The sequence below is a fragment of the Tenacibaculum aquaeponti genome (assembly GCF_057221555.1).
Genome location: NZ_CM170147.1, coordinates 2,151,270 through 2,208,940, shown reverse-complemented (window position 1 = coordinate 2,208,940; position 57,671 = coordinate 2,151,270). Strand labels below are relative to the sequence as shown.

General features: G+C 29.9%; 57 protein-coding genes (2 of these 57 cut by a window edge). 35 read left to right on the top strand and 22 right to left on the bottom strand.

What is annotated here, in order from left to right; genetic code table 11:
* A protein-coding gene (locus AC2TEO_RS09935; RefSeq protein ID WP_442264669.1) for an endonuclease/exonuclease/phosphatase family protein crosses the window boundary here: on the top strand, positions 1 to 791 show its 3' portion. It extends 160 nt beyond the left edge of the window; the window shows 791 of its 951 coding nt (coding positions 161–951); its start codon lies beyond the left edge, outside the window; the stop codon is at positions 789 to 791.
* Between the two features lie 64 nt (positions 792 to 855).
* On the opposite strand, the gene glmS is transcribed toward AC2TEO_RS09935, so the two are convergent.
* From glmS to AC2TEO_RS09920, 3 genes are read right to left on the bottom strand one after another with little or no spacing between them, the layout of a single operon-like run.
* Positions 856 to 2,712 carry a glutamine--fructose-6-phosphate transaminase (isomerizing) gene (gene glmS / locus AC2TEO_RS09930; protein WP_442264668.1) on the bottom strand — a complete coding sequence of 619 codons (1,857 nt, stop codon included), beginning with the start codon at positions 2,710 to 2,712 and terminating at the stop codon, positions 856 to 858.
* Between the two features lie 18 nt (positions 2,713 to 2,730).
* Positions 2,731 to 4,347 carry a DUF4270 family protein gene (locus tag AC2TEO_RS09925; RefSeq protein WP_442264667.1) on the bottom strand — a complete coding sequence of 539 codons (1,617 nt, stop codon included), beginning with the start codon at positions 4,345 to 4,347 and terminating at the stop codon, positions 2,731 to 2,733.
* A gap of 17 nt (positions 4,348 to 4,364) precedes the next feature.
* Positions 4,365 to 5,186: a glycogen/starch synthase gene (locus tag AC2TEO_RS09920; protein WP_442267757.1), complete on the bottom strand. Its 822-nt coding sequence runs from the start codon at positions 5,184 to 5,186 to the stop codon at positions 4,365 to 4,367.
* Positions 5,187 to 5,281: 95 nt separating this feature from the next.
* Between AC2TEO_RS09920 and panC the strand changes: the two genes are divergently transcribed.
* From panC to AC2TEO_RS09880, 8 genes are all read left to right on the top strand, one after another.
* A complete protein-coding gene (panC, locus tag AC2TEO_RS09915; RefSeq protein WP_442264666.1) occupies positions 5,282 to 6,133 on the top strand; it encodes a pantoate--beta-alanine ligase in 852 nt (283 codons plus the stop codon).
* Between the two features lie 43 nt (positions 6,134 to 6,176).
* Positions 6,177 to 6,527: an aspartate 1-decarboxylase gene (panD, locus tag AC2TEO_RS09910; RefSeq protein WP_299626280.1), complete on the top strand. Its 351-nt coding sequence runs from the start codon at positions 6,177 to 6,179 to the stop codon at positions 6,525 to 6,527.
* 1 nt (position 6,528) lies between these two features.
* Complete coding sequence (locus tag AC2TEO_RS09905) at positions 6,529 to 7,479, top strand: lysylphosphatidylglycerol synthase transmembrane domain-containing protein (RefSeq protein WP_442264665.1); 951 nt, start codon at positions 6,529 to 6,531, stop codon at positions 7,477 to 7,479.
* Positions 7,480 to 7,572: 93 nt separating this feature from the next.
* Positions 7,573 to 8,934: a DNA repair protein RadA gene (gene radA / locus AC2TEO_RS09900; protein ID WP_095068911.1), complete on the top strand. Its 1,362-nt coding sequence runs from the start codon at positions 7,573 to 7,575 to the stop codon at positions 8,932 to 8,934.
* A gap of 69 nt (positions 8,935 to 9,003) precedes the next feature.
* Positions 9,004 to 9,549, top strand: a complete 546-nt coding sequence (locus AC2TEO_RS09895; RefSeq protein ID WP_442264664.1) for an RNA polymerase sigma factor — start codon at positions 9,004 to 9,006, stop codon at positions 9,547 to 9,549.
* On the top strand, positions 9,533 to 10,051 hold the full coding sequence (locus tag AC2TEO_RS09890; RefSeq protein ID WP_442264663.1) for a CHASE3 domain-containing protein: 519 nt from the start codon (positions 9,533 to 9,535) through the stop codon (positions 10,049 to 10,051). Before AC2TEO_RS09895 ends, AC2TEO_RS09890 begins: the two co-directional genes overlap by 17 nt.
* Entirely contained in the window at positions 10,032 to 11,168 is a 1,137-nt protein-coding gene (locus AC2TEO_RS09885; protein WP_442264662.1) for a hypothetical protein, read from the top strand. The genes AC2TEO_RS09890 and AC2TEO_RS09885 overlap by 20 nt, the downstream gene beginning before the upstream one ends.
* A 2-nt stretch (positions 11,169 to 11,170) precedes the next feature.
* Complete coding sequence (locus tag AC2TEO_RS09880; RefSeq protein ID WP_442264661.1) at positions 11,171 to 11,791, top strand: hypothetical protein; 621 nt, start codon at positions 11,171 to 11,173, stop codon at positions 11,789 to 11,791.
* A gap of 16 nt (positions 11,792 to 11,807) precedes the next feature.
* Here the strand turns inward: AC2TEO_RS09880 and AC2TEO_RS09875 are convergent, their stop codons facing one another.
* From AC2TEO_RS09875 to AC2TEO_RS09860, 4 genes are all read right to left on the bottom strand, one after another.
* The gene (locus AC2TEO_RS09875; protein ID WP_442264660.1) at positions 11,808 to 13,004 is read right to left on the bottom strand and encodes a DUF1501 domain-containing protein; all 1,197 of its coding nucleotides are present in this window, start codon (positions 13,002 to 13,004) and stop codon (positions 11,808 to 11,810) included.
* A 12-nt stretch (positions 13,005 to 13,016) separates the two neighbouring features.
* Positions 13,017 to 14,390, bottom strand: coding sequence for a DUF1800 domain-containing protein (locus AC2TEO_RS09870; RefSeq protein ID WP_442264659.1), 1,374 nt, complete (start codon positions 14,388 to 14,390; stop codon positions 13,017 to 13,019).
* 90 nt (positions 14,391 to 14,480) lie between these two features.
* Positions 14,481 to 15,227, bottom strand: a complete 747-nt coding sequence (locus AC2TEO_RS09865) for a uroporphyrinogen-III synthase (protein ID WP_442264658.1) — start codon at positions 15,225 to 15,227, stop codon at positions 14,481 to 14,483.
* A 10-nt stretch (positions 15,228 to 15,237) separates the two neighbouring features.
* A complete protein-coding gene (locus AC2TEO_RS09860; RefSeq protein ID WP_442264657.1) occupies positions 15,238 to 15,873 on the bottom strand; it encodes a DUF4271 domain-containing protein in 636 nt (211 codons plus the stop codon).
* 82 nt (positions 15,874 to 15,955) lie between these two features.
* Here AC2TEO_RS09860 and AC2TEO_RS09855 point away from each other — a divergent pair, with 82 nt between their 5' ends.
* Genes AC2TEO_RS09855 through AC2TEO_RS09845 form a run of 3 tightly spaced genes read left to right on the top strand, consistent with a single transcriptional unit; the run spans position 15,956 to position 18,470 of the window.
* Positions 15,956 to 16,675: a polyprenol monophosphomannose synthase gene (locus AC2TEO_RS09855; RefSeq protein WP_442264656.1), complete on the top strand. Its 720-nt coding sequence runs from the start codon at positions 15,956 to 15,958 to the stop codon at positions 16,673 to 16,675.
* Position 16,676: 1 nt separating this feature from the next.
* Positions 16,677 to 18,017, top strand: coding sequence for a dihydroorotase (locus tag AC2TEO_RS09850; protein WP_442264655.1), 1,341 nt, complete (start codon positions 16,677 to 16,679; stop codon positions 18,015 to 18,017).
* Positions 18,018 to 18,470 carry a DUF4296 domain-containing protein gene (locus AC2TEO_RS09845; protein ID WP_442264654.1) on the top strand — a complete coding sequence of 151 codons (453 nt, stop codon included), beginning with the start codon at positions 18,018 to 18,020 and terminating at the stop codon, positions 18,468 to 18,470.
* Between the two features lie 20 nt (positions 18,471 to 18,490).
* Here AC2TEO_RS09845 and AC2TEO_RS09840 read toward each other — a convergent pair whose 3' ends face one another.
* Both AC2TEO_RS09840 and AC2TEO_RS09835 read right to left on the bottom strand, forming a co-directional pair.
* Positions 18,491 to 19,495 carry an NAD-dependent epimerase/dehydratase family protein gene (locus tag AC2TEO_RS09840; protein ID WP_442264653.1) on the bottom strand — a complete coding sequence of 335 codons (1,005 nt, stop codon included), beginning with the start codon at positions 19,493 to 19,495 and terminating at the stop codon, positions 18,491 to 18,493.
* A gap of 68 nt (positions 19,496 to 19,563) precedes the next feature.
* Entirely contained in the window at positions 19,564 to 20,175 is a 612-nt protein-coding gene (locus AC2TEO_RS09835; RefSeq protein ID WP_442264652.1) for a hypothetical protein, read from the bottom strand.
* A gap of 189 nt (positions 20,176 to 20,364) precedes the next feature.
* On the opposite strand from AC2TEO_RS09835, the gene tyrS reads away from it, so the two are divergent.
* From tyrS to AC2TEO_RS09790, 9 genes are all read left to right on the top strand, one after another.
* Positions 20,365 to 21,669: a tyrosine--tRNA ligase gene (tyrS, locus tag AC2TEO_RS09830; RefSeq protein ID WP_442264651.1), complete on the top strand. Its 1,305-nt coding sequence runs from the start codon at positions 20,365 to 20,367 to the stop codon at positions 21,667 to 21,669.
* A 310-nt stretch (positions 21,670 to 21,979) separates the two neighbouring features.
* On the top strand, positions 21,980 to 22,498 hold the full coding sequence (locus tag AC2TEO_RS09825; protein WP_442264650.1) for a hypothetical protein: 519 nt from the start codon (positions 21,980 to 21,982) through the stop codon (positions 22,496 to 22,498).
* Between the two features lie 21 nt (positions 22,499 to 22,519).
* On the top strand, positions 22,520 to 23,752 hold the full coding sequence (locus AC2TEO_RS09820) for an aspartyl protease family protein (RefSeq protein ID WP_442264649.1): 1,233 nt from the start codon (positions 22,520 to 22,522) through the stop codon (positions 23,750 to 23,752).
* A gap of 70 nt (positions 23,753 to 23,822) precedes the next feature.
* Positions 23,823 to 24,191 (top strand): hypothetical protein, encoded by a 369-nt coding sequence (locus tag AC2TEO_RS09815; RefSeq protein WP_442264648.1) that lies wholly within the window; start codon positions 23,823 to 23,825, stop codon positions 24,189 to 24,191.
* A gap of 193 nt (positions 24,192 to 24,384) precedes the next feature.
* Entirely contained in the window at positions 24,385 to 25,416 is a 1,032-nt protein-coding gene (locus AC2TEO_RS09810; RefSeq protein ID WP_442264647.1) for a transporter, read from the top strand.
* 30 nt (positions 25,417 to 25,446) lie between these two features.
* Complete coding sequence (locus AC2TEO_RS09805; protein WP_442264646.1) at positions 25,447 to 27,804, top strand: TonB-dependent receptor; 2,358 nt, start codon at positions 25,447 to 25,449, stop codon at positions 27,802 to 27,804.
* A 2-nt stretch (positions 27,805 to 27,806) separates the two neighbouring features.
* Entirely contained in the window at positions 27,807 to 29,048 is a 1,242-nt protein-coding gene (locus tag AC2TEO_RS09800) for a PepSY-associated TM helix domain-containing protein (RefSeq protein WP_442264645.1), read from the top strand.
* 85 nt (positions 29,049 to 29,133) lie between these two features.
* A complete protein-coding gene (locus tag AC2TEO_RS09795) occupies positions 29,134 to 29,676 on the top strand; it encodes a DUF2911 domain-containing protein (protein WP_442264644.1) in 543 nt (180 codons plus the stop codon).
* A gap of 113 nt (positions 29,677 to 29,789) precedes the next feature.
* Positions 29,790 to 30,332 carry a porin family protein gene (locus AC2TEO_RS09790; protein WP_442264643.1) on the top strand — a complete coding sequence of 181 codons (543 nt, stop codon included), beginning with the start codon at positions 29,790 to 29,792 and terminating at the stop codon, positions 30,330 to 30,332.
* A gap of 91 nt (positions 30,333 to 30,423) precedes the next feature.
* On the opposite strand, the gene AC2TEO_RS09785 is transcribed toward AC2TEO_RS09790, so the two are convergent.
* From AC2TEO_RS09785 to AC2TEO_RS09775, 3 genes are read right to left on the bottom strand one after another with little or no spacing between them, the layout of a single operon-like run.
* Complete coding sequence (locus AC2TEO_RS09785; protein WP_442264642.1) at positions 30,424 to 31,341, bottom strand: DUF5777 family beta-barrel protein; 918 nt, start codon at positions 31,339 to 31,341, stop codon at positions 30,424 to 30,426.
* Positions 31,328 to 31,873 (bottom strand): YceI family protein, encoded by a 546-nt coding sequence (locus AC2TEO_RS09780; protein WP_442264641.1) that lies wholly within the window; start codon positions 31,871 to 31,873, stop codon positions 31,328 to 31,330. The genes AC2TEO_RS09785 and AC2TEO_RS09780 overlap by 14 nt, the downstream gene beginning before the upstream one ends.
* A complete protein-coding gene (locus tag AC2TEO_RS09775) occupies positions 31,866 to 32,291 on the bottom strand; it encodes an OB-fold protein (RefSeq protein ID WP_442264640.1) in 426 nt (141 codons plus the stop codon). Before AC2TEO_RS09775 ends, AC2TEO_RS09780 begins: the two co-directional genes overlap by 8 nt.
* Before the next feature lie 127 nt (positions 32,292 to 32,418).
* On the opposite strand from AC2TEO_RS09775, the gene AC2TEO_RS09770 reads away from it, so the two are divergent.
* From AC2TEO_RS09770 to AC2TEO_RS09735, 8 genes are all read left to right on the top strand, one after another.
* Positions 32,419 to 33,579, top strand: coding sequence for a LytR/AlgR family response regulator transcription factor (locus AC2TEO_RS09770; protein WP_442264639.1), 1,161 nt, complete (start codon positions 32,419 to 32,421; stop codon positions 33,577 to 33,579).
* A 119-nt stretch (positions 33,580 to 33,698) separates the two neighbouring features.
* Positions 33,699 to 34,118: a hypothetical protein gene (locus AC2TEO_RS09765; protein WP_442264638.1), complete on the top strand. Its 420-nt coding sequence runs from the start codon at positions 33,699 to 33,701 to the stop codon at positions 34,116 to 34,118.
* A 174-nt stretch (positions 34,119 to 34,292) separates the two neighbouring features.
* Positions 34,293 to 37,115, top strand: a complete 2,823-nt coding sequence (leuS, locus tag AC2TEO_RS09760) for a leucine--tRNA ligase (protein WP_442264637.1) — start codon at positions 34,293 to 34,295, stop codon at positions 37,113 to 37,115.
* Between the two features lie 171 nt (positions 37,116 to 37,286).
* The gene (locus tag AC2TEO_RS09755; protein ID WP_442264636.1) at positions 37,287 to 37,820 is read left to right on the top strand and encodes a YceI family protein; all 534 of its coding nucleotides are present in this window, start codon (positions 37,287 to 37,289) and stop codon (positions 37,818 to 37,820) included.
* 88 nt (positions 37,821 to 37,908) lie between these two features.
* A complete protein-coding gene (locus AC2TEO_RS09750; RefSeq protein ID WP_442264635.1) occupies positions 37,909 to 38,163 on the top strand; it encodes an SWEET family sugar transporter in 255 nt (84 codons plus the stop codon).
* 146 nt (positions 38,164 to 38,309) lie between these two features.
* The gene (locus tag AC2TEO_RS09745) at positions 38,310 to 39,509 is read left to right on the top strand and encodes a GNAT family N-acetyltransferase (protein ID WP_442264634.1); all 1,200 of its coding nucleotides are present in this window, start codon (positions 38,310 to 38,312) and stop codon (positions 39,507 to 39,509) included.
* A gap of 31 nt (positions 39,510 to 39,540) precedes the next feature.
* Positions 39,541 to 40,410: an acyl-CoA thioesterase gene (locus tag AC2TEO_RS09740; RefSeq protein ID WP_442264633.1), complete on the top strand. Its 870-nt coding sequence runs from the start codon at positions 39,541 to 39,543 to the stop codon at positions 40,408 to 40,410.
* Between the two features lie 4 nt (positions 40,411 to 40,414).
* Positions 40,415 to 40,762, top strand: a complete 348-nt coding sequence (locus AC2TEO_RS09735; RefSeq protein WP_442264632.1) for an SdpI family protein — start codon at positions 40,415 to 40,417, stop codon at positions 40,760 to 40,762.
* Positions 40,763 to 40,764: 2 nt separating this feature from the next.
* Here the strand turns inward: AC2TEO_RS09735 and AC2TEO_RS09730 are convergent, their stop codons facing one another.
* Positions 40,765 to 41,439, bottom strand: a complete 675-nt coding sequence (locus AC2TEO_RS09730; protein WP_442264631.1) for an SCO family protein — start codon at positions 41,437 to 41,439, stop codon at positions 40,765 to 40,767.
* A gap of 157 nt (positions 41,440 to 41,596) precedes the next feature.
* On the opposite strand from AC2TEO_RS09730, the gene rseP reads away from it, so the two are divergent.
* The gene (gene rseP / locus AC2TEO_RS09725) at positions 41,597 to 42,955 is read left to right on the top strand and encodes an RIP metalloprotease RseP (protein ID WP_442264630.1); all 1,359 of its coding nucleotides are present in this window, start codon (positions 41,597 to 41,599) and stop codon (positions 42,953 to 42,955) included.
* Between the two features lie 288 nt (positions 42,956 to 43,243).
* Here rseP and AC2TEO_RS09720 read toward each other — a convergent pair whose 3' ends face one another.
* From AC2TEO_RS09720 to AC2TEO_RS09710, 3 genes are all read right to left on the bottom strand, one after another.
* On the bottom strand, positions 43,244 to 44,113 hold the full coding sequence (locus AC2TEO_RS09720; RefSeq protein WP_442264629.1) for a cupin-like domain-containing protein: 870 nt from the start codon (positions 44,111 to 44,113) through the stop codon (positions 43,244 to 43,246).
* Positions 44,114 to 44,209: 96 nt separating this feature from the next.
* Positions 44,210 to 45,307, bottom strand: coding sequence for a biotin synthase BioB (gene bioB, locus AC2TEO_RS09715; RefSeq protein WP_442264628.1), 1,098 nt, complete (start codon positions 45,305 to 45,307; stop codon positions 44,210 to 44,212).
* A gap of 54 nt (positions 45,308 to 45,361) precedes the next feature.
* Complete coding sequence (locus tag AC2TEO_RS09710) at positions 45,362 to 46,513, bottom strand: beta-ketoacyl synthase N-terminal-like domain-containing protein (RefSeq protein ID WP_442264627.1); 1,152 nt, start codon at positions 46,511 to 46,513, stop codon at positions 45,362 to 45,364.
* A 146-nt stretch (positions 46,514 to 46,659) separates the two neighbouring features.
* Here AC2TEO_RS09710 and AC2TEO_RS09705 point away from each other — a divergent pair, with 146 nt between their 5' ends.
* Entirely contained in the window at positions 46,660 to 47,106 is a 447-nt protein-coding gene (locus AC2TEO_RS09705; RefSeq protein ID WP_442264626.1) for a cytochrome c oxidase assembly factor Coa1 family protein, read from the top strand.
* A gap of 14 nt (positions 47,107 to 47,120) precedes the next feature.
* Here the strand turns inward: AC2TEO_RS09705 and AC2TEO_RS09700 are convergent, their stop codons facing one another.
* The 6 genes from AC2TEO_RS09700 to bioF all read right to left on the bottom strand — a co-directional run bounded on the left by AC2TEO_RS09700 (position 47,121) and on the right by bioF (position 53,608).
* Positions 47,121 to 49,529, bottom strand: a complete 2,409-nt coding sequence (locus AC2TEO_RS09700; protein ID WP_442264625.1) for a coiled-coil domain-containing protein — start codon at positions 49,527 to 49,529, stop codon at positions 47,121 to 47,123.
* A 90-nt stretch (positions 49,530 to 49,619) separates the two neighbouring features.
* The gene (bioA, locus tag AC2TEO_RS09695; RefSeq protein ID WP_442264624.1) at positions 49,620 to 50,888 is read right to left on the bottom strand and encodes an adenosylmethionine--8-amino-7-oxononanoate transaminase; all 1,269 of its coding nucleotides are present in this window, start codon (positions 50,886 to 50,888) and stop codon (positions 49,620 to 49,622) included.
* 161 nt (positions 50,889 to 51,049) lie between these two features.
* Positions 51,050 to 51,331: a GIY-YIG nuclease family protein gene (locus tag AC2TEO_RS09690; protein WP_484730856.1), complete on the bottom strand. Its 282-nt coding sequence runs from the start codon at positions 51,329 to 51,331 to the stop codon at positions 51,050 to 51,052.
* Positions 51,332 to 51,485: 154 nt separating this feature from the next.
* Positions 51,486 to 52,094, bottom strand: coding sequence for a dethiobiotin synthase (gene bioD / locus AC2TEO_RS09685; RefSeq protein WP_442264622.1), 609 nt, complete (start codon positions 52,092 to 52,094; stop codon positions 51,486 to 51,488).
* A complete protein-coding gene (locus AC2TEO_RS09680) occupies positions 52,091 to 52,471 on the bottom strand; it encodes a putative signal transducing protein (protein WP_095068966.1) in 381 nt (126 codons plus the stop codon). Before AC2TEO_RS09680 ends, bioD begins: the two co-directional genes overlap by 4 nt.
* A 9-nt stretch (positions 52,472 to 52,480) precedes the next feature.
* Entirely contained in the window at positions 52,481 to 53,608 is a 1,128-nt protein-coding gene (gene bioF / locus AC2TEO_RS09675; protein WP_442264621.1) for an 8-amino-7-oxononanoate synthase, read from the bottom strand.
* A 160-nt stretch (positions 53,609 to 53,768) separates the two neighbouring features.
* On the opposite strand from bioF, the gene AC2TEO_RS09670 reads away from it, so the two are divergent.
* The 4 genes in view from AC2TEO_RS09670 to AC2TEO_RS09655 are tightly spaced (at most 18 nt apart) and all read left to right on the top strand, a layout consistent with a single transcriptional unit that may run on beyond the window.
* Positions 53,769 to 54,824, top strand: a complete 1,056-nt coding sequence (locus tag AC2TEO_RS09670) for a hypothetical protein (RefSeq protein WP_442264620.1) — start codon at positions 53,769 to 53,771, stop codon at positions 54,822 to 54,824.
* Between the two features lie 2 nt (positions 54,825 to 54,826).
* Positions 54,827 to 55,369 (top strand): hypothetical protein, encoded by a 543-nt coding sequence (locus tag AC2TEO_RS09665; RefSeq protein ID WP_442264619.1) that lies wholly within the window; start codon positions 54,827 to 54,829, stop codon positions 55,367 to 55,369.
* A gap of 18 nt (positions 55,370 to 55,387) precedes the next feature.
* Entirely contained in the window at positions 55,388 to 57,169 is a 1,782-nt protein-coding gene (locus tag AC2TEO_RS09660) for an OmpA family protein (RefSeq protein ID WP_442264618.1), read from the top strand.
* Between the two features lie 8 nt (positions 57,170 to 57,177).
* Positions 57,178 to 57,671: the 5' portion of a hypothetical protein gene (locus AC2TEO_RS09655; protein WP_442264617.1), read on the top strand. The gene runs 16 nt beyond the window's last position; 494 of the gene's 510 nt are visible here — the first part of the coding sequence; it begins with the start codon at positions 57,178 to 57,180; its stop codon lies off the right edge, out of view.

Here is a 57,671-nt window from a genome sequence, read left to right as displayed (position 1 = left end):
GCTATGTAATTTCCCAAATTGGAAAAGACTCTTCTAATGAAGCTCCAGCGATAGTTGGTTTAGTTGAGGTGGAAAACACTAAAGTATTAAATGATTTAATCCATCAAAAAAAATTGTTAGAATATGGCTACAGATATGTTCATTATGAATCAAAAGATGAACGTGGAATAGATACAGCTTTGCTTTACAGAGATCAATTTTTTGATCCTGTAAATAGCAGGAAAATTCAATTTGATTTTATTGATGAGAATGGAGAGAGAGATCATACAAGAGATGTATTATTAGTTTCTGGTTTCTTGAATGGTGAGTTAATTCATATAATCGTAAATCATTGGCCATCGAGAAGAGAAGGAGAAGAAATTACTAGACATAAAAGAATAAAAGCAGCAAAAGTTGTTCAAAACCTTATAAGTGAAATTAGAGAAGAAGATCAACAAGCCAAAATTATTATTATGGGTGATTTTAATGATAATCCATCTTCAGAAAGTATTAAAGATTATTTAGTTTCTGAAGATTTTTATAATCCAATGTTTAATCTTCACATTAAAGGATTAGGTTCTCTGACGTATAAAAAAGAATGGTTTTTATTCGATCAAATTATCGTTTCTAATAACTTGTTAGAAGATGAAGTAGAGCACAAGTTTATAGCAGCTAAAATATTTAATAAAAGATGGTTAAAAACTCATAAAGGTAAACATAAAGGAAGTCCTTTTAGAACTTATATAGGACCTTGGTATAAAGGAGGGTTTTCAGATCATTTTCCAATTTATGTAAGTTTTTTAAAAAAGTAACCTAAAAAATAGGAATAAAAAAACCAGCTGATAAAGCTGGTTTTTGTTTTATTTCTTTATTCTATTACTCCACTGTAACAGATTTTGCTAAGTTTCTAGGTTGATCGACATTTTTTCCTAACATTACCGCAATATGATATGATAATAATTGAAAAGGAATTGTCGTTAATAATGGAGTGAAAGCTTCCTCAGTTTCTGGAATTTCAATTACATGATCGGCTATTTCTTTAACTGTTTCATCTCCTTCGGTAACAATAGCTATAATTTTTCCGCTTCTCGATTTAATTTCCTGAATATTGCTAACTACTTTTTCGTAGTGACCTTTTCTTGTTGCAATTACAAAAACAGGCATGTTTTCATCTATTAAAGCAATAGGTCCATGTTTCATTTCAGCTGCCGGATAACCTTCTGCGTGGATGTAAGAAATTTCTTTAAGTTTTAACGCACCTTCTAAAGCAACGGGAAAATTAAATCCTCTTCCTAAGTATAAACAGTTAGTAGCATCTTTATAATGGTATGCTATTTCTTGAACCTCTTTATCTATTTTTAATAGTTTTTCAACTTGATTTGGAATCTGCTGCATTGTTTGTAAATATGTGTTTACAGCAGTTTTTGATAAAGTTCCTTTCGCTTGAGCTAACTTTAATGAAATTAAAGAAAGAAGTGTAATCTGAGTTGTAAATGCTTTTGTAGATGCAACTCCTATTTCAGGCCCAGCATGAGTATAAGCTCCAGCATGAGTCTCTCTAGCTATTGAAGAACCAACAACATTACAAATTCCAAATACGAAAGCTCCTTTAGATTTGGCAAGTTTAATTGCTGCTAATGTATCAGCTGTTTCTCCAGACTGAGAAATAGCAATAACAACATCTTTTGGAGTGATAATCGGATTCCTATATCTGAATTCAGAAGCATATTCTACTTCAACTGGAATTCTTGCCATATCTTCAAGAAGATATTCACCTACTAAACCTGCATGCCAAGAAGTACCACATGCTATTATAATAATTCTATCCGCATTTAAGAATTTAGAAATATTATCATCTACGCCAGCCATTTTTATGATGCCTTCATTCGCCAACATTCTACCTCTAAATGTATCTGTTATAGCTTTAGGCTGTTCGTAAATTTCTTTTAACATGAAGTGATCGTAGCCTCCTTTTTCAATTTGATCTAAATTCAATTTCAATTCTTGAATCTTTGGATCAACTGGTTTGTCATTGTCGATTTTACGAACACGTATTCCTCTACCTTTTTTTATAATTGCAAGTTCTCCGTCTTCTAGATAAACAGCATCTTTAGTAAATTCAATAAAAGGAGAGGCGTCAGAAGCAACAAAAAATTCTTCATTATTTTCTCCAACACCAATAGCTATTGGACTACCTAAACGAGCTACAACTAATTCGTTTGGTTTGGTTTTGTCGAAAACAGCAATGGCATATGCTCCAATAACATTAGTTAATGCTAATTGAACAGCTTTACCTAGTTTACAACCTTCTTTTCTTTTTACTTCCTCGATTAAGTTAACTAAAACTTCAGTATCTGTATCACTCTGAAATTCATAACCTCTTGATGTTAATTCTTTTTTTATGGTATCATAATTTTCGATAATACCGTTGTGTACAATTACTAGGTTTCCAGATTGAGAAAAATGAGGGTGTGAATTTATATCGTTAGGAACACCATGAGTTGCCCATCTTGTGTGTCCAATACCGATTTTACCTTTTTTTCTAGATTCATCATTGTTAGTAATGACTTCTAGGTCAGAAACCTTGCCTTTGGTTTTAGATAGGTTCATTTCCGAACCATTGTACATCATTATTCCTGCACTATCATAACCTCTATACTCAAGTCTCTTAAGTCCGTTAATTACTATAGGATAAGCATCTCGTTCCCCTATGTAACCAGTAATTCCACACATAATTTTTTAATTTTTTAATTAATTGTTGTCTTTTTCTTCAGTAAAAGAAATCGTTAATCTGGCTCTTTTCTCACCGTTACTAGTCGAGTTATTTAAAATTGTAACTCCTCTAGGGTTCCAGTTGTAAGTTTCTATATTAAGACTTCTAAGAATACCTGTGTTAGGATCAACAGCTAAATCAGTAGGTGTATTGAAAACTCGTAATACTAAAGGTGAGTTTTCTTGAAGCTCTCCAGAAATTAAATCAGAAACATAATCAGTTATTCCAAACGAATAATGACTAGGTTTAGAATCTTCCTTTTGTAAAGTACCTCCAAATAATACAGGTCCTTCAGTTATTGCATCTTTAATTTGCTCATCACCTTCTGAGGTTTCTCTATATAACAACATGCGTAAAGGAACTGAAGTAGTATCTCGAGTTGCGTCTATGTTAAAAGTTAATGTTGCGTCATTAACTAAAATGTTTCGATCTTTTAAATTTTGAAGTTCATTACCATTTAGAATATTTATTCTAGCCATGCTTCCTGCTGTACCTTGTATATTAAAACTATTAGCTGGAGGCGTGTTTTGAACTGGAGACATTGTGTATTTACTGTTTCTTACACGATCTAAAGGGAAAGAATAGTTCCTAGTTAAAGTATCTTTTAAACTAAGGGTTGTTTCTCCTTCTTTAATCTCATAACGAGTTATAGTGTAATAAAACTCAACTGAACCAGAGTTTGTGTTTCCTGTTAATTGGAAAGGAACCATTGCTCCTTCTGTAGCATTAGTTTCAACTTTAATGCCTTTGAAATAATTGTTGAAAGCAACAGAGTTTTCAAATTCAGGGCCACTAAAACGATCCCAAAACATTGTTTTCATTTTGTTTATATCTAAAGGAACTACTAAAAATGGGTTAGGAGCACTGCTAGGGTTACCGTTATTTAACTTTATTGTGTCATTAAAAGTTCCAGTAATATTACCCATAACATCACTAACATTCCTTGTTAAAACATACATTGTGTCGTTAGGATTAGGCGTAAATTCAAAGCCTAAGTCTTCATTTAAAACTTCAGTTCCTATATAGTTGTAATCTGATTGAAAACTATTTGTCTCTGTAGGATTACTTGGATTTAATGTGTTTAAAAATGTCTCATTTACGATTACAGATAAAGGCATTTTTTTTGTTGGATCACCTAAGACAGAATCTAATCTGAATTTAGGAAGATTATCAGAGTTTGTTCTGATGTTTGTTGCAGTGTATGGAAGCTTTAAAACAACTTTATCCAATTGAAAGAAAGAGTCTACTTTCCTTAAAGGGAATTCATCATCTACATCAACAGCACTTTGAACATCTACTGTTTTAGGGTTAGGTGTAGAAACACTTAATTGACTTACGAAAGATGAATTAATAGATTTATAATCACTATTGTTATAAACACCAAGCCAATACTCTCCTAAAGATCCTATTGAGATATTATCAGCTCTTACAGAATTAATATCTACTGGTGTAATTTCTACTTCAAGAGTAATTTTATCTGTGCTGAATTCGTTATTACTAATAACACTTCCTCCGATTTCTCTAAAATCTTTTTCACAAGACATTACTAATAAAAAGCTTATTAAAGCTAGAGATATATATGAAATCTTTTTCATTATTTAAATTTGATAAATTAAGAATCTTGAAGCTCTAATACATTTTCTTTGTAAAAATCTAAATAAGCCTCGGTTAAATACTCTTCAGGTTGATGATCAAGAACAGTAACGCCACTTTCAGATATGAATTGCTCTAAATCTTCAGAAAAATCAGAGCTACCTTTAATAATAGCGTCTGAATTTAAAATAGCATTTCTTAAAATGTTTTCTTGATTAGGAATTTGAAGATGAGATACTGTATCGTTATCAATTTTATCAAACTTTACTTTATCAATAAGTTTATTGTTTAATTCTCCAGGGAATTCATTACTGTATAAAGAAGTAACAATTTTACTTTCATTAAATAAAGGTTCTTCTCTATAAAATTCTTTTAAATAAAGAGGTAATAAAGAGGCCATCCATCCATGAACATGGATAATATCTGGAGCCCAATTTAATTTTTTTACAGTTTCAACAACACCTTTAGCAAAGAAAATCATTCTTTCGTCATTATCATCGAACAATTTATCATCTTCATCAGTATAAATAGCTTTACGTTTGAAATATTCATCATTGTCAATGAAGTATACTTGCATTCTTTCTTTAGGAATAGAAGCTACTTTTATGATTAATGGCATGTCCATATCATCGATAATAAGATTCATACCTGATAAACGAATTACTTCGTGTAGTTGGTGTCTTCTTTCATTGATTACCCCAAAACGAGGCATGAAAATTCGCGTTTGAACCCCCTTAGAATGTGCATATTTAGCAACATTAAACGCCGTAGATGATAATTCTGTTTCTGGCAAATACGGAATTACTTCCGAAGAAACGTATAAAATTCTCTTATCCTTCATTAAATCGAACTCTTTATAAAGCGGCAAAACTACGAAATTTTATGCTAAAATCCTGTTAAATTGCTAATTTTGCTCTTGTTCTAATAATTTTACACATGAAAATATTCAAGTCTAAATCAGATTTAAAAAGCTATATTTCACAAAAAAAACAAGAAGGAAATTCAATCGGATTTGTGCCTACAATGGGAGCGCTCCACAAAGGACATTTATCTTTGGTAAAGAGAGCGATACAGAAAAATGATATTACAATTGTGAGTATTTTTGTAAACCCTACACAATTTGACAAAAAAGAAGATTTAGATAATTACCCGAAAACGTTTGAGAAAGATGCTGAACTATTAGAAAGTGTAAATTGTGATGCTGTATTTGTGCCTGCTGTTAGTGAAATTTATGGGGATAATGTGAATTCTGAGCCTTTTGATTTTGATGGATTAGAACATCAAATGGAAGGGAAATTTAGAGATGGACATTTTGATGGTGTAGGAACTATCGTTAAAGCTTTGTTTGAAATCATAGAACCAAATGTTGCGTACTTTGGAAAGAAAGATTTTCAACAACTTCAAATCATTAAAAAAATGGTGGAGAAGTTAAATCTTCCGATCAAAATAAAAGGAATGCCAATTTTTAGAGAAAAAGATGGTTTAGCAATGAGTTCTAGAAATACAAGGTTAACTCCTGAACACAGAGAGGCTGCACCTTTTATTCATAAAACGTTAAAAAAAGCTAGAAAAAAAATTGGCACAAAAAATGTAACGGAAATAACGAAATGGGTAGAGAATCAATTTAAAAAACATCCACTTCTAGAATTAGAGTATTTTATTATAGCTGAAGAAAAAACTTTACAAACTGCTGAAAATTTTGATGCTACAAAAAGATACCGTGCATTTATTGCCGTATTTGCTGGAGAAATTAGATTGATAGACAATGTCCGATTCAAAAACAATTAAAATAATTAAAGAATAAATTCCTTAAAAACAGTATTTTTGTCGCATGTTAGTACAAGTTGTAAAATCTAAAATTCACCGAGTTAAAGTAACAGGTGCAGATTTAAATTATATCGGGAGCATCACTATAGATGAAGATTTAATGGATGCCGCTGGAATTATAGAAGGAGAAAGAGTTCAAATCGTAAACAATAATAACGGAGAGCGTTTAGAAACTTACGCTATTCCAGGACCAAGAAAAAGTGGTGAAATCACATTAAATGGAGCAGCTGCTAGAAGAGTTCAAAAAGGAGATATTCTAATTCTAATAGTTTATGGATTCTTAGAGTTAGAAGAAGCAAAAAAGTTTAAACCTCAATTAGTATTTCCCAATGAGGAAACAAATTTATTAGAGTAGTTTGAGTACTTCACAAAAGAAAATTTTAAAAATAATTTTACCTCTCATTTTGGGAGGTATTTTAGTATGGTATTCTTTGTCGGGAATGGATAAAGAAAAAATGATAGGTTATATAAAATCAGCTAATTATGGTTGGATTGTATTAGGGTTGTTTTTTGGAGTTTTAAGTCATTTGTCTAGAGCCTATCGTTGGAAGTTTTTGTTACAGCCAATGGGGTATAAACCAGATTTCGGAAACAGTACCATGGCAGTTATTATTGCTTATTTGGTAAATTTAGCCGTACCAAGAGCTGGTGAAGTTTCTCGTGCTTTAGTCATGACAAATTACGAAGATATACCTTTTGAAAAAGGATTTGGAACTATCGTTGCAGAACGAATGGCAGATTTATTAATGATGCTCATAGTTATTGCAATCACTTTATTTGTTCAATTTGATTTCATTTACAATTTATTAACGAAGAACTTTAATCCAATTAAAATTATTATTCTTTTAGCCGGACTAATTGTTGGTTTTTTAATTTTTACTAGATATGTAAAGAAAGCAAACTCAGGAATTGGATTAAAAATCAAAAACTTTGTCAACGGATTAATAGAAGGCGCTACTAGTATTTTCAAGATGAAAAATAAATGGGCATTTATTTTTCATACTGTATTTATCTGGGTAATGTATGTTGCAATGTTTTGGATAACCATTCCTTCAATAGAGGGCTTACAAGTTCCTTTTGGAGCAGTTTTAATCGGTTTTATTGCAGGTGGATTTAGCATTGCAGCTACCAATGGAGGAATAGGATTATATCCTATAGCTGTAGCTGGTGCATTTATGTTATTTGGTGTTGAAAAAGATCCTAGTGAAGCTTTCGGTTGGATAATGTGGACTGCACAGACTTTAATGATTGTAGTATTTGGCGGACTAGCTTTTTTATTATTACCTATTTATAACAAAGCAAAATAGTTTTTTATAAGAAGTTTATTACTAATTACATGAGTCCTTGTTAAGGAATAATAAATGTATTAGTTTTGATATTGTTCAAGTATAATCGATTTCATGCCAAAAACAAAAACAACTTTTTTCTGTCAGAATTGTGGAGCGCAACACGCGCAATGGGTAGGACAATGTCCGAATTGTAAACAATGGAATACAGTTGTAGAAGAAGTAATCCAAAAGGAAGAAAAAAGAAACTGGAAAACTCCTTCAAATACACAAAAAGTTGTTTCTAAACCTAGAAGAATTCAAGAAATTGAATTGAATACAGAAGAGCGAATTATTACTCGAAACAATGAGTTAGATGTAGTTTTAGGTGGCGGATTAGTAAAAGGTTCTATCACGTTATTAGGAGGTGAACCAGGAATTGGTAAATCAACATTACTACTACAAGTTGCTTTACAAATTCCGCAGAAGGTATTGTATGTTTCTGGAGAAGAAAGTCAATCGCAAATTAAAATGCGAGCTGAGCGTTTGCAAAATGAAGATTCAAATTGCTTGATTTTAACAGAAACAAATACACAACAAATCTTCAGAAATGTTGAAGAAGTTCAACCTGATGTTTTAGTCATAGATTCTATCCAAACATTATACACGAATAATATTGAAGCTTCACCGGGAAGTATTTCTCAAATTAAAGAAACTTCAGCTGAGTTGATCAAATTTGCAAAAGAAACAAATACACCAGTTCTATTAATCGGACACATTAATAAAGACGGAAATATAGCGGGACCAAAAATCTTAGAACATATGGTAGATGTTGTACTTCAGTTTGAAGGAGACAGAAATCATACCTATAGAATTTTACGTTCTCAAAAAAATAGATTTGGTTCTACAGCAGAATTAGGAATTTATGAAATGTTATCAGACGGTTTACGTGAAGTTAAAAATCCGTCAGAGATTTTAATTTCAGAAAAAGACACTGATTTAAGTGGAACAGCAATTGCTTCAACTTTAGAAGGTGTTCGTCCGTTAATGATAGAAATTCAAGCTTTAGTAAGTACTGCAGTTTATGGAACTCCACAAAGATCTACTACGGGTTATAATTTAAAACGTTTACACATGATTCTGGCTGTTTTAGAAAAAAGAGCTGGATTTAAACTTGGTGCAAAAGATGTGTTTTTAAACGTAACTGGAGGTATTTATATCGACGATCCTGCAATAGATTTAGCTGTTGTGGCGGCAATTCTTTCTTCAAATCAAGATATTGCAATTAATCCAGATGTATGTTTCGCTGCAGAAGTAGGTTTAGCAGGAGAAATTCGTCCTGTTTCTAAAATCGATCAACGTATAGTTGAAGCAGAAAAGCTAGGGTATAAAACATTTGTAACTTCAAAATACAATAAGATTACATCTAAAAATCATTCGATTAAACTCATTTTAGTGGGTAAGATAGAAGACGCTTTTGCTACATTGTTTGCATAATTTTTTTACTTTGTTGAAACCCTTTATTTTTTTCTTCGTTATTAAGGGTAAATCAACCTAATCGAATACGTGTCTAAACAAATCGACATATTAATATATCAATGTAAAAGAGGCAATAGAAAAGCCCAAATGCATATTTATGATAAGTATTGTAATGCCATGTTTACTGTTGCATGCAGATACTTGTCAGATGAAGAAGCTAAAGAAGCTGTGCAAGAAGGATTTCTAAAAGCGTTTTTAAATATTCAAACATTTAAAAAAGACAAAACTTTTGGAGCTTGGTTAAAGCGAATAATTATCAATCAATGTATTGATCAATTAAAAAAGAAAAAAATAGAAACAAGTTCTATTGAACAGGTTCAATTAGAAATTGTTGATGATGAAGATTGGTTGTTTGATACGCAAATTACAAAACAAGAAATTTTACAAGCAATAGATCAATTGAGTGAAAAATATCAATTGGTAGTGAAATTATATCTGTTAGAAGGTTACGATCATTCTGAAATTTCTCAAATTTTAGGAATCGAAGTGAAAACTTCTCGAACACAATTGAGAAGAGGTAAATTACAGTTAAGAGAATTATTAAAAAAGCATTTCAATGAAACGAGATATTAGAGAACTTTTTAAAGAAGATGAACTCGAAAAAGAGTTGCCTGAAAATCATAGAATTGAATTTTTAGAAAAACTTAAAGTAACTAACGAAAAGAGAAAATTTCCTTTCAAAAAAATCATTGGCTTCGTGGCTTCGCTAGTTGTTTTAATTTCTGTGTATCTGTTTCTTCCAAAGAATAAAATTGATGAGAAAAATCAGCAATTATTATTACATGTTCAGCAAATAGAAACAGAATATTTAAAGAATATTAATACAGAATGGAATAATTTCTTAGAGCTAACAAATGACGAAAAGTTGATAGAGAAATACGATGAGAAATTAAAGGAATTATCAGCAGATTATAAAGTGTTGTCATCTAAGTTGAATGAAAACCCCAATGATATTAATGTGTTAGAAGCTTTAATATCAAATCTTCAAAAAAGATTACAAACATTAAAAGATATTCAAGAGCATATAAAAAGTTTAAAACAAAAAAAAGTTACCTATGAAACGATTGTTATTTAGTTTGATTTTTCTGAGCAGTTTTGTGTATGCTCAAAAGGAAATAGTTTTCGATAAAAGTATTAATGTAGAGAATTTTAAAAGTTTGGATTTACATTTTGAGAATATAGCTTTAGATATCAGAAAATCTAAGGATGAAAAAGTGCATTTAGATTTTAAATTAGAATTAGATAATTTTTCAGAAAAGGAGAAAGAAGCATTTATTAATCAAATAAAATTCGAACAAAATATTTTCAATGATAAATTATCATTTTCAATTAAGAGTAAGGAAGAAATTGCTAAAAGACAAATGTTTTCAGATGAAAGAATTACTGGGGGAGATTTGTCAAAACTCTTGCACTCAACAATGAAAAAATACGTCAAGTTTAATGCAAAAAGAAAAACTAAAATTGAAATTATTAAAGGGCACAATGGTTTTTTTAAACAGTATTCAGAATACTATAAATTAAGAGAGAAACTAGCGAAATCAAAAAAAGTAAAGTATTTAAAAAGTTTTTTTACCATATATATTCCTGAAAATTTGTTGGGTAATTTAAATATAACAGCAAAAGAATGCAGGTTTAATTTTGGTGAATTAGAGTTGAAAAACTTGAATTTGTTTACTGATGGTGGATATTTAAACATATCGAAATTAACTAAATCTAAGATTACCTGTTGGAATGGAAGTGTGTTTTTAGGAGAAGTTGATAGTAGTATTATTATAGGAAGGAGTACAACAAATATTTTAATTGGGGGAATTGCTAATTCGAATTTAATTGCTGAGTATACAAAAGTTGAAATAGGAGAAGTTGGAGAGTATAATGATATTAAAGATTTTAATAGTAGAGTGTACTTGTACAATTTCGCAGATCGTTTTAAAAAGTTCAATTTTAAAGGAGAATATTCTGAAGTTTATTTTTTTGAACCAAAATTAGAGTATACAATGCTTTGTTATGGTCACGATGCTACTTATTTTTTTGATACAGATACAATTGTAAGTCAGCCTTCTAAAGCAGGTAAAAAGAGTAAAATGATGGAAAAAAGAATAAAAAATATAAAAGAATCTACTGGAGATATTCAATTTGATATTGTGCATACGAAATTTCATTATCCAACATCATTAAATGTGAAAAATAAATAAATATGAAGAAGCTGTTAAAGTTATTATTATTGTTGGGTTTTACGTGTCAAATTCAAGCCCAAAAATCAAAAAATGATTTAAAATTAATTTCTGAATATGGTTCAGAAAATAAAGAATTAAACGATATTTTAAGATTCGAAGGAATTAATTATTTAAAACTAAAATTTGTAGGTAAAGAGCTTACAAATAAAAGCTATAAATTGTATGTAAAAGAAATCTGGGATGGGAAAATTGTTAATGATGCTGTAGTGTTTAACAGTGAGAAAATAGGGGTAAAAAGATTACAAAAAGTAAATGATTCTGTTTTAAAACTTAAAGTGATTTCAAAGTTAACTTCTAAAAAGAAATTAAAACTAAATTTTAAGTTTCCAAGATTTGGAATAACCAAAGAGTATAAAGCTATAGATTCTGATTTATATAGTTTAAGAAACATGGTTGATGAAAGTAAAATGGAAATCAGCTATAATAAAAAGTTTTATTTACTAGCTTATATTCTGCCTTATGAAAGATCAGACGGATCTAAATCTTGGTGTGAAGTTGGAACAAACGGGAAAGATATTGAGAACTGGGGGAAGAAGTTTGGAATAAAACATTATCTCATTTTTGAAATGAAATTCGAATAAATTTCTAACCTTGACTTTAAATAAAATCAAGGTTAGAAAAGTTTTTATTTAAAACTTTAGCATTGTCAATCGCTAACCATTTATCTAAAATTGTGGCATACACTTCTCTAAAGTCTACAGTGTATTTTAAATCTCCATTATCGTCCAAATCACCCAAATTAGGAAGATTATTGTACATCCCGTTTTTCTTTAAGTTTTTTCCAATCACAAATACATTATTTGCAGTTCCATGATCGGTTCCGTTAGAGCCATTTTGTTTTACACGTCTACCAAATTCAGAGAACGTAAGAATTAATGTATCATCAAATGTATTGTTACGTTTTAAATCTTTTACAAAAGTATCAATACTTTCAGCATACACTTTTAATAATCGCGCTTGTCTATTTTTTTGATTCGCATGCGTGTCAAATCCAGTTAAACCAGCGTAGTAAATTTGTGTATCTATTCCAGAAGAAATAAACTCAGAAATTGTTTTTAACTGCTTTCCGAATGCATTTTTAGGATAATCTACAGAAGACGATTGTGTTTTTGTTTTTTCATAAATATATGAAGCCGAAGATTTAGCGTCAATCATAGTATTATACAAATAGCCTAAATTGTGCTCACTTAAATGTTTGTCATTTGTATAATTATTGAAAACATTATCAAAAAAAGGCTGGTTTAACAAACGATGAAATAACTTCGGATTTGTAATTGCCAGTCCGTTTTGATGATTTCCTTTCAACAGTAAAGAAAGACTTTCATCTACTTCTATAGCACGATATGGTTTTGAGTTTGTAACATCTAAAAAACGACCAACCCAACCCGACTGTAAATATTCATTACTATCACTAGCCGTTTGCCAAATATCTGTTGACCTAAAATGTGATCGATTCGGATTTGGATAGCCTACATTATTAATAATCGATATATGTCCATCATCAAATAAACTTTGTAAAGGAGCTAAACTCGGATGAAAACCTACTTCACCATTCAATTGTAATAATTGATTTTTCTGAAGTGCAATGTTTCCTCTGTTTTGATAGTAAAGATCATTTCTAAACGGAACAATAGTGTTTAATCCATCATTTCCGCCTTTCAATTGAATAATAACTACTTTTTTGTAAGAATTCACTTTAGAAAGTGTCGTTTCAAAAGCTTTTAAAAACTGAGGTACTAAAAAAGCTCCACCTGTAACTAGCGATGTTCTTTTAATAAAATTTCTTCTTTTCATGATCTTACTATTTTAACATAATTGAAACTCTGGAAGTGATAGTAATTGAATACAAAACTCCTTTTTAGGTAGCTTGTAGTATTGCTTCAATAATTCTTTGGTTCCGTTACTTATTGGAGCTGTAATTAATACATCAACAAGTTCTTCATTAGAAATGTTACTGTATTTTTTTTCAAAGTTCTCCCAATCGGTAGTTGTTTTTATAAAAGTTTTATGTTTTTGTTTCCTTTTTTTGAAATCAGTAATTACAGCTTTAAAATCATCTTTGTCAGAATATGTGATTTCAGCATTATTTAATAGCACTGAAGCCAAACGAAGTCGAGTCACAATAGTATTGCTATCTATCCAACTTTGTCCGCCTTTCCAACCAGAAACATTTGGAGGTAATAATAAAATCTGACCTAATAATTTCTGAATAAGGATTTTCTGTTTTTCTTTTTGAAATGTAAACGGAACAATGTGATGAGTGCCTACAATTAATTCTATTGGAGATTTAATTTTCGTTCCAATATTTGTTTCGTCATAAAACCAATCCGATGAAAGAATATATTTCATCAAGTTTTCAATATTGTAGTCTGTAAAGAAAATAGTTGTTAGTTCTTCTATTCTATCATTATCTAGTTTATCATTTACAAAATAACTGTAGATTTTCTTGCAGATAAAACGTGCACATTGTTTTTTGCTTAAAACAATATCGATAATGTCGTCGCCAAAAAAGTTTCCTGTTTCACCTAAAAAGGTTTTTTCGTTATAATCATGTTTTCGTTTTCTTAATTTAAAGTTGCCTTTAAAATCATGATTATATCCTGTGAAAGCTCTAGCGGCTTCTTTAATATCAGTTTCTGTATAATTTCCTTGACCTAATGTGAAGAGTTCTAATAACTCTCTAGCAAAGTTTTCATTCGGACTGTCTTTTTTATTTTGTTTGTTGTTTAAATATTTTAACATGGCCGCTTCTTTAGAAATAGCTTTTACAAAAGCTCTAAAGTCGCCTAGTGCATATTTTCTTAGTGTGTTGTTGTACTGTAAAACGTGTAAAATATTTTTGTCTTCACAAACGAAATGATTTGCCCAAAACAAGGTCATTTTTTCTCTTAAAACTTCTGAAGGTTTATTTAAACGATCGATCCAAATACTATTTAATTCACGTATTTTTTTTCGACTCACCTTCATTAATTTTTGTCTCTGTTTTTTGTTTTTAAGATCTTTTAATTCAAGGTTATCTAAGAAACTAGTGTCGATATATAAAGGAGTAGTTTTTTTTGAAGCTTGAAAAATATCATGAATCACTTCAACTTTTTCTTTAGTTTGAAGTGTTTTAATTTCTTCAGGTTGTATACCAAAACCAATTCTATGATAAAGGTGAAGTATATGATTTGTTTTCATATTATTAAGACTTTATTGTAGAAAGAAGGTTTAATACAAAAAAAACCTCGCTAAATTTAGCGAGGTTTTCAATATTGTTTTAAAGTAAAATTATTTCTTGTTTACTTCTTTAATATATTTTTCTAAAGCCATTGTCATAGAAGGTGTTTCAGGAGTTGGAGCAGAAATATCTACTCTTAAACCACGTGCTTCTACAGCTTTAATTGTTGAGTTTCCAAATACAGCAATTCTGGTATTGTTTTGTTTAAAATCAGGGAAATTTTCAAATAAACTATCAATACCTGAAGGACTAAAGAAAACTAATACATCATAGAAAACATTTTCTAAGTCAGATAAATCACTTACTACAGTTCTGTATAAATCAGCTCTCTTCCAATTTACACCTAGCTTATCTAATTCATCTGGAATTAATGATTTCAATTTATCTGAAGACGGTAATAAAAATTTCTCATCCTTATGTTTTTTAATTAATTTACATAATTCAGGAAAAGTTCTAGTACCAACATAGATTTTACGTTTTCGGTAAACCACGTATTTTTGCAAGTAATAAGCAACAGCTTCAGATTGACAAAAATATTTCATACTATCTGGTACAGTAAAACGCATTTCTTCAGCAATTCTAAAGAAATTATCAACTGCATTTCTACTTGTTAGAATAATAGCTGTAAAGTTACTTAGGTCAATTTTTTGAGCTCTTACTTCTTTTACAGGAATTCCTTCTACATGAATAAATGAACGAAAGTCAACTTTTACTTTTTGTTTTTCAGCTAAGTCAAAATAAGGTGATGTCTCTGTTTTTGGTGCTGGTTGAGACACTAAAATCGTTTTCACTTTCATAAAACTTTCTTTATATAGTTGTTGTTTTATAAATTATTAGCAAAGGAGCTAATTCGAGGGTGCAAAAGTACAAAATAAAATAGAAGAAGTGATTAAAAATCAGCTTTTTGTTGTTTTTTGCAATCAAAAACATCCTAAATCCCAATAGTAAAAGCATATAAATAATTAAAATTTTACTATTTGAATACCAATATTGGTATAATATTAAAACGGGAAATAACCATAAACTAATTGCGTACAAATATCCTGTCTTTGAGAATAAAAAATAGCGAGTATCGTCTTCTATATTTAATGTTAAAACAATAAGCTTTACTAAAGTGTATTTTATTAAAATAAATGCACTAACAAAGGAAAAAGTATATAAAAAAGAAAACTTAAAATAAGTAAAATTATTGACCAGTAATAAATGTATGGAAAGTGAAAATATAAGTAAACTAAATAAGAATATTAATACATGAAAAATAGAAAAAATGGATGGATTCTTATCTGAACGGCTTTCTATAAAACCTTGAGAGAAAAATGCAATAGTATAGCCTAAGAGTAATTGAGGTTTATATAGCTTCATTAGTGCGATCATCACCAGACTAGCTAAAAATACTAAAGTAATCCAGTCTGTTGATACAAAATTTCGTTCTAATATTTCCATAAAGGTTTAAGAAGTTCAATTAACACAAAATTAGTAATAAATTAGTTTATCTTTGTCCAAGTTTTTAACGAAATAAAGTTTGATGTCTGACACACTAGTCATAATCCCGACTTATAATGAGAAAGAAAATATCGAAGCGATCATAAGAGCTACTTTCGATCAAGAAAAAGTTTTCGATATTCTAGTTGTAGATGATAATTCTCCAGATGGAACAGCCACCATAGTTGAAAGTTTAAAGCCTGAGTTCCCAAATCAATTATTTATAGAGAAACGAGAAGGGAAAAATGGATTAGGAACTGCTTATATTCATGGTTTTAAATGGGGATTAGCAAAAGATTACAAGTATTTAATTGAAATGGATGCAGATTTTTCTCATGATCCAAAAGATTTAATTCGATTGTATAATTCTTGTGCTATAGATGGTGGAGATGTTGCAGTAGGTTCACGTTATTCTGTAGGAGTTAATGTGGTAAATTGGCCAATGAATAGAGTGTTACTTTCTTACTTTGCATCTAAATATGTGAGATTTGTAACAGGAATTCCTGTTCACGACACTACAGCTGGTTTCGTTTGCTGGTCGAGAAATGTGTTAGAAACGATAAAACTTGACAAAATTAAATTTGTAGGATATGCTTTTCAAATAGAAATGAAATACAAAGCATGGAAACATAAATTTAAAATCAACGAAGTATCTGTGATTTTTACAGATAGAACTTTAGGAGAATCTAAAATGAGTGGAGGAATTGTTTCTGAAGCTTTATTTGGAGTAATAAAAATGAGATTAAAAGGCTTACCAAAATAAAATGAAAAAATCATACTTAATCCAAAACGCAAAAATTGTAAACGAAAACCAAGTGTTTATAGGTGATGTATTAGTAAAAGATGAACTTATTGCTAAGATTGCTGAAAGTATAACGCCATCGGGAGATGAAATTATAATTGATGCTAAAGGAAAATATTTAATTCCAGGTATGATTGATGATCAAGTTCATTTTCGTGAGCCAGGATTAACTCATAAAGCGAATATAGCCACAGAAAGTAAAGCAGCTGTAGCTGGAGGTATTACTTCTTTTATAGAAATGCCAAATACATCTCCTCAAGCTACAACGCAAGAACTATTAGAAGATAAATTCGAGATAGCGAGTAAAACTTCATATGCAAATTACTCGTTTATGTTTGGAGGAACAAATGATAACCTTGAAGAGTTATTAAAAACAAATCCTAGAAATGTTGCTGGAATTAAATTATTCTTAGGTTCTTCAACAGGAAATATGTTGGTAGATAATGAAGAGGTTTTAGAAAAAATATTTTCATCAACAGATATGGTAATTTCTGTACACTGTGAAGATGAGGGTACAATTAGAAAAAATACTGCTGAGTTTAAAGAAAAATATGGAGATGATATTCCAGTAAAATTTCATCCAATTATTAGAAGTGAAGAAGCCTGTTATTTATCATCATCAAAAGCTATTGAATTAGCAAAGAAAACAGGTGCAAGATTACATGTTTTTCATTTATCAACAGCTAAAGAAACAGAGCTTTTTAGAAATGATATTCCTTTAAAAGATAAGAAAATTACTGCTGAAGTATGTATACATCATTTATGGTTTACAGATGCAGACTATGATAGAAAGGGAACACACATTAAATGGAATCCTGCGGTAAAAACGCAACAAGATAAAGACGGACTTTGGAAAGCTTTATTAGATGATAGAATTGATGTAATTGCCACAGATCACGCGCCTCATACTCTAGAGGAAAAAGCAAATGTATACACAAAAGCTCCAAGTGGTGGACCATTAGCTCAGCATGCAGTAGTTGCTCTTTTTGAAAAAGTAAAAGAGGGAGTAATTTCAATAGAAAAAGTTGTAGAAAAAATGTGTCATAATCCTGCTATTCTTTTTCAAGTTGAAAAAAGAGGTTATATTAAAGAAGGTTATTACGCAGATATTGTACTTGTAGATCCTAATGATCCTTGGGAAGTTTCTAGAGATAATGTATTGTATAAATGTGGTTGGTCTCCTTTTGAAGGAGTTACGTTATCATCTAAAATAACGCATACGTTTGTAAACGGTAATTTAATGTATGATAATGGTGTGTTTAATGAAGAAATTAAAGGTCAACGTTTATTGTTTGAAAGGTAAATGAAAAACTTAATTCTATTTGTTTTATATATTAGTTTGTGTTTAGCGTGTACAGGAAACACAATATATAAGGAACCTGATAATTTAATTCCTAGAGATTCTATGGTTTCTTTACTAACTGATATGCATATTGCTGCTGCTGCAAAGCCAATAAAAAATTTAGATCAAAAAAGAGATTTAAATTATATGCAGTTAGTGTATGATAAATATAAAATAGATAGTCTTCGTTTTGAACAAAGTAACACATTTTATACTTCTAAAATCGATGAGTATGACAAACTACTCAAAGATGTAAGGAGAAGTTTAGAAGCTAAGGCAAGTGTGTATCAATTTGAGAAAAATAAAAGAGATTCAATCAAGAAAAGTAAGTTGAAGATTAATGATTCAATTGAAGTTAAAAAAGGAGTCAAGATTAAAAAAGATAGCACGAAAGTTCAAAATGAAGATGAGTAAATCTTTAATTCAAACTGTCATTATTTCAAATAGTCATTACAAACATCTTCAATTACTTTTTCAATAGGTTCAAATCTGAAATCTAAATTATTCATAATCTTTTTAGAACTGTAGTATTCCTTGTTATGAGCCGAACGAGCAGAGTTTTTTGTTAAAAAAGGTTGTTTTCTTGTGAGTAAAGTAAGTAACCAGTCTATTCTCCAAGCAATAGAAGTTACAAATGGGTTAATTCTAATACTAGGTTTTTTAACCTTAAAATTGGTAGCGATGCTTTGAAAAATTTCTTTAAAAGATTTATTTTCTGAAACTAAAATAAAACGTTCGTTTATTATCTCTGAATTAGCTAGTTTTATTAAGGCTTTAGCAACATCTTTTACACCAACAAAGCCAGTAACGCCTTCAGTGTAAAATTTTAATCCTTTATGTACTTGGCTAAACATTTTACCAGATCCTTCTGTATAAAAACCGCTTCCTAAAATAACACCAGGATTTACAATTACAACATCCATGTCTTCTTGGCTTCCTCTCCAAACTTCCATTTCTGCCCCATATTTTGTAATAGCGTATCCGTGTTTATCTTTTGTATCAATCCATTCGTTTTCTTCATCAACAGTTCCATTATTAATAGCATCTCCAACAGCAGCTATAGAGCTAACAAAGCAAAATTTATATATGTTATTATCTATTGAAAAGTTAACCAAGTTAGCAGTTCCTTCAATGTTTACTTTTCTCATTTGCTGATAATCTTTTGGATCAAAAGAAACTAACGCAGCACAATGATAAACATAGGTGTAAGATTTTGAGAATACTTTTTCTAGAGAAGGGATATCTGTAATATCTGCCTCAATCCAATGAATTTTTTTAAATAATTCATTATGGTTTTCAGTGTAATAAGAAAATACTTTTTTAGTAGTAGCTATCTTTTCTTCTGATCTATAAATAGCAGTGATATTATCATTTTCTGTTGAAAGAAAATATAATAAATGAGATCCTACCAAACCTGTTCCTCCAGTAACTAAAATCATAATTCAAAAATATGGATAAAAAAAAAGGTTGCCTAAAAGCAACCTTTAAATTTTATAATGATTTGTTGTTATGATTGAACAGGAATATTATTTATTTGAATTTTAACATCAAATTCTATTTGTCCATTCGATCCATTGCCTTCTACAATTCTAGTAATTTTAATAAGTCCTTTATTCTCGTAAGAATCTTGGAACTCAATGATATCACCAACGCTTAATTCAGTAACAGATTGTGTTGTTGGTTTTACAATACTATTTAATTCAGATTCTAAAGAGATTGCATCAAAATCAGCTGTTGTTAAAACAGTAGATTTTGCAAAGAAACATTCTTTTTTATCTGCATCAGCAATAGCTGTTAAATTAAAAACATCAGTTGGATAATTTTTTACAGAAGCAAAAGAAGCTTTTCTTGTAGTTCCATAAAAATAACCAAAATCCCAAGAACTACCTGTTGTAGAAGCCTCACTAATTTTATGAATACTATTGTTGTAAAAAGTCATAAATGTAGATGAAGTTTCATCACCTAATGGAGCTGCTAATAATCTAGCAGAATATGTAGTTACTGCCGCTGGTGGATCAACTGGCTCTGGGTCAATAACTTCTTCACTACCACAGCTTGTCAAAATAAATAAATTCGTAATTAAAGCTAAAAATAACGGGAATTTAAGTATGTTTTTCATTTCTCTAAATTTTATTTAAGTTATCAAATTTAATTTTTAGACAATAAAAAATAGAAGAAGTCACATAAAAGAAACATTAATTTTTTCTTAAGGTTTAAAAACATAAATTAATACAATGGTTTCTAAAGATTCTTATGAAATTAAAATTTTGTAAATGGTATATTTGTCTTTTCAAAGTAATTTACACCAATGACTGAAAATTTAGTAAAAGAACTAGAGTGGCGTGGAATGATCCACGATATTATGCCAGGAACAGAAGAACAACTTCAAAAGGAGATGACTAGTGCCTATATTGGGTTCGATCCTACTTCAGATTCACTTCATATAGGAAGTTTAGTACCTATTATATTATTAGTACATTTAGAAAAAGCAGGACATAAGCCTATTGCTTTAGTTGGTGGGGCTACAGGAATGATTGGTGATCCTTCTGGTAAATCTGATGAAAGAAATTTACTAAATGAAGAAACGTTAGCAAAGAATGTTGCAGGTATTAAAGCAACTTTAGCACGTTTTTTAGATTTTAATAGTGAAAAAGAAAATGCTCCAGTTTTAGTGAATAATTACGATTGGATGAAAGATTTTTCTTTTATTGAATTTGCTAGAGACGTAGGTAAGAGAATTACTGTAAACTATATGATGGCTAAAGATTCTGTAAAAAAGAGAATTTCTGGTGAAGCTGGTAGTGGAATGTCATTTACTGAATTTACTTATCAATTAATTCAAGGATATGATTTTTACCATTTACATAAAACATATAAATGTGCTTTACAAATGGGAGGTTCAGATCAATGGGGGAACATTACTACAGGAACTGAGCTAGTAAGAAGAATGAATCCAGGAGAAGATGCAAAAGCATTTGCGATGACTTGTCCATTAATTACAAAAGCAGATGGTTCTAAATTCGGTAAAACTGAAGGTGGAAATGTTTGGTTAGATGCAAGTAAAACTTCAGTATACAAGTTTTACCAATTTTGGTTAAATACTACAGATGTAGATGCTGAAAAGTATATTAAAATTTTTACGTTTTTAGATAAAGAAACGATTGATAATTTAATAGAAGAACATAAAGAAGCTCCACACCAAAGAGCTTTACAAAAGAAATTAGCAGAAGAGGTTACTACTTTTGTACACTCTAAAGAAGAATTAGATAAAGCAATTGCTGCTTCTAATATTTTATTTGGGAAATCTACAGATGAAGATTTAAAAGGTTTAGATGAACAAACGTTTTTAGATATTTTTGAAGGTGTACCTCAAGCGATTATCGAGAAAGCTGAAATTGAAGCTGGATTAGATATGATTGGTGCATTAGCAGCAAAAACACAATTCCTAAAATCGAATGGAGATGCTAGAAGAGCTTTAAAAGAAAACTCGATAGCGGTAAATAAAGTAAAAGTAAAAGAAGATTACAAGATTACATCGAATGATTTAGTCGCAAACAAATATGTAATTCTTCAGAGAGGTAAAAGAAATTATTTCTTATTAAAAATAGAATAATTAAGAAGCTATCTTAATATCAAAACTTAAAGGGCATCGCTTACAGTTGATGCCTTTTTTCTTATACTTATTACAACACTTGCTTTTAGGTTTTAAACAGTTACTAGCACAAGCTGTACTACAAGCACTAATTTGAGGTAGTGTCTTAACTATTTCTTTTTTAGGTGTGTAAAAAACAATCATACTTTCTGTAAATTCGATGCAAATATAATTATTTATTTAGAATAAATTAAAATAAAATTTTATTTGTAACGAAATGAGGAAATTAATCTACTTATTACAGAAATCAAAAGCTATTTAAAAGACAACTATGAAAAGATTAATTTTAGAAAGTAAGTTTACAACTCATCAAAAACTTCATGTACTTCTTTCTTTAGGAGGACCAGTATTGATAATTATTTATAAGATCACAACATTAGAGTCATATTTTAAAACTAATGCACTTTTAATGTTTTTTATTTTAGTTTTTATAAGCATTATATGTTCTGTATTTCTAAAAAAGGGTATAGTGAAGGAAAACAGTAACTTATATCAAGCAACTTTCTTGTTCGATAAATTATTACAGAAAACGAAAGTCGACTTAAATCAGAAATCTAAAGTTTCTATTTTAAAATTCAAACGAAGCCAAAAAATGGCTTGGTTTTCAGTAGCAAATCCAGACGCTTCTTTAACTTATTTAAGATCAGATGTAACGTTGTTGAATGAAAAACATACTACTAAAGATGTTTTGGTTTCGTTAGATGATGAAGAAAAAGCAAATCAAGTAGTTGCTTTTCTTGAAGAATATTTTCAATTCGAATATGAAGTTTATAGCCCAGATTTCTCTTAAACTTCCCACTAAACAAACACGATGCTAAAAAGAATTATAATTATTATATCGTCATTAATAGGAATCATTATTCTCTTAGGAGGAATAAGTTTATATTATTTTTTGCAACAACAGAAAAAGTTAAGTGAAGGAGAATTATATTTTGGAGAAAAAAAATCTATTACAATTCCGTTTTATTATTCAACATCCGGGCATATACTTATTGATGTAAAGTTTGATAACAGTAAAAAAGCATATCCTTTTATATTAGATAGTGGAGCTTCTAACTTTATTTTTAAACATCATTCAAATGAGTTTGAGTTAGAATCAAACGGAAAAATGATAGGTAGAGGAGCAACAGGCAATTTTTTTCTAGCGAGCGTTAAAAAAGTAGATGCAATTGAAATTGGTCAAATGCGTATTGAAAATTTGAATTTTAAAGAACTCGACTTTAATTTTAATTGTACTGATGAAATTTACGGTCTAATTGGTAATGGAACCATGAAAAACGTAGATTGGCAAATAGATTTTGAAAATCTGCAAATAACAATAACACAATCTTTAAATAATTTAAAATTCAATGAAAACAAAATAGAAATTCCATTACATGTGAATAAATATAGTTTTCATATCAGAACATCAATTCAGTTATCAAAAGAAAAGAAATCGAAATCAGTAATTGTAGATTTAGGAAACAACGGTGTGCTTTCTTTAGTAGAAAAATCAGTGTTAAAGGATTCTTTAAAATTACAAACCAGAAAATATCTCGGACGAAGTTCAGAAGGTTTAGGAGGAGAATCTAAATCTAGTGATACAGAAAAACTAGTACTTTTAGATTCTTTATATTTCAAAAAAACGCCATTCAATATTCAAAAAATTCCTGCTCTTATGTCTCCAACTTCAGCTAATTTATTAGGATTAGGTTTTTTCAAAAAGTACAAGACAACACTAAGCTGGAAATCAAAGAAAATGATTTTAGAACCTTATGATAGTGTTCCGAATTTTATATGGAAATCTACTGGTTTAGGAACAAAATTCGATGAAGAAAGTAATAAACTGATCGTAAAAAGTATTCTAGAGAATTCTTCAGCTGATAAAATGAAAATTCCTTTAAATGCAGAGGTTTTATCATACAACGAAGAATCAATGAATTCTGAAAAAGCACTTTGTGAATATAGAAATAAAAAAAACACATCAGATTCTTTAAAAGTCAAGATAAAACATAATAATTCTGTTAAAGAAATAATGATAGTAAAAGAGTCTGTTTTTCAGTAAAAATAGTGAAATTTAATTGCTGTTGTTTTAAAACTGATTTACCTTTGCAAGCCGATAAATAAGCTTTTTTTTGAAGTTAAAATTAACAACATATTTCTTTGTACTATTGTATTTAATTGCAATGTTGCGACCAATAGCTCCTTTTGTAGAGTACGCAATTAACTACGATTACATCGCTAAAGTTTTATGTATTAACAAAGACAAACCAGAACTTAGTTGTAAAGGTAAATGTCAATTAATGAAAAAGCTTAAGCAACAACAAGAAGATGATTTCAATTCTTTACGAATAGCTATGGAAGAATATCCAATAGGTTTTGTTTCTGTATTAGAAGTAAAGAAAAGAGATGTTTACCAGAAAAAACAAGAAGCTAACTTCGGTTATCATAAAAACTATAAGTTTTTATTTCATCCTTCAGTTTTTCATCCACCCACTGCATAATTTATTTTTTAAGAAGTTCGATAACGAACTTACATCTTTTTAAGATTGATATTACTATCAATCAAGAAACTTATACTCAATAAACAAACATTAATATGAATTATTATTCTTTCCGATATCGTGAAAGCTTAAAATTCATGCAGATTTCTGAACATATTCAATTTTAAAATTCAGAAGTCAAAAATTATAATCGATGAAAAACAAATTAATGATTGTTGCTATTTCGTTAATAGCAATGGTAAATACATATGCACAAGAAAAAGAAAATTTATGGACAGCAGGAAGACCTGATGGTCATGCGCCAATCTCTGTTATGGGAGATCATTATCACGGAAAAGGAGATGTAATGTTTTCTTACAGATATATGAGAATGAGCATGGAAGGTTTATTAGATGGAACTTCAGATATTTCAAATGCAGCTGCTCATGATCGTGGTTATATGGTAACACCTCTTAATATGCCAATGGATATGCATATGATCGGAGTAATGTACGGTGTAACTGATAAAATCACAGTGATGGCTATGGCAATGTACATGCAAAATGAAATGGATTTACAAATGCGTATGCCAACAGGAATGACAAATCAATTTTCTACGGCTTCTTCTGGTTTTGGAGATATTAAAATAGGAGCATTATATAAATTCATCAATAAAGATCGTCAATCGTTACATGCAAACGTTGGTTTATCAATTCCTACAGGAACTTTAGAAGCAAAAGATGTTACACCAATGTCTGCTCCAAACGAAATTCAATTGCCTTATCCAATGCAAATCGGTAGTGGAACTTTTGATGTAGATTTAGGATTAACATATTTAGGTCAAACCAATAACTTCTCTTGGGGAACACAGTTAAAAGGATTGTATCGTTTTGGAAGAAACGATTTCGATTATTCTTTAGGAAACCGTTATAATTTAAACTCTTGGTTTGCATATAAAACGACAGAGTGGTTAAGCTTTTCTGTTAGAGGAGAAGTAGTTGCAGAAGAACGAATTAATGGAGCAAATCCAAATTTAAATCCAATGATGGTAACTACTGCAGATACTGCAAATTCTGGAGGAAAATATATTAATGGAGGAATTGGATTTAACATTTATATTCCTGAAGGAAGATTTAAAAATTTACGATTCGGATTCGAATATGCGCAGCCATTATTCCAAAAGCCAAACGGAATTCAATTAGAGAGAAGAGAGACATTAAGTTTCGGACTTCAATACGCATTATAAGCCACAAAAACTTAACGAAATAATATTAAAATGAATACTAAAGTAATAATCCTAGTTTTAGGATTAATATTAGCTTGCGCAAATATTTCAGCACAAAAAGTATATAAAGGAAAAGTAGTAGACGCAAATCAAAATCCAATTTTTGGAGCTTCAGTAATCTCAGTAAAAAACTCAAAAAGAGGTGTAGCTACAGATTTTGAAGGTGGATTTATGATTAAACTTAGTGATAATCGAGTGAAAATTTCGATGGTTGGTTTTGTTACTAAAACTGTAAAATTATCATCAGAATTTAACACAATTATTTTACAAGAAAATCTTCAAAATCTAGATGAAATTATCGTTTCGGCAAGTAGAGAAATTCAGCAAAGAAAAGAAGTTCCTGCTTCTATTGGAGTATTAACAAGTAAGCAAATTGAAGAAACAAAAGCTTTCGGAATTGAACAATTAGTAAATCAAGTTCCTGGAGTTTTTATGAGTTCTTCAAAAGCAGCGAGTAACGAGCAACATTTTATGGCAGTTCGTTCTCCTATTTCAACAAGATCTTTATTCTTATATGTTGAAGACGGATTACCAATTCGTCCTGTAGCTGTGTTTAATCACAATGCATTATTGGAAATGAACAATACCACTTTCGAAAAAGTAGAAGTTTTAAAAGGTCCAGCTTCTAGTATTTACGGAAGTGAAGCTATCGGTGGAAGTTTTAATTTTATTACAAAATCACCTAGAAAAGATTTTGGAGGTTCTGTAAGTATCCAAGGAAACGATCTTGGAATTAAGAGATACGAGGCAGAAGCTTCTGCAACAGCAAATGAGAAATACGGATTTTATGTTGGTGGACATTATATTCAAAGAAATAATGGTCCTGTTGGGCATTCAGATTATGAGAAATTTGCCATCACATTTAAGAACGAAAATAATTTCTCTGAAACTTTACGTTGGATAAATTCGGTAAGTTTTATCGATTACAGGTCAGACATGACTGGTTCTATTTCTGAACAAAACTTTTTAGCTGGGAATTACGAAAGTGATCAAACATTTACTGAACGTGAAGCACAAGCATTACGTTTTAGATCTACTTTAGAGAAAGTTTGGAACGATCGTAATAAAACTTCTGTAAACTTTATTTACAGAAACAACATCATGAATCAACTTCCATCGTATCGAGTTCGCCAAGATAGAAACATGGGACAATTAACAGGAACAGGTTCAGGTGAAATTAATTCAAATCAATTTAGAAGTTATGTAGGTTTAGTTCAACATAAATTAGATTTCAATTTTAAAGATGCTTCTTTGGTAGTAGGAGCTACAGCAGATTTTTCACCGCAAGATTATGTAGCAGAAACTGTAAATGTAGTTGTAGATACACAAACAGGAAAGAATATTGATTTTACAATAAATTCTGGAGATTACATTTTAAATTATAATGCTGATATTTTTAATTATGCAGGATATGCACAGTTCGAAATTTCACCAGTTGAAGCTTTAAAAGTTACAGCAGCTGTTCGTTTCGATGAGTTTAGTTACGATTATAATAATTTAATTGAAAGTCAAGCAGGAGTTGTAGATACTAAAGTAAATTATAGCAGTGTAGCACCAAAATTTGGGTTAAACTACAACGTGAATAAAAACTTAGGTTTTTATAGCAATTACTCAAAAGGATTTACACCACCACAAACATCAACATTATTCAGAAATAGTAAAAATAGCAGTACAGGCGCTACAATTTTCGATTTAAAACCAGCGAAGTTCAATAACTACGAAGTTGGTGGTTATTTTACAATCCCATCGAAATTAAAAGTAGATGTAGCTGTATACAGATTAGATGGAACAGATCGATTAATTTCTCTAAGAGATGTATCAGGTAATTTTGTTCAGTTAAATGCAGGTAAAACAAGATCGCAAGGTGTAGAATTTGGCTTTAAATACCAACTTTTAGAAAATCTTTCTATGAATTATAGCGGAAGTTATGCAACCCATAAATACATTTCGTTTTTCGATAATGATGTAGATTATTCAAATACAGATATGCAAACGGCACCAAATTACTTATCGATGTCTAATATTACTTATAAGCCGTTAAATAATTTAACATTAACATTAGAACATGAGCAAGTTGGAAGTTATAATACAAGCTTTGAGAATCAGGTAGTTGTTGGGGTTGATACTGTAGGAAATGATATTTTAGGAACATCAACTTACGATGGACATCATGTGTTTAACTTCAGAGGAAGTTTTAAGTTTTATGATTTTGAATTCTGGGGACAAGCACTAAATATTTTTGATGAATTATATGCTGTGCGAGCTAGCTATAATATCTGGAGAAGAGAAAATAGCTATAGTATCGGCAACCCTAGAGCTTTTCATTTTGGAGTGAAGTATAACTTTTAAAAATGAAAAATAGAAAATTAAATCAATGGTTATGGAAATGGCACTTCATTGCAGGTGTCATTTCCTTGCCGTTTGTAATTGTTTTATCAATTACCGGTGGAATCTACCTGTTCAAATCAGATGTAGAAAACGAAGTTATTCAAGGAATACAAAAATTAATTCCAGAAGAAAAAAGTGAACGATTAAGTTATGATCAACAATGGGAGATCGCTCAGAAAAACTCTAAAAGAAAATTAAATTCAGTAGTTCTTGATGATGGTGATTTAAGTACCGAATTTATAGCCGGAAGATTTGGAGGAAAACAATCCGTATATATTAATCCATATTCAGGAGAACTTTCGGGTACTTTTCAAGCGAAAGATACTTGGATGTATTCCGTAAGAAAGTTACATGGTGAACTTCTTGGAGGAAAAGTAGGAACGAAAGTAGTTGAGCTTATTGCAAGTTGGATGGTTGTTTTAATTTTATCAGGTTTATACATTTGGTTTCCTTTTGTAAGAGGAATTAAAGGTGTTTTCACAGTGCGATTAAAAGAAGGAAAGAGAATTCTTTTTAGAGATTTACATGCAGTTACTGGTTTCTGGATTTCTATTTTATTATTGATTGTTTTAGCTGGAGGTTTTCCTTGGACAGATGTTTTTGGAGGGAATTTTAAGAAAGTTCAACAATGGACAAATACTGGATATCCAAAAACGTGGAGTGGTCGTGGATTAACATCAAAAATAAGAGAAAAAAGATTGTCTTTAGATGAGATGATCAGCATTGCAAATGCACAAAATTTACCGGGTGAAATTACAATAGGTTTGCCAAAATCAACCAAAAGTACATTCTCAGTTACAAATAAAACGTTTCCGCTTGCTGAACAAAAAATGATGCACTTCGATCAATATTCTGGTGAACTAGTTAAGTCTCATAGTTGGAGTGATGTTGGAGTGTTAATGAAAGCTAGAATGTGGTTAATGGCTTTTCATCAAGGAGAGTTTGGAGGATGGAATTGGTATTTAATGTTTGCTATAGCTGTGCTACTAACTTTAATGAGTACTGCGGCAATTTTCTCTTATGTATTTAGAAAACAAAAAGGAAAATTGATTATGCCTAAATCACCAAAGAGTTTTAAACAAAGTTATGGTTTAGTTATTATGATACTACTTTTAGGAGTAATTTTTCCTTTATTTGGAATAAGTTTTTTAATTATCTGGTTTTTAGGAGTTTTAAAAAGTGGTTTGATTTCTGTAAAATCATGATTTTCACAAAATTTTAATAAAGTTGGGTGTAAGGTTTTATAAATTATAGGACGAACCCTTAAATTATAATTTAAAACAATCAATCATGAAAAAATCTATTTTATCAATTGTTGTGTTTGCTTTAGCTTTAGTGTTTTCTAATGAAGTTTTCGCACAAAAATTTCCAAAGTTAGATAAGAGTCCGATGGATGCTGCTACTTATCCTGATAGTTATAAGGTGGCTAATAAATTAGTAAAAGTAATTTACAGTCGTCCACAGTTAAAAGGTAGATCTTTAGCGAAATTAGCTCCTATAGGTAAAGTGTGGAGAACAGGAGCTAATGAAGCTGCTGAAATTACATTTTATAAAGATGTAACTTTTGGTGGTAAGTCAGTTAAAGCAGGAACATATTCTCTTTTTACAATACCAGGAGAAAAAGAATGGACATTTATTTTAAGTACAGCGAAAAATGTTTGGGGAGCTTATTTCTATAAGCAAAACGAAGATGTTGTTAGAGTTACAGGAAAAGTCTCTAAATCTAATTCTTCTGTAGAAGCTTTTTCTATTGTTTTCGATGGAAAAGATGGTGATGCAAATATGCACTTAGGATGGGGGACTACTATTGTGTCTGTACCTGTCAAAGGATAAAATATTATTAAAAGAATCACTTTTAAAAAGCCTTTTAAATTTTTAAAAGGCTTTTTTTGGCATAGTAGTTGTAAAATATCGATTCAGTATAAAAACATTAACTATTATTTATTATGAAAAAAATTTTTACAATTGCTTTGTTTACTGTTAGTTTATTATGTGTTGATGCTCAGTCTATAAATTTTGGTGTTAAAGGAGGTGTTAATTTCTCAACACTTAGAGGAGATAATTTAGATGTAGACAGTAAAACCGGTTTCCACATTGGAGGGATTGCAGAATTAAAGATAGTAGATAAATTTTCGGTTCAACCAGAATTACTATTTACTCAATTAGGAACAAGTGGATCTCAACGTGATTTTAAAACAAGTTATATTTCTTTACCTGTAATGGCTAAGTATTATGTGTTTCAGGGGTTAGCTATAGAAGCAGGTCCTCAAGTTTCTTTTTTAATTGATGATGAATTAAAGAGAAGTGATGGTACTATAGTAGATACAAATGTTGAAGATTTTGATTTTGGATTAAATTTCGGAGTTGGTTATAATTTTAATAACGGTATCTTTTTTCAAACAAGATATACATTAGGAATTACAACTGTTCAAGAGAATCCTGATGTTAAAAATGGAGCATTTCAATTATCTTTAGGGTATCAATTCTAAAATCATTAGAATGATTATAAGCTCTAATTCTTGTTAGCTTAAAAAAAAACATCATCTAAAAAATATCGTTTTTAGATGATGTTTTTTTTCTTTAAAGTTTATTCTTACTTAAATGTAAAATGAATGTTGCATTAAATCCAAAATGAAAATTTCCATCATGAAAATTAAAATTATTAGTAGTTTGAGGAATAAATGCATCTTTAGCAAAATTCCTTGTGTTGGTCATATGAAATTGTAATAATAAATGACTTAACTCCCAATTTACTCCAATCATAAAAGGACTATAAGTATCTACAGATTTTACTGGGTTAAATACGGTATAATATTCAGAAACAATAGAAACATGCTGACCAACTTTATACCTAGCCCCCATACCTAAAGCAAATTGATTTTTAGATTGATCTTGAATAAAGTTTTTATTACGAGTAATGAAAGTTGGGCTTATTTGTGCTGAAAATTTAGGGTTAAACTTTCTAGCAATAATTAATTGGCTAGTAAAACCAAACATTCTTTCATTAGTTTCTGTATTATTGTTTCCATAAAAAGGGTTCATTATACCATCAGATTTCATTTGTCTTGATGATATTTCTTGGTAAAAAACCATACTAAATGGACTTTTTTTAGAGTTTTTTTGCTGTCTTAAAAAACGATATTTTATAAATCCATCAGTAATTTTATCATAAGTGCCATAACCAGCACCAAGAGTTAATTTGTCTGTTATCGCGTAATCTAATCCTAAACGAATGTTAACTTCATCTGCTAAAAACCCTTGAGTTTCTCCTTGTTTTCTATTCCAAAATCGATTAAACATAGAAATTTCAAGAGCTCCTTGTTTTCGTGTTTCTATAGAGTGTGATAAACCGATTCGGGTAGTTTTAAAAGTTGCGATTTCATAAACAGGTACATTAGGATATTCTTTATCTAACTTATCCAAAAGTCCTTGAGCATAACTAGTGTAACCCAAAAGTAATGCTGTAACAAATGTGAATGATGATTTAATTATTCTCATAAGGTAAATATTGGAAGTTAAATTTTACAAGTACGATTTTAGCAATGTTATTTGATAAAATAGGTGGTATCTTTATATTGAAATCTTTTACAGGTAAGTTAAACTCACCAGTAAGGTTATAACTATCGGTTGTTTTTTGAATTGTTGTTTTTATTTCAATTTCTTTGGTAATTCCATGAATGGTAACCTTTCCTTTAATTAATTGTGTTTTCGGGGCGGCATTCTCAAGGCCTTCTAAAAGAGTACCTTCAAAGGTTGCTTTCGGAAAAATATCAGATTCAATATAACTTTCATTAAAATGCTCGTGCATTAAATCTTTTTTAAAAACAAATGCTCGCATTAGCATGGTCGCTGCTATTTCTTTTTTATCAAAGTCAAGAATACTTAAAACCTGATTGTTTTTAGCTTCAATATTTTCTACAGAAGCATATGAAAAAAAGGTAACCTGACCTTGCCGAGCAATAAATTGTTGTCCTAAAATATCTCCTACCTTAAAAAAGGAAAGAATTACTAAAAGTCGTAGTTTATTCATGGTTTTTGTTTGTGTCTAAAAAGCAATTTAAAAGAATAACATCTTTTAAATATCCTTTACAAATTCCTTTTATGTACAATTGTTGATTTATTTTTATAGTGTTTGTGTCGATTGTTTCTTTATCATCTAAATCACAAATAATACTCGAAGTGTTATTACTGTTCAGAATAATTGTTCGTCTATTATTTAAATGAGAAATGTTTTTTACGGTGCCATAAATTGTAATAATTTTATTGGTATACTTTTTATCGGATTGTTTTTCGTTTTGCTCAAATTCAGTTAAAAGCTTAGTAGCTGAGATTGTAAATTCCGATTCAGTATTTTTAACACTTTTGCTAAATAATATAACTTGATAGGTAAAATAACCTAAGACTACAAAAAAAATACTTTTAAAAAAGAAGCTATATTTTTTAGCCATGGAGCTATATTTAATTTCTATCAAAGTAAACTAATAATTTTAATTAATTTAGAATAATTTTGGGTGAAAAGGAAAATAGAACCATGAAAAGGGAAAAATGATTATTGATCATTTTATATAAGACCAAATGAAAAAAGACAAATTATATCTATTTACAGTTTTATCAATTACAGTTGTTTTCTTAATTATATCTGTTATTGCAGCAAAGTACTTTATAAAAACAAGTGCTAACCAACTAATAGAAGTACAAGTTGAAACAAGTAAAAGAGAGGCAAATGAAATTGCTAGTATTGTAGATTTTCAATTGGTAAATAATTTGAATAAAGAAGCAGTTCTAGAAAATTTACAAGCGACTATTTTAGGGACAAATTCTAATGCTTGGTTTGTTTCTGTTATAGATTGGTCTGGAAAAAAAGTGTGTTATCCCGATAAAACGAAGCTAGGAGAGATAGAAAAATCGAACTCAAATTTACTACAATCACTTAAAGAGAAAAATAACTCAGAAGATCTATATGATATTTTAGTTGCTAATAGAACTTCAAAAAGCAATGAGGAAAATGTAGAGGTTATTCATACAGTTCCAGTAAAAAGTACCGATTTATTAATCGCAGCTAATGTGAACGTAAGTAGTATCGATAAACAATTACAAAGATTAAAGCGTAATTTTTATATGATTTTCTTACTAATGGGAATATTAGTTATTGTTTTATCATCAGTAGCTGTTCGAATTATAGGAAGTAAATATGAAAAACAATTAGAAGAGAAGTATACTTCTTTAGAGTCTGAAGTTATTAATTTATCTAAATTGAATACCGATTTGGTAAATTATAAAGAGAAAAAAGAGAAAGATTTAGAAATAGAAGCTAAAATAGCTGCCGAACTCGCTACTCAAATAGTAGAAAAAGAAGAAACTGTTTCAGAATCAAGTGAAGTTGAGATAAGTGAACCAAACAGAAAAAGAATCTTAACGTATATGCGAAATGAATTAGTACCAGTATTAATAAACGAAATAGCATATGTATATACAGAAAATACAATTACTTACGTTGTAAATTTTGATGGAAAGAAATCTACATCTAATGCAAGTTTAGATGACATGTATACCAACTTCGATCCAACATTATTTTTTAGAGCTAACAGACAATATATAATAAGTATATCTGCTATTGATAAGATTATAAAGTATGGTAAAAGTCAATTAAAAATTGTTTTAAACTCTAATACTAACGAAGAAATTATTATTAGTAAAAATAAAGCAGCAGAGTTTAAACAATGGTTGAATATGTAAAATGTTTCAATGCTTTTTTTTCCGCTTTAACCTCTTTTTTTAACCGCTCACAAAGTTTAATACTTCTTGTTTATTAGGTTTTAAAGTTATTTGGGATATAATTGAAAATCGAAAAAACCATGAAAAAATTAATTCAACAAACCTTAAGTGCGTTAGCATTAGTGTTCTTTTTATTTAGTTGTAGTAAAGCTGAAGATCAAACTCCAGAAACCTTAACTATAGAAAATAAGATTGAAATTTTAGAGGATGGAAATTGGTTGCTTAAAGGTTTTGAAGACCGAGTAATGTATGCATTCAAAGAAGGGAAACGTGAAACTTTTTACGGAGAAAATGGAGAGTTTTCTCAACCCATACCGGCTACAAATGATTATTTTCCAACAGGAACTAAGTTAACTATTGATTTGAACTTCGGTAATGTTAAAACGTATGATGTTCAATTAAGTTGTAACAATAATATTGTGGAGCTATACGATGAAAACGGAGAGTTAAATAGTACACTGTATAAACAAAATTCAGATTACGAGAATTGTTTAAATTAAACCAAGTTTTTTATATTCTATTATCTAGGATAGTGCCTACCCAGCACTGTCCTTTTTTTATATCTTAAATTTATCTTTGAATTGCTTTAGCTAAAACTTTTATAATCCTGAAATTACCGTAAATTTGCAGCTTAAATTACGTCGTTTTTTTAATGACAGGAATAAAATTAAAGAATGCAATACAATCACCAAGAGATCGAAAAAAAGTGGCAAGAGTTTTGGGCAAAAAACCAAACTTTTAAAGCGAGTAACACTTCCGATAAGCCAAAATATTATGTGTTAGATATGTTTCCTTACCCATCTGGAGCAGGATTACATGTTGGACATCCATTGGGATATATCGCAAGTGATATTTATGCACGTTACAAACGTCATAAAGGATTTAATGTATTGCACCCACAAGGTTACGATTCTTTTGGATTACCAGCAGAGCAGTATGCAATTCAAACAGGTCAACATCCTGCAATAACTACAGAAACTAATATTAAAACATACCGCGGACAGTTAGATAAAATCGGATTTTCATTCGATTGGTCTCGTGAAGTTCGTACATCAAACCCAGAATATTATAAATGGACACAGTGGATTTTTATCCAATTGTTCAATTCTTGGTATAATAAAGATTCAGATAAAGCAGAAGACGTAAGTACATTAATTGCAAAGTTCGAAGCTGAAGGAAATGCAACTGTAAATGCAGTTTGTGATGAAGATATCATTACGTTCACTGCTGACGAGTGGAACGGTTTTTCTTCAACAAAACAACAAGAAATTTTATTACAATACCGTTTAACATTTTTATCTGATACAGAAGTAAACTGGTGTCCAGCTTTAGGAACAGTTTTAGCAAATGATGAAATTGTAAATGGAGTTTCTGAACGTGGAGGTCATCCTGTTGTTCGTAAAAAAATGACACAATGGTCGATGCGAATTTCTGCGTATGCACAACGTTTATTAGACGGATTAAATGGAATTGATTGGCCACAGCCATTAAAAGATATTCAAACCAACTGGATTGGTCGTTCGCAAGGAGCAATGGTTTCTTTTAAAGTTGATGGACACGATGCAAATATTGATGTGTTTACTACACGTCCTGATACGATTTACGGAGTAAGTTTTATGACGTTAGCTCCAGAACATGAATTGGTAGCAAAAATTACTACTGATACACAACGTGAAGCAGTAGAAACTTATGTAGAAGCTACAGCAAAGCGTTCAGAGAGAGATCGTATGGCTGATGTAAAAACAATTTCTGGAGTTTTTACAGGAGCATATGCAATTCATCCATTCTCTGGAAAAAAAGTGCCAATTTGGATTGGTGATTATGTATTAGCAAGCTACGGAACTGGTGCTGTAATGGCAGTTCCTTGTGGTGATCAACGTGATTACGATTTTGCAAAACATTTCGATTTAGAGATTCCAAATATTTTTGAAGGTGTAGATATTTCTGAAGAAGCTTTTGCAGATAAAGAAAAGTCTGTTATTGCGAATTCTGATTTCTTAAATGGTTTACCATATAAGAAAGCGATGAAAACTGTAATCTATGAAATGGAACAACGTGGATTTGGTTACGGAAAAATAAACTATCGTTTACGTGATGCAGTATTTAGTCGTCAACGTTATTGGGGAGAACCATTCCCAGTATATTACAAAGACGGAATGCCTCAAATGATTGAAAAGCAACATTTACCTATTGTTTTACCAGAAGTTGAAAAGTATTTGCCAACAGAAGACGGTAAACCACCATTAGGAAATGCTGATGTTTGGGCTTGGGACACAACTACAAATACAGTTGTTTCAAATGATAAAATAAATAATGAAACAGTATTTCCATTAGAACTAAATACGATGCCAGGTTGGGCAGGAAGTTCTTGGTATTTCAACCGTTACATGGATGCTACAAACGATGGTGAATTTGTGAGCGCAGCAGCAGTTGAGTATTGGAAAGAAGTAGATTTATATATCGGTGGTTCTGAGCATGCAACAGGACATTTATTATATGCACGTTTTTGGCAAAAGTTCTTATTCGATTTAGGTTTAGTTCCTATGGATGAGTTTGCGAAGAAGTTAATCAACCAAGGAATGATCTTAGGAACTTCTGCTATCGTATACAGAGTTGCTGGAACAAACAAATACGTGTCTTTAGGTCTTAAAGACAATTATAAAGTTGATGAATTACAGGAATTACGTGTAGATGTGAAATTAATTAATTCTTCAGATGAGTTAGATTTAGAAGGGTTAAAGAATTGGCAACCACAATATGCAGATGCTGAATTTGAGTTAGAGGACGGAAAATATATTGTAGGTCGTGAAGTTGAAAAAATGTCTAAACGTTGGTTTAACGTTGTAAATCCAGATGATATTTGTGAGGAATACGGAGCAGATAGCTTACGTTTATTTGAAATGTTCTTAGGACCTTTAGAGCAATTTAAACCTTGGAAAACTTCTGGTATTTCTGGAGTATATTCTTTCTTAAAGAAACTTTGGAAGTTATTCCATAACGGAGAAAACTTCGAAGTTTCAGAAGGAGAACCAACTAAAGACAACTTAAAAACATTACATAAAACAATTAAGAAAGTAGAAGAAGATATTGAGAATTTCTCTTTTAATACTTCGGTTTCTACATTCATGATTGCGGTTAATGAGTTCACTGCTCAAAAATGTAATAACAAAGCAATTTTAGAAGAGTTATTAATCTTAGTTTCTCCTTATGCGCCACATATCGCAGAAGAATTATGGAGTAAATTAGGGCATGAAAATTCTATTGCTTTTGCAGTTTTCCCTCAGTTTGATGAAAAACACTTAGTAGAGTCTGAAAAAGAATATCCAATTTCTTTCAATGGGAAAATGCGTTTCAAGCTTAATTTACCATTAGACATGTCGAAAGAAGATATTGAAAAAACAGTAATGGCTCACGAAAAAACACAAGAACAATTACAAGGTCGTACACCTAAAAAGGTGATTATAGTACCTGGAAAGATTATCAATATTGTAGGATAATTTTACTATAAATGGATGTTTGCTAAGCTTTAGTAAATATCCATTTATCTATATGTTTTTGTAGTTTTCTTTCTTGGAAATTGGTTTTTTGTTGAAAAATCACTATCTTATTGACTAATTTATTAAGTTTTTTGATGTTTGTTAATAGGCTTAATTTAAAAGGTTTACAAGATGAAAAAATTAATCCCCATTATGTTTGTTTTCTTGAGTGCCTTCCAGATTCACTCACAAAAGCTAACTCAAGATGTATCAAAAACTACAGTTGTATTTAAAATAAAGTATTTTGGTTCTTATGTAGATGCTTTATTCACAAAAGTGGATATTGATGGTAATTTTAATCAGAATGATTTAGAATCTAGTTTTTTAAATGCAACAATAGATGTAAATTCATTTGACACCAATAATTCATATCGAGATAAAATTTTATCAAAAGATTATTTTGATGTGAAAAATCATCCAACTATTACTTTAAAATCTACAGAGATAGAGAAAGTAGCTATTAACTTATATAATCTCAAGGCAGATTTAAATATTAAAGGAACTATTAAATCTGTAACGTTACCTTTAATAGTCTCAGAAAATGGAAATAAGATTAGTATTAAATCAGATTTTACTATAGATAGGCTAGATTATAAAGTTGGTAAGAGTAGTTTTTTATTGTCTAGAAAAGTGGTTACTAACGTGAACTTTTTAGCAGTTAAATAACTCCTTTTTTATCATCTTTTGTGAATATTTTATATAACTTTTCAAGAATGTTATTCTTATTTTTGCTCTTTTTTTAGAGATTGAGTTTATGGATTTTCACGAGATATTAGGTTATTTGGCAGCTTTTCTAACAACCGCATCTTTTTTACCACAAGTTTATAAAACTTGGAAGACAAAATCTACAGAAGGTTTGTCTCTTAGTATGTATACAATATTCTTTACAGGGATAGTTTGTTGGTTAGTTTATGGAATATATTTAAATAGTTTACCTATTATTTTAGCGAATACTATTACTGGTGTTTCTGCATTTTTACTTATTGTAATGAAATTAAAATTTAAGTAATGAATATAATTTAAGATTATATTTAAAAGAGAAAAGGGTTTTTAATGATCTTATTTATTTTGAGAATTATAGTATTAAGAGGAGTAAAATAAAAGATTTTTAAACTTTTTTAGTATTTTCATTTTCCATACATAACTACACCTTTATTGAAATTTTGCAAAAAAGTACATAACGCAAATTATTATCGAACGGTAGAAGATATTCCAGATAATATCTGGAAAGAACTTAACTGTACAGGTAATTTATATTTTAATCCTAGCTATTTATCAGCGATTGCTAACCATCACAAAAAAATTGATTTTTGGTATGTTGTTTTATTTGATGATCATTACAATCCTATTGCTTTTGCTACAATTCAAGTAGTGAATTTTTATTTAGAGAATGTTCAAAATGAATTACAAAGTATCGTAGATAAAATTAAAAAAATAGGAAGAAAACTTCATTTAATTTCCGATCGAAAACCTTTAAAAATATTAACCTGCGGAAATACTTTTGTCAGTGGGGAACATGGAATATTTATTAAGGAAGGACAAAATAAACAAAAAGTAATTAAACAAATTTCAAAATCTGTTTTGCAGTTAGTAAATGACAAAGCTCATTTTAATTATAGAATTCATGGTTTTATGCTAAAGGATTTTGTAAAAGAGTCTTTATTTATTAGTGATGAATTACTAGAATATAATTATCATTCTTTCAATGTAGAACCAAATATGTTAATGCAGATAGATAAAGATTGGTCTGATTTTAATGATTATTTAGGAGCAATGAAAACTAAATTTAGAGTAAAAGCTAAAAAAGCTATGGAGCGCAGTTTTACTTTGAAAACTATAGATATTAACGAATATAATATCAATATTTATTTGGAAGATTTATCAAAGCTATATAAAAACGTATCATCTAAAGCTGGGTTTAATTTAGGAGTGTTTAATTTGTATTCTTACAAGGCTTTAAAAGAAAATTTACAGCAAAATTATATTATAAAAGGGTATTTGTTAAATGGTAAATTAATAGGTTTTTTATCTGGTATTATTAATCAACTAAATTTAGATGCACATTTTGTAGGTATAGATTATACTTACAATAGAGAGTTTGCTATATATCAAAGAATGTTATACGATTATATTTCTATAGCAATTTATCATAAATTATCTCAAATTAATTTCGGAAGAACAGCAAGTGAAATAAAAAGTTCGGTAGGAGCAGAACCTCAGGATTTAACGATTTATTTCAGACATAAAAATAGTATCCCAAATAAGATTTTAAAATATTTTATAGATAAAATTCAACCTACTCCTTTTCAACAAAAGCACCCTTTTAAAGCCAAAAACCTTGTTAAGCCAAACTAAAAAGAGTACTTTTAACTAATAAATCAACCTTATGAAGAATACTACAGAACTCGTAAATATTCTTACACTTGAAGATCAAGGAGATAATAATTTTAGTGGAATAAGTAAAGATATTGGCAGTCCAAATGTATTTGGAGGACAAGTTTTAGCACAATCTTTAAATGCAGCTACTCGAACAGTAGATGCTAAAAGAATTTTACACTCTTTACATTCTTATTTTTTAGAACCAGGGAATTTAGAACTACCTATTATATATAATGTGCAAACTATTCGAGATGGTGGAAGTTTTTCAACCAGAAGAGTTACTGCACATCAAGGTGATAAAACCATTTTTATTTTGGCGTGTTCTTTTCATAAAAGAGAAGAAGGTTACGAACACCAAATGCCAATAAAGAAAGAGATGAAACAACCTGAAGATTTGTTAAGTTGGACAGATATGTTAGATCAGTTTGGTGATTTTCTTCCTAAAAAAATGAAAGCTTTTTTAAGTATAGAAAGGCCAATAGAGTTTAAACCAGTTCAAGTAGTAAACCCTTTCGATCAAAAAGATTTACCACCAGTTGTTGATGTATGGTTTAAATTAAAAGGAGATTCTAAAAATTTAAGTTTAGCACAAAAACAACAAATATTAACTTATATATCAGATTATAATATTTTAACAGCTTGCTTATATCCAAATGCAAGTAAAGCACATTTCGGAAATACACAGATGGCGAGTTTAGATCACTCTATGTGGTTTTATCGTGATTTCGATTTTAGTGATTGGATGTTGTTTTCAGTTGAAAGCCCGAACTCTTTTGGAGCTAGAGGGTTTGCTTGTGGAAATATTTATACAAGAGATGGAAAATTAGTAGCTTCTGTAGCACAAGAAGGTTTAATGAGACCAGCAAGAAAGAAATAAAATTATGAGTCCTTTTTTATATGTATTGTCAGTAAATGGATTATTATTCCTATTTAGTTTAATTTTTCATTTTTTTCCTCCAAAGAAAATTAATTCTTTTTATGGTTATCGAACTTTTCGAACCATGCAGAATCAAAAGATTTGGGATTTTGCTAATGGTTATTTTAATAAACAGTTTTTGTTATACTCAGGAATTTCCTTTTTAGGAGCCATAGCGTTAGTGTTTATCAATCCTGAATTAAGTTGGCAACCTATGGTTTTATTAGTATTGTGTTTAGCTGTCTCTGTGGTTAAAACAGAACAAGAATTAAATAAATTTTTTGATAAAGAAGGTAAAAAACTTAAAAAATAATTTTATTTATACTCTTCTTTCAATAATAAAATATCATCAATAATTTTCTTGATGTTTTCAAACTTTGTTCCGTCGTATATACCTCGAATTCTTTTTTCTTTATCAATTAAGACGAAATTTTCAGTATGTATAAAATCTTGTTCACCACCGTCACCTTCATCTAAAACAGCACAATAACTTTTTCTTGCTAATTCGTAAATATGTTTTTTGTCGCCAGTAACTACATTCCATTTTTTATCGATAATTCCCATACGTCTACTATATGCTTTTAAAGCAGGAACAGAATCTTTTTTAGGAGTAACAGAATGTGATAAAAAACGAATATCATCATCATTTTTAAAATACTCTTGTAATTCAACCATATTAGTTGCCATTGGAATACAAATTCCTTTACAAGTGGCAAAAAAGAAATCTGCTACATAAATTTTCCCTTTATAGTTTTCTTGAGTAATTTTTTCTCCGTTTTGATTGATTAGCTCAAAATCTGATATTGTATGATTTTTAGTAAACATACGGATTGATTTATCAACTAATTTCGGATTTATATCAGCAGGGTTGTAAATAGGTAGCTTTTGATCAACTTTAACTAAGAAATAATAGCAAGGTAAAACAATTATAGAAAAGAAAATAAGAAAAATAAAAGTGTATTTCGATTTTTTAAAAAAAGCAACATTCATTATAAGTAGCGTAATTATAATGCAAAAATACAGCTTAAAAAAAGGGAATCCTAAAATCTTTGTTAAAACATATGAAAGAAGAAAAGCCGAATTTTTAGAACTCTACTTAAAAGTGTACATTTGTTAAATTTTATAGAAAAGACACTACAAACCATTTATGGAAATATTTATAAAAGCATCACAGTTTATTTTAAGTTTATCATTACTTATTGTTCTTCATGAATTAGGACATTTTATACCTGCTAAACTATTTAAAACCAAAGTAGAAAAGTTTTATTTGTTTTTCGATTATAAATTTTCCTTATTTAAAAAGAAAGTAGGAGAAACTGTATATGGGATTGGGTGGATTCCTTTAGGAGGTTATGTTAAAATTGCTGGAATGATTGATGAAAGTATGGATACTGAACAAATGAAAGGAGAACCACAACCATGGGAATTTCGTTCAAAACCAGCTTGGCAAAGACTTATTATTATGTTAGGAGGTGTAATTGTGAATTTCATTTTAGGAATTTTAATTTATATCTGTTTAATGTGGGCTTATGGGGAAAAATATTTGCCAAATGAAAATGTAGTAGATGGACTTTGGGTTCAAGATCAATTGGCTGAAAGTTTGGCTTTAAAAACAGGAGATAAAGTAATTTCTGTTGATGGAGTAAAAATAAATAAATTCAATCAAATACCTATTGAGTTAATCAATGGAGAACGTTTTGTAATTGAACGAAACGGAGAAAAAATTGAAAAAGAAGTTCCTGTGAATTTTATTTCTATGTTGGTAGATAGAGATAGAGATGCAGGGAGTTTTATTTTACCTAGATATCCTTTTGTTATTTCTTCAATTAGTGATAAATCTGCAAATAAAAATTCTGGTTTACAGCCTAAAGATATTATAATAACTATTGGAGGAACTCCTATTAAGTATTTTGATGAAGGTAAAGATATTTTTGCCAAATTAAAAGGTACTAAAACAACAATAGAAGTAAAACGTGGTGAAGAGAAAAAAACTATAGAAGTTCAGGTTAATGATGAAGGGAAATTAGGTGTAGGTTTAGCTCAATTACCATTAAAAGATTTAGAAAGATTAGGATATTATAGTTTAGAAACTAAGACTTATTCCTTCACAGAAGCAATACCAGCAGGTTTAAATAAATCATGGAGTACTTTAACGGGGTATATAAAACAACTTAAAAAAATATTTAATCCAAGTACAGGAGCTTATAAAGGTTTAGGAGGATTTATCTCTATTGGAAGTATTTTTCCAGCTGAATGGAGTACTCAAGCCTTCTGGAATATTACAGCCTTTTTATCAATTATGTTAGGTTTTATGAATTTATTACCTATTCCTGCTTTAGATGGTGGACATGTAGTATTTACTTTGTGGGAAATGATTACAGGAAAAAAACCTGGTGATAAGTTTTTAGAATATGCACAATTATTAGGTTTCGTTATATTATTAGCTCTTTTAATCTTTGCTAATGGAAATGATGTTGTGCGTTTAATAAGTAGTTGGACGAAATAAAATTCGTCCAAACTTAATTATGTAGCTGTCTTTACTTTTAATGAAAAATTAAAGAGGCTTACCCAATAATAATCTTTTCTACAATCTAAACAATTGTAAAATTTTAAGAAAAAGATATGTTTTGCAATACCTATTCTTCTTTTTCTTATGCGGTTATTAGAACCACAATGTGGACAAGTTTTCATGAATTTTATTTAGTAGTTAGTATAATTCCCCAACAGTTAAAATTAATTCATAAAAAATATATTGAATAAAAAAAAGAAGGGGATTTTTCCCCTTCTTTTTTCTTTATGAAATATTGTTAGTTTTATTAGTTCTTGTAATGGCTTGTTCGTTTTTCCAATCAATCCATTTCTGACCTTTTATTCGTCGCATTATATTATCGATAGTTCGCATAATAAACACATTGTAAACTGCTTTTCCAAGGTTTTTAGGGTTTCTAGCTATAGCACGAAGACTCATAGAAAAACCTGGTGTTATGTAGCGCATATAATGCCAATAACCTTCTGGCATATATAAAACATTTCCATGTTCTAATTCTGCAACATGACCTTTGGCATGTTTCAATGCTGGCCATTTGTCAAAATCAGGATTATTAAAGTCGATATCTTCTCTTGTAATTAACGAATGTGGTATTTTATAAAGATGTTTATTTTGCTTTTGATCGAACAAAATACATTTCTTTTTTCCTTCAAAATGAAAATGAAAGATATTAGCTAAATCAATATCATAATGCATGAATGTATACGAGTCTCTTCCTCCAAAGAATAACATTGGTAAACCTTTCATTAATCGTAATCCAAAATCAGGGTAAGAAAAATCTTTTTGAAGCACAGGTACTTCTTTTAAGATGTTCCATAGGAAAATTCGAAACTTAGTAGGTTCGCGTTTTAACAAATCTACATATTCACTCATTTTCATTTTAGCGTGAGGTTCGTTAAAACCATCTTTATAATCTACAGGTCTATCGTCGTATAAAGGAACAGTTTTATCACCAGCAATCTCTTTCATATATTCTAAAGACCATTTAGAATATGCAGGCCAATCTTCAATAAAACGCTCAATAACTACAGGTTTTTGAGGCTTGAAATAGTTCTTGATAAAGTCTTCTTTAGTAATAGTTTCAACTCTATCTATTTGTTCCAATTGTAATCCCATTAGTCAAATTTTGATAACCGCAAAGTTAAGAAAACGTTACGAAACCTTTTTTAAAAGTAATTGTTAAAATAAATTATCCTATTTATATTATCTATTTTAAGCTTTTACTTGTTTAGCTTCTTGTTTTTTAACCTCATTTCTTTCAATCGTATGACCTGGTCTTGTCCATTTTGGTTTTTCACCTAAATCTTTATATTGAGAATCTTCTGCCTCAACTGTTTTAGGTTGCATTTTCTTGATAAATGGCTTTTGAGGATTTAAACCAAGTAATTCGAATAACTTCATGTCTTCGTTTACATCTGGGTTTGGAGTAGTTAATAACTTATCTCCAGCAAAAATAGAATTCGCTCCAGCAAAGAAACACATGGTTTGTCCTTCCTGGCTCATTTGCGTTCTACCAGCAGATAAACGTACTTGAGTTTCTGGCATTACAATACGAGTTGTTGCTACCATTCTTACCATTTCCCAAATAGAAACAGGTTTTTGATCTTCTAATGGAGTTCCATCAACAGCAACTAATGCATTAATTGGCACAGATTCTGGTTGTGGATTTAAAGTAGATAATGCAACTAACATTCCTGCTCTATCTTCAATAGCTTCACCCATTCCAATAATTCCACCAGAACAAACCGTTACATTGGTTTTACGAACATTGTCAATAGTTTCTAAACGATCTTCAAAACCTCTGGTTGAAATTACTTCTTTATAGTATTCTTCAGATGAATCTAAATTGTGGTTATATGCATATAAACCAGCTTCAGCTAAACGGTGTGCTTGGTTTTCTGTAATCATACCTAAAGTACAACAAACCTCCATATCTAGCTTATTAATTGTACGAACCATTTCTAACACTTGATCGAATTCTGGTCCGTCTTTTACATTTCTCCAAGCTGCACCCATACAAACTCTAGAGCTTCCAGAAGCTTTAGCACGTAATGCTTGAGCTTTAACTTGGTTAACACTCATTAAATCATTTCCTTCAACATCTGTATGATATCTTGCTGCTTGTGGGCAATATCCACAATCTTCTGGGCATCCTCCTGTCTTTATAGAAAGTAATGTAGATACCTGTACTGTATTTGGATCGTGGTGTTTACGATGAATAGTTGCTGCGTCATATAACAGCTCCATCATAGGCTTATTATAAATTGCTAAAATTTCTTCTTTCGTCCAGTTATGTCTAGTCTCACTCATATAGTCGTCATTGTTTGCGTTATCAAAAGTAGGAAAACTAATTGTATTATTATACTATTTTGAAATTAAAACTGATACAGCATTTCCTCCAAAACCAACGGCATTTATTATTATTTTTTGAATCTTTTTAGGTTTCTTTTGAGCTTGAGCAAAAGGAACTTCTATTAATTTTTGATGTGTTAACATTAATAAGCCTAATTCAAAATTTAAAAGTCCAGATGCTCCAAAAGTGTGTCCTAATTTCCACTTATTTGTAGTTAAAAAAGGTTGGTGATCTCCGAATACTTTTTTAACTGCATTTATTTCTGATGAATCTCCCTTTATAGTTCCTGGTGCGTGCATTACAATTGCATCTACTTCGCTTAGGTCGATGTTTTTACACGCCATTTTCATCGATTTTTGAAAACATTCAGCATCAGCAGTAACAGATGTATTATGTTTTAAAACTTCAGTAGCATAACCGATACCTTCAATTTTTGCTACAGTTTTATCAGAAATTTCATTTTCTAAACATACAACAGCAGCGCCTTCACCTAGTATCATGGTATTTTTGGTTTTGTTCAAATCAAAGGCCTTACAAGGATAACCTTCAGTTTCTTTTGAATACACTTTAAGTGCTTTCATTTGCGCTACGGTAAATTCAGTTAATGGAGCTTCACTTCCACCAACTAAAAATTTATCACATAAACCAGCTTGTAACCAGGCAACTCCATTCAAAAGAGAATGTAATGCTGTAGAACAAGTAATAGAGTGAGATATTTCTGGTCCACTACTTTTTAAATCATGAGCAATCCAAGAAGAAATATTTCCTAATGTTGTTGTTGGAGAACTTAAGGTGGAAGAAGTTCCATTCTGTAAAAATTCTTCGTGATATTTTTCGAATAAAGCTGTAGCACCTCTAGAAGATCCGATATTAATACCAAAGTCGTCACCAGTTTTCCAGTCTGCTTTTTCTATAGCTTTTCGTGAAGCATAGATAGCAAAGAGAACAGTATTGTCTAGATTTTTATATTTATTATCAGACTTTTTTAATTCTTCAATAGCTTTTAAATCTTCATCTGAAATTTTAGAGACCCATTCAGAGAAATGTTTAAACTCTTTTTTGGTCATTCGATGATTGTCATCCAAATAACTTGTCCATACTTCTTCAGAAGTTTTTCCTAGTGGAGAAATTGAAGCAAAAGCTGAGATTGATATTGGTTTCAAAACAAAAAATTTGAGCAAAATTAAGCTTTATCTAATAAAGAAACTTTAATTTATATCTGTTTTAGCTTTAATTAATAAAAACTAAACAATTTCAAATAAAATGTTGTAACAATATAAAATTAAATTAGTCTTATTGAAAAAAATATATGAATGAAAGATCTCAAAAAAGTTGGTTAGGTAGAAATTGGCCTTGGGTATTACCTGTAGGATGTTGCTCTGGTTGTTTAATAATGATACTAGTATTTGTTTTTGGATTTGGAGCTGTAATATTTGGTGTAGTTAATGAGTTTGTAGATTCTTCTCCATTAGATGAAGTTACTGAAATAGCAAAACAAAATAGAAGAGTTGCCGAACTATTAGGTAATGATATCGAATCGAAAGGGTTTCCTAATGGAAACATTTCTATAAAAAATGATGGAGGAGAAGTAGATTTTTCTATTCAGATAGTTGGAGAAAAAGGAGAAGGAACTTTAGTTGTAAAAGGAATTCGTGTCGATAAAAAATGGGTATACGAAGATTTATATGTGTTGATTAAAGAAACAGGAGAACAAATTAACTTATTAGAAAAGGAAAAGATTCTAGAGCGTATCTAGAATCTTTTTTGATTTTAAAATTTTAAATAAGCTAGGTAACCAACTTGAAACTGACTAAAACCATTTGTTTCTTGATTAGCCGTGTTTGTGTATCTATATCTAAAAAAGAACTTATTATCACTATTTATATTAGGAGTGTAAAATGTTGAAAGTTCTATTCCATGTAACCATTGTCCATCATTTTGTACTGTAGAAAAACCGTTAAAATCAGTTCCTTTAGGAATTAAGATTTTGTTTGGCCTATATATTAGTGCACCACCAAAACGTTCTTCAGGTCGAATTCTTACTTTGGCTTCAGGGTATAGGTTAAAATAGCCAACATTTTTATTAAATTGAGTACTAGTATTAATAACTCGTGTTCTACCATAATGAACACCTCCGTTTAATTCAAAACGTAATTTAGAATTAGGTACATCGAATGTAAAAGCATTTAAATCAAAGCCAATAGAAGTGTTTTTGTAACGTATTAAATCTAAATATGAAATGGTGTTATTAGATAAGGTTAACTCTTCCTCTCTATCTTCTATTCTAGCCCAATTAAAACTAGGTTTCACATAATTTACCCAACCTACATTTCTACCTCTCGATCCTCTAATTAAATAACGTCTAGTCCAAAGAGGAATTAATTTTTCAATTTCAACTTGAATTAAACCATTTGGGTCTGCTTGATTGAAACCTATAAAATCACTAAAAAATCGAGCGCCTAAAATTTTTGAAGATTTTTCTTTTTTTAGCTCTAAACTAAATTCTTTATTTAAATCATCTTGAGGAAGAGAAATAGTTTGGTTTTTTGGACTAAAATCTAAACGGTCATTTTGATGTTTTTGTATATACATTTTTATAACATCTGTTACAGGTATAGAAAAAATTGCTTCTCTACCTTCATAATACGTTAATTCGTAATTATGTAAATCATCAAAATCTGTTCGAGAACTAAAGCCTAAAGGAAATGCATTAACGAATTTCAATTCTTTATTTGTGATATCTGAAATTTGTTTTACCAAAGGTTCATTGTAAAACTTATTCATATATTCCTTTACTTGTTGAAAAGACAAATCTGGATTAGTTCCTGGTTTAGCGTAATTTTTCCATACTAAATCTTCCGGAATAAGCGCTTTTTTTACTTTACCTGTAATAGTGATATGTTCTATGAATCCATTATTAATATCCAGTTGAATGTCATCGATTTTAAATTCATATAAAGGAATGTCTAAGATTTGTTTCCTTTTATTTACAATATATTGATCAATTTTTATTTCTAAATCCCTCTTTTCTTTTTCAATTTTTTTAGTTGTTTCTTTTACTTTAAGCGAATATTCTTTTTCTAAATCTTTAAGCTTCGTTTTTAGTTTGTTAGATTCGTTTATTTTTTCTGTTACTTCTCTCTTTTTTTTCTTTAATGTTAACTCTTTGCTCTTTAGTAATTCATTAGAAATTAAGTTGTTAGTTAGGTCATTTAAACTTAGTATGCTATCTAGTGTAGAATCTGTTAATTGTTCTTTGAATGTGTTTTTGATGTTTTCAACTCTTTGTTTTAGTTTTTTTTGTTCTTCTATTTCGGTTTCAAGTTGATTTGAATCTGATTCTAAGTTAATTACTTGATAATCTAGTTCTAAGATTTTATTTTGAATTGAGTTTTTATCTAGATCAATTTTTTTGCGAAGGTCATTTTTAATTATCTCAGTATCCTCTATTAAAATTTTTTTTGCCTTTAAATCTTTTTTGTATGTGATATAATTTTTAAAAATATCATCTCCTTCTAATAGTTGATCCATTTTATAAGCATTATATTCCTTTTTAAGAATTTTTCGTATTTCGTGTCTTTCAAATTTTTTTAACTCTTCGAATTTATTGTTCTTGATATAATTAACAAAATCAGGGTTTTTAAAATTGGCAGTGTCTAAATCAGATTTCTTTTTATTATCAATGCACCTTGCGAGTTTATAAAAATCTGTACTACCAGAAATTTTTGTAATATTTACATCTAAAGCATATTTCAATGTTCCAGCTACAGGTTCCGTATCGTATTGAAATGCTGTAATTATAAGTGCGTTGAAAAACTGATATATGTTACGAGTTTCTTTTTCATAATCTTCTAAATTTACTATTTCATTTTCAGAAATTACTTCATCATCTTCTTTTCCTTCATAACTATTTATTGCAATTATAGCTTCTTTAAGTTTACTTTTAAAAATTGTTTCTATAAAAGGAGAAACATCAAAACTAATATTTTCACCTTCTTTATTTTTAAATGATAAATTCTTGTCGTTTTTTAAAGAAAAAGTAATGTTGTTAGCAGATTTTGCAGAAGCATAAATCAATATGGTTTTATCTTCTTGCGTAAATGTATAAGGTTGAATTTGCTTTTGAGCAATAACAATATACCCTATAGCTAAACAGAATAGAGTTAGTTTAAGTCTCACTGTAGATTAAGTAATTGGTTAACAGTTATCTAATCTACATTGATATGAAAGTAGTTGTACAGGAAAAACACCCTTTTTTTAAAAAAACACCTATAAATAGGTATTTAAAACATATTCAATTGTAGAATACACTTTTTCTAATTGTTTATCTGTAATTACATATGGAACCTGAATGTAAATTGTATTTCCTAGAGGTCTTAAAAACACACCTTCTTTCATAAATGAGGATAATAATAAGTCTCTTAAAGTTCCATAACGTTCCATATTTGTGTCTAAATCTAAAGCGAAAATTACACCAATAGATCGGGTTGATTTTACTTTAGCGTGTGTTTTAATTTTTTCACTAAACGCAATATGTGATTTACTAATTCGCTGAATATTTTCTTTAATTTCTTCTGAAGTTAATAAATCTATACTTGCAATAGCAGCCGCACAACCTATTGGATTTGCAGAATAGGTATGACAATGGAAATATCCTTTAGCAATATCGTTACTTAAGAAGGCATCGTATATTTTCTGGGTACAAGAAGTAATTGCCATTGGAACTAATCCGCCAGTTAATGCTTTACTCAAACAAATGATATCTGGTTTTGTAGCTACATGATCTGAAGCAAAGTTTTTTCCTGTTTTACCAAAACCAGTCATTACTTCATCTGCAATAGTTAAAACATCATTGTTTTTACAATATTCAATAATTTGATTTAATCCTTCAATATTGTGAATTTTCATTCCAGCAGCTCCTTGAACAATAGGTTCGTAAACAAAAGCAGCTATTTTATTATTGGCTATAATTTCAGATAATTGTTCTAAGATTTCAACATGATTCTCTCCATTTGGTACTGGAATTCTATGAATATTAATTAGAAAATCTTCAAAAGGGCCATTATAAACTGAAAGTCCAGACGTAGACATGGCTCCGAAAGTGTCTCCGTGAAAACCATTTTCAAAAGCAATAAAAGTAGTACGCTTATCTCCAATATTGAAATAATACTGTAAAGCCATTTTAATTGCAGACTCTACAGCTGTTGAACCATTATCGTTAAAGAAAATTTTAGCTTGATTTTCAGGAAGAATTTGAATCAGTTTTTCTGAAAGTTCTACAGCAGCAGGGTGAGTAAAATCACTAAACATGATTTGATCTAATTGCTGCATTTGCTGATAAACACGATTGGTAATAAAATCGTTACAATGGCCAAACATGCATGTGTACCAAGAGGAAATAGCATCGATATATTCGTTACCATGTTCATCTGTAAGTATACATCCTTTGGCTTTTACAATTCCTAAACTATTCGGGTGTGTTTGGTGTTGTTTTAAAGGATGCCAAATGTGTTTTTTATCGCGTTCTTGTAGTGTCATGGTTTCATTTTATTAATTAACGTTATGCTGACCTTAATTCATCATTATGAGATACAGAAATTAATTCAGGGTGACGTTTACTAATTTTTAGCAAAAATAGTTGTTTTAATAAGATCTAGAGATTGCCGTCATGCTGAACTTGTTTCAGCATCGCATAAAAATTAATATTCTAGTGTTTTTAAAGTTGGATTTACCTTTTTAATCAAGTTTATTTTCCATTCTTTACGCCAATTCTTTAGTTGTTTTTCTCTTGAAATAGCTTGGCGAATGTCTGAAAACTTTTCAAAGTAAATTAAATCTGATAAATTATATTTTTTAGTAAAAGCAGAACCAACTCCTTGTTTATGTTCTAGAATTCGTTTTTCTAAATTGGAAGTAACTCCAATATAAAAAGTCGTTCTATATGTGTTTGTAAGTATGTAAACAAAGCTTTGTTTCATCATTATGAGACCCTGAAATAAATTCAGGGTGACGGTTTATAAGTTTCAAACAAAAATAATTGTTTTAATAAAACCTAGAAATTGCCGTCATGCTGAACTTGTTTCAGCATCACATCAAAAAAAGTAAGCTTTAGATATTCTAATAAAATTAGATGTTTTACAACTTATCTTTAAACAGTTCAGCGTATTCTTTAATTACATTCTGATCAATGTAAGGTTCTTCTTCAATTCTTCCAATTACGGGAACTTCACTCATTTTTTTAATGATACTTTCTGTGGTTGGATGCTCATCTCCACTAAAAATTAAAGAAATATCAAAACCTTTTTCTTTCAGTAAATTTAAAGTCAATAAGGTGTGATTAATACTTCCTAGATAATGACGAGAAACTACAATAACTTTATAATCTGGTTGAATTAAATCTAAAATAGTATGGACATCGTTTAACGGAACTAAAAGTCCACCCGCACCTTCGATAACTAAATTATTTTGAGTTTCTGGAGCTTTAATTTGATTGATGTCAATCGTGATTCCATCAATTTCAGCAGAAGCATGCGGACTCATAGGTGTTTGTAACGCATAGCTATTTGGATGAAAAACAGATTTTTTGTTCGTTACTAATTTTTCTACTTTATGTGTATCTGAATAGTCTAAATCGCCAGATTGGATTGGTTTCCAATAATCAGCCTCTAAAGCTTCTGTAATAATTGCAGAAGCAACAGTTTTTCCTACTTCTGTAGAAATACCGGTGATAAAATATTTTTTCATTTAAAGATTGTTTTACAATCGTTACAAATTAATTTTCGTGGTTCAAAAAATGGGAAAAGCATGTGAAAGAAATTCTTTCGCTGTACATCGGCTACTAAAATCCTTGTAGAATTACAATTCGGACAATGAATGGCATTACCTTTATTGTCGGTCTCATAAGTCCTGATATCGTTATAAATTTCTGAAGCTTTTTTTAAATCTTGATTAAAAACTAAAAGTTTTACACCACCAATAGCTTGACTAATCAATGGATCTGAATCTATCGTAGTTTCATCCATTAACATGGTTCTAATGTTTTCAGAATCTAACTTAGATTTCACCAATTGAGCTTCAGTGGAATATTCAAAAACAGCTAAAATTGTATAATCTTCTCTCATCTTTCTATTTTAAACAAAGGTAGCAAGTTGTTCTAATATAGTTGTAATGTCTTTTTTAGAATTAAAACTGTGCAAACAGAAACGTAATCGTTCTTGGCCTTCAGGAACTGTTGGAGAAAGAATAGGTTTTATATTGAATCCGTTTTCTTGTAATTGTAGTGCAATAGCTTTTGTTTTTTCTATTCCAGAAATTACAGAGCAATGAATAGCAGAGTTACTTTCAATAAAAGAATTATCTAACTGTAATCGTATTACTTCACTTTTAAAGAAATTGATATTCTCTTCTAGTTGCTGAATGATTTCTGAATTTAAATGTAGGTAAGCAACTTGAATTGTGGCCAATGCATGAGGAGACAAACCTGTGGTATAGATAAAACTTCTAGAAAAATTAATTAAATAACTGTATAGTTTTTCACTTCCTAAGATTGTTGCTCCATGACAACCTAAAGCTTTTCCGTAAGTAATAATTCTAGCAAAAACTTCATTTTCCAATTGTAATTGTTGAACTAAACCTTCACCTTTTTCTCCGAAAACACCTAAAGCATGAGCTTCATCAACAACCAAATACGCATTGTGCTGTTTTGCAACAGTAATTAATCCGTTAAGATTTGGTGTATCACCATCCATAGAAAATACAGATTCTGTAACAATGTAAATGGTGTCATACTGAACTCGTTTCAGCATCTCATCTAGGTTTTCTAAATCATTATGCTTGAATTTATAGCTTTTTGCATTCGAAAGTTGAATTCCGTCTCGAATAGAAGCATGGATATATTCATCATATAAAATCACATCACCACGTTGTGGAACACAAGAAAAGAATCCGACGTTAGCATCGTAACCAGAATTAAAAAGTAATGCTTTTTGTGAATTATGAAACTGAGCAATATAGTTTTCAGTTTCTTGATATAATTGATGATTTCCTGAAATTAAACGAGAGCCTGTAGCTCCATTGATTTTGATATTTTTATTTAATAACAACTGATGTGCTTGATCGAAAACAAATTCAGATTGTGCTAAACCTAAATAATCATTAGAATAAAAATCAATACCATTGGTATCCGAGTTTAAACTTCTTAAGGTGTTAGAAGTTCTTCTTTGAGTGAGTTTTTGTTCTAGTTTTTTTGGAAAATTCATTAGAACAAAAATACTAAACGCGTGAATAGTATTTCTTGAAGAATAACTATTTTGTTTTTAACTGTTTTTTTAGGGGGGTTTTCCTTAAAAAGGTTTGTTTTTTTTCCTTGTATTATTAGTCAGTATTCGTAATAAAATTGTCGTAATAAAAAAACACAAGATGAATACTGTAATTATAAATTCTATTGGAACAGCGACTCCAGGAGCTTCAAAAATTTTATCAGATGCATTAAAGGTGCCTCAAGATTATATATTGAAATTACTATATAATGCACCTTCTATTTTATTTCAAAAAGTAGATGAAAATACAGCTTTAAAAGCAGAAGATACGTTAAGAAAATTAGGTTTAGATGTATCGGTACACGATGAAGAAGAAACGATTAATTTAACTACCGAACTAGTAGACGTTAGTATTAGTTTTGAAGATGTCTTAACATTACCTAAAGTAACAGAGCAATTGGCTACATTTTTAGGTTGTAAACGTACAGAAGTTTTAAATCTACTTTTAAATGAGCCAAGTATAGTTCTAGGAAATGTTTCTGAAGCTACAGCATTAGCTCTAAAAAAAAGAATTGAGGCTTATGTACATTATTCAAATCCACAAAAAGACTTATATACAATTTTAATTGATTCTAATATTAAAAATTTAGAATTGAAAGCTGTTGAAAAACAACTAAAAACAAAGTTTGAAAAATTAGGAGATAGTTATGTAGCTGAGGATGTTTCGTATACTAACTCACAATGGTTATGGAGAAAATATCAAACAAAAAACATTGTAAAACTAATAAGTCAAACACATCAGTTGGTTAAAGTAAACCTTCTGAATTTTAGCGTAGAAAATAAAAAGCATATATCATATTTAGTAGAAAATGTTGGAATGCCAGAATCAATATTAAAAAATATTCAAGAAGCTTTACCAATTAACTTATTTGAGAATATTAATAGAAAAAGAGCCGAGATTTTAATCCAGAAAGCTGAAGAAATTGGTATAGAGGTAGAAATTGAAAAAGATTTTAATTTCAAAAAGCATTTACATATTACTCATATAAATAACAGTGAAAGTGTAAGAAAAATACTAGCACAATTCTTCTCTAAAGAAGATTTACCTACAAAAAACGCTAATGAATGGAAAAGTAAAAATGCAATTCCTAGTCTAATAGCAAGATATTTATTTGAACAATTAGATCGAATCGGGTGTAATTCAGAAATAATTTAAGTATGGAGCAAAATATGTTACACTACAGAATTGCTGAACGTGGAAAGATATATGCTTTAGATAAAAATTATGGAGAAGCATTACGTTATTACAAAGAAGCTTTAAGGTTAACAAGGGAACAAAAAGATAGTGAGTTATTTTTTCAACATTACAGTCAATGTGTAATGGAAACTTTAGAATTATCTGGAGCTCATGATCAAGTGATTTCATTTTGTGAAAACTACAGAGCATTTTTAAAAGAAAAAGAAGAAGATTTTTTAATAATAAAGCACGAAGCTTTTGTTTGTGAACGCCAAGCAATTCAACATATATTAAGAGAAGAGCAAGAAGAAGCAAAAGGATTATTAACAACAATTCAGAAAAAATTAGGAAAAGGAAAACAACCTATTACAGATGAACTTTTGAATTGGTTATTAAGAGGCTACAAGATTAACCCCGATCAGGTAAGACAATTACAGAAGAAACATAACTATTTCATTGTGAGAAAAGAATCGGTGAATCCTAAAATTGCCATGGATTTACCTGAGGGCATTTCTCCATTTTAATCATTTAAACAGTAAAATATGGCAAACATTAACACATTTGACCAGGGGGCTAAAATCTTACAGAATGTCGATGTAACCAGTATGGTTGCAGGGTTAGCATTAGGTATAGCAAATGCTCAAGAACAACTGGACAACAATTCTGTGAAGCAGATAACTAAACTTGCTCAAACGCAAGTAGGAGGAAAATCGTTATTAGAATTAGGATTCCGACCTGCTTTTTATGCATTTGAACGTGCAGAGATTTCTGCATCGATAAGCTTAAAAATGGCAGTAAAAGAGGAACTTGAAATTGATTTCGAACTAGAATACGATTCTACCAGAAAAAAGGGATATACAGATGAACATATCCAAAAAATTGAAAACAATTATAAGGAAGAAAAGTATAGAGAATTTAAAAGTAGCAGAAAATATTGGACTACTTTATCTAATGAACATACTTTAAAAGTTAATGAAACTACGGTTAACACTAGTACAAAAACAGGAAGTATTGAACGTGTAGATGAAACGGCTAGTAAATTATCATCAGATTCAAAAGTAGAACGAGTAGATTCTGAAATTATTGACACAACAGATGTTGTTTCTACAGACAACACGAACAAAATTCATGTGCATAATTATAAAGGTTATGGAATGTTATCTATGCTTGATTATTATACCGAAGATACGGGCATAGTAAAGATTAATAATTACTCAGGTTTAAGTATTAAATTAAGTAATGCACTAACTATAAACGGATCTGATTTAAACTCTAATCTAGGAAGCATTACTAATTGTGTTTTTAAAATGGGACTTAAAGATGGCGACAAGTTCGATGTATATTTCGCTTTTTCAAAACATCATCCTATAGATTTTGCATACAGTCAAGGAACTGCTCCAAATAACACAAACCAATTAAAAGAGAAGTTAAAGGCTTTGGCTTTCATTATGATGAAGGATAGTGATGTTAAAATTAGAATAGTTGGGCATACAGATAGTGTTAGCGGAGATAATTTCAATAAAGATCTTGGTTTAAAAAGAGCTACAGGAGTAGCCAATTATTTAAAGGCGTTAGGTGTAAATGAAGCTCAAATCACTGAGATTGTTTCTGAAGGAGAAGCTGCTGCCAAAACAGCTGTCGGAGATAATAAAAAAGATGCAGATTATAGAAAAGCTGTAATTGAAGTTAATACGAGTGGGAATGAATATATTTATATCGAAGGAGATAAAACGAATGTGAATTCTCATTTTATTCAATCTGAAGCAGATGCTGTTATAACAACCTGGGCAGCTTCTACTACTTCAGGATTAATTATGTCTCAAGCTAAGTTAGCTGCTTCTACTAATAAAAAATTAAAAGTAGAATCAGGAAGTGACGTTACAATTGATCAGAATGTAAAAACATTATCGGCAATCAATACACAATTCGAAAACAGTAATAAATTTTATTCTCAGGTATCTGGTGATGTAGTGTATTTGTTAAGAAAAGATGCCAAAATAGAGTATACATTATATTCTAACGATACTGAAGAATTGGTGATTGAAGACAAATCTACAAGTACTCAAAATACACAAAATAGTAACGATACTCTACAAATTCATAAAGTAATTAACAGTAAGTATTTCGCAAAATCAGATGTTACAAAAATTAAAGATCCTAAAGTTTCTGCATGGAGTGGTTCTTTAGATTTTCGTTATGCACGTCAATTTGGAATGTCTGTTGAAGGAAATGCATCTGTAACAGCAAGTATGATTTCTATACCAGCACCTACAGAGTTTGAAAATTACGTGCAATCGTTAACTGGAAATACGTCATCTAATTAATTTGATGTATGGAAACACCTAAAGTAATACAACAAATTACCAATGCTCCATTGCCAATGATGTTAGAAAAGTTAGGAACATCTATTGCTAGTGCGCAATCTGCCTTAGATGCTAACTCTATTCGATTGGCTAATGAAATGGCAACGGTTAAAATTAACGTAGGTGATGAGGAGTATAATTTATTAAGTCTGGGGTTTGCACCAACATTTTATGCCTTTACAGAAGCTTCATTAGAAATAAAAATGGAGTTTTCTATAGCTGAATCTGAAAGTTATGGAGGAGCATTAGGTTTTAATTATGGAAAGAGTAGTAACTCAAATAATAATTCCAATAATGCAAATACAAATAGTAGTGATACATCAACGCAAATGTTTGGAGTTTCAGTATCTGCACATTACGCAAGAAAGTATTCTACTTCAGCAGAAGGTTCATCATCTATAGCTGCTAAAATTGTATCGTTACCTGCACCAGATATATACTTTGAAATATTAAAATCAACAAT

Excerpts from the sequence above, each read along its gene's own strand:
- AC2TEO_RS09920 (WP_442267757.1), bottom strand. The coding sequence starts at position 5,186 with ATGAAGGATAAGAGAATTTTATACGTTTCTTCGGAAGTAATTCCGTAT.
- AC2TEO_RS09865 (WP_442264658.1), bottom strand. The coding sequence starts at position 15,227 with ATGAAAGTGAAAACGATTTTAGTGTCTCAACCAGCACCAAAAACAGAG.
- glmS (WP_442264668.1), bottom strand. The coding sequence starts at position 2,712 with ATGTGTGGAATTACTGGTTACATAGGGGAACGAGATGCTTATCCTATA.
- AC2TEO_RS09765 (WP_442264638.1), top strand. The coding sequence starts at position 33,699 with ATGAAAAAATTAATTCAACAAACCTTAAGTGCGTTAGCATTAGTGTTC.
- bioB (WP_442264628.1), bottom strand. The coding sequence starts at position 45,307 with ATGAGTGAGACTAGACATAACTGGACGAAAGAAGAAATTTTAGCAATT.
- AC2TEO_RS09855 (WP_442264656.1), top strand. The coding sequence starts at position 15,956 with ATGTCTGACACACTAGTCATAATCCCGACTTATAATGAGAAAGAAAAT.
- AC2TEO_RS09840 (WP_442264653.1), bottom strand. The coding sequence starts at position 19,495 with ATGATTTTAGTTACTGGAGGAACAGGTTTGGTAGGATCTCATTTATTA.
- AC2TEO_RS09755 (WP_442264636.1), top strand. The coding sequence starts at position 37,287 with ATGAAAAAATTAATCCCCATTATGTTTGTTTTCTTGAGTGCCTTCCAG.
- AC2TEO_RS09885 (WP_442264662.1), top strand. The coding sequence starts at position 10,032 with ATGAAACGATTGTTATTTAGTTTGATTTTTCTGAGCAGTTTTGTGTAT.
- AC2TEO_RS09805 (WP_442264646.1), top strand. The coding sequence starts at position 25,447 with ATGAATACTAAAGTAATAATCCTAGTTTTAGGATTAATATTAGCTTGC.
- AC2TEO_RS09775 (WP_442264640.1), bottom strand. The coding sequence starts at position 32,291 with ATGGCTAAAAAATATAGCTTCTTTTTTAAAAGTATTTTTTTTGTAGTC.
- AC2TEO_RS09845 (WP_442264654.1), top strand. The coding sequence starts at position 18,018 with ATGAAAAACTTAATTCTATTTGTTTTATATATTAGTTTGTGTTTAGCG.
- AC2TEO_RS09790 (WP_442264643.1), top strand. The coding sequence starts at position 29,790 with ATGAAAAAAATTTTTACAATTGCTTTGTTTACTGTTAGTTTATTATGT.
- AC2TEO_RS09925 (WP_442264667.1), bottom strand. The coding sequence starts at position 4,347 with ATGAAAAAGATTTCATATATATCTCTAGCTTTAATAAGCTTTTTATTA.
- AC2TEO_RS09740 (WP_442264633.1), top strand. The coding sequence starts at position 39,541 with ATGAAGAATACTACAGAACTCGTAAATATTCTTACACTTGAAGATCAA.
- AC2TEO_RS09680 (WP_095068966.1), bottom strand. The coding sequence starts at position 52,471 with ATGAGAGAAGATTATACAATTTTAGCTGTTTTTGAATATTCCACTGAA.
- AC2TEO_RS09860 (WP_442264657.1), bottom strand. The coding sequence starts at position 15,873 with ATGGAAATATTAGAACGAAATTTTGTATCAACAGACTGGATTACTTTA.
- AC2TEO_RS09780 (WP_442264641.1), bottom strand. The coding sequence starts at position 31,873 with ATGAATAAACTACGACTTTTAGTAATTCTTTCCTTTTTTAAGGTAGGA.
- AC2TEO_RS09800 (WP_442264645.1), top strand. The coding sequence starts at position 27,807 with ATGAAAAATAGAAAATTAAATCAATGGTTATGGAAATGGCACTTCATT.
- AC2TEO_RS09750 (WP_442264635.1), top strand. The coding sequence starts at position 37,909 with ATGGATTTTCACGAGATATTAGGTTATTTGGCAGCTTTTCTAACAACC.
- AC2TEO_RS09770 (WP_442264639.1), top strand. The coding sequence starts at position 32,419 with ATGAAAAAAGACAAATTATATCTATTTACAGTTTTATCAATTACAGTT.
- AC2TEO_RS09690 (WP_484730856.1), bottom strand. The coding sequence starts at position 51,331 with ATGATGAAACAAAGCTTTGTTTACATACTTACAAACACATATAGAACG.
- AC2TEO_RS09810 (WP_442264647.1), top strand. The coding sequence starts at position 24,385 with ATGAAAAACAAATTAATGATTGTTGCTATTTCGTTAATAGCAATGGTA.
- tyrS (WP_442264651.1), top strand. The coding sequence starts at position 20,365 with ATGACTGAAAATTTAGTAAAAGAACTAGAGTGGCGTGGAATGATCCAC.
- AC2TEO_RS09670 (WP_442264620.1), top strand. The coding sequence starts at position 53,769 with ATGAATACTGTAATTATAAATTCTATTGGAACAGCGACTCCAGGAGCT.
- bioF (WP_442264621.1), bottom strand. The coding sequence starts at position 53,608 with ATGAATTTTCCAAAAAAACTAGAACAAAAACTCACTCAAAGAAGAACT.
- AC2TEO_RS09825 (WP_442264650.1), top strand. The coding sequence starts at position 21,980 with ATGAAAAGATTAATTTTAGAAAGTAAGTTTACAACTCATCAAAAACTT.
- AC2TEO_RS09705 (WP_442264626.1), top strand. The coding sequence starts at position 46,660 with ATGAATGAAAGATCTCAAAAAAGTTGGTTAGGTAGAAATTGGCCTTGG.
- AC2TEO_RS09720 (WP_442264629.1), bottom strand. The coding sequence starts at position 44,113 with ATGGGATTACAATTGGAACAAATAGATAGAGTTGAAACTATTACTAAA.
- AC2TEO_RS09890 (WP_442264663.1), top strand. The coding sequence starts at position 9,533 with ATGAAACGAGATATTAGAGAACTTTTTAAAGAAGATGAACTCGAAAAA.
- AC2TEO_RS09880 (WP_442264661.1), top strand. The coding sequence starts at position 11,171 with ATGAAGAAGCTGTTAAAGTTATTATTATTGTTGGGTTTTACGTGTCAA.
- AC2TEO_RS09735 (WP_442264632.1), top strand. The coding sequence starts at position 40,415 with ATGAGTCCTTTTTTATATGTATTGTCAGTAAATGGATTATTATTCCTA.
- AC2TEO_RS09660 (WP_442264618.1), top strand. The coding sequence starts at position 55,388 with ATGGCAAACATTAACACATTTGACCAGGGGGCTAAAATCTTACAGAAT.
- AC2TEO_RS09870 (WP_442264659.1), bottom strand. The coding sequence starts at position 14,390 with ATGAAAACAAATCATATACTTCACCTTTATCATAGAATTGGTTTTGGT.
- panD (WP_299626280.1), top strand. The coding sequence starts at position 6,177 with ATGTTAGTACAAGTTGTAAAATCTAAAATTCACCGAGTTAAAGTAACA.
- bioA (WP_442264624.1), bottom strand. The coding sequence starts at position 50,888 with ATGACACTACAAGAACGCGATAAAAAACACATTTGGCATCCTTTAAAA.
- AC2TEO_RS09730 (WP_442264631.1), bottom strand. The coding sequence starts at position 41,439 with ATGAATGTTGCTTTTTTTAAAAAATCGAAATACACTTTTATTTTTCTT.
- AC2TEO_RS09785 (WP_442264642.1), bottom strand. The coding sequence starts at position 31,341 with ATGAGAATAATTAAATCATCATTCACATTTGTTACAGCATTACTTTTG.
- AC2TEO_RS09795 (WP_442264644.1), top strand. The coding sequence starts at position 29,134 with ATGAAAAAATCTATTTTATCAATTGTTGTGTTTGCTTTAGCTTTAGTG.
- AC2TEO_RS09665 (WP_442264619.1), top strand. The coding sequence starts at position 54,827 with ATGGAGCAAAATATGTTACACTACAGAATTGCTGAACGTGGAAAGATA.
- AC2TEO_RS09835 (WP_442264652.1), bottom strand. The coding sequence starts at position 20,175 with ATGAAAAACATACTTAAATTCCCGTTATTTTTAGCTTTAATTACGAAT.
- radA (WP_095068911.1), top strand. The coding sequence starts at position 7,573 with ATGCCAAAAACAAAAACAACTTTTTTCTGTCAGAATTGTGGAGCGCAA.
- leuS (WP_442264637.1), top strand. The coding sequence starts at position 34,293 with ATGCAATACAATCACCAAGAGATCGAAAAAAAGTGGCAAGAGTTTTGG.
- AC2TEO_RS09875 (WP_442264660.1), bottom strand. The coding sequence starts at position 13,004 with ATGAAAAGAAGAAATTTTATTAAAAGAACATCGCTAGTTACAGGTGGA.
- panC (WP_442264666.1), top strand. The coding sequence starts at position 5,282 with ATGAAAATATTCAAGTCTAAATCAGATTTAAAAAGCTATATTTCACAA.
- rseP (WP_442264630.1), top strand. The coding sequence starts at position 41,597 with ATGGAAATATTTATAAAAGCATCACAGTTTATTTTAAGTTTATCATTA.
- AC2TEO_RS09820 (WP_442264649.1), top strand. The coding sequence starts at position 22,520 with ATGCTAAAAAGAATTATAATTATTATATCGTCATTAATAGGAATCATT.
- AC2TEO_RS09850 (WP_442264655.1), top strand. The coding sequence starts at position 16,677 with ATGAAAAAATCATACTTAATCCAAAACGCAAAAATTGTAAACGAAAAC.
- bioD (WP_442264622.1), bottom strand. The coding sequence starts at position 52,094 with ATGAAAAAATATTTTATCACCGGTATTTCTACAGAAGTAGGAAAAACT.